This window comes from Escherichia sp. WS3063, assembly GCF_046486595.1.
Taxonomy (GTDB): Bacteria; Pseudomonadota; Gammaproteobacteria; order Enterobacterales; family Enterobacteriaceae; genus Escherichia; species Escherichia coli.
On record NZ_JBJQKY010000010.1, the window covers coordinates 1 to 57,671 of the forward strand.

The 57,671-nt window shown below is 50.8% G+C and carries 48 protein-coding genes, 3 tRNA genes and 1 pseudogene (1 of these 52 running past the window's edge); 32 read left to right on the plus strand and 20 right to left on the minus strand.

The genetic code is table 11. The features are described from left to right. Positions 1–98, plus strand: a 98-nt coding sequence (locus tag ACJHYW_RS11900; RefSeq protein ID WP_223963258.1) for a hypothetical protein, incomplete at its 5' end; no start/stop codon positions are given. A 15-nt stretch (positions 99–113) separates the two neighbouring features. Further along, a pseudogene (locus ACJHYW_RS11905) lies at positions 114–239 on the plus strand (aspartate/glutamate racemase); the annotation flags it as partial. Here ACJHYW_RS11905 and lysR read toward each other — a convergent pair. Next, positions 226–1,161 carry a DNA-binding transcriptional regulator LysR gene (gene lysR, locus ACJHYW_RS11910; protein WP_023141690.1) on the minus strand — a complete coding sequence of 312 codons (936 nt, stop codon included), beginning with the start codon at positions 1,159–1,161 and terminating at the stop codon, positions 226–228. The pseudogene ACJHYW_RS11905 and the gene lysR overlap by 14 nt on opposite strands. Positions 1,162–1,282: 121 nt before the next feature. Between lysR and lysA the strand changes: the two genes are divergently transcribed. Next, on the plus strand, positions 1,283–2,545 hold the full coding sequence (lysA, locus tag ACJHYW_RS11915; RefSeq protein ID WP_023141691.1) for a diaminopimelate decarboxylase: 1,263 nt from the start codon (positions 1,283–1,285) through the stop codon (positions 2,543–2,545). A 6-nt stretch (positions 2,546–2,551) separates the two neighbouring features. Here lysA and galR read toward each other — a convergent pair whose 3' ends face one another. Next, the gene (gene galR / locus ACJHYW_RS11920) at positions 2,552–3,583 is read right to left on the minus strand and encodes an HTH-type transcriptional regulator GalR (protein WP_001571839.1); all 1,032 of its coding nucleotides are present in this window, start codon (positions 3,581–3,583) and stop codon (positions 2,552–2,554) included. A gap of 585 nt (positions 3,584–4,168) precedes the next feature. On the opposite strand from galR, the gene aas reads away from it, so the two are divergent. Next, the gene (aas, locus tag ACJHYW_RS11925) at positions 4,169–6,328 is read left to right on the plus strand and encodes a bifunctional acyl-ACP--phospholipid O-acyltransferase/long-chain-fatty-acid--ACP ligase (RefSeq protein ID WP_023141692.1); all 2,160 of its coding nucleotides are present in this window, start codon (positions 4,169–4,171) and stop codon (positions 6,326–6,328) included. Next, positions 6,321–7,514 carry a lysophospholipid transporter LplT gene (gene lplT / locus ACJHYW_RS11930; RefSeq protein WP_000004610.1) on the plus strand — a complete coding sequence of 398 codons (1,194 nt, stop codon included), beginning with the start codon at positions 6,321–6,323 and terminating at the stop codon, positions 7,512–7,514. The genes aas and lplT overlap by 8 nt, the downstream gene beginning before the upstream one ends. Before the next feature lie 38 nt (positions 7,515–7,552). On the opposite strand, the gene ACJHYW_RS11935 is transcribed toward lplT, so the two are convergent. The 5 genes from ACJHYW_RS11935 to mutH form a co-directional block, all read right to left on the minus strand. Then, complete coding sequence (locus ACJHYW_RS11935) at positions 7,553–9,208, minus strand: DUF4139 domain-containing protein (RefSeq protein WP_023141693.1); 1,656 nt, start codon at positions 9,206–9,208, stop codon at positions 7,553–7,555. A gap of 157 nt (positions 9,209–9,365) precedes the next feature. Beyond that, positions 9,366–10,406 (minus strand): NADP(H)-dependent aldo-keto reductase, encoded by a 1,041-nt coding sequence (locus tag ACJHYW_RS11940; RefSeq protein ID WP_001199299.1) that lies wholly within the window; start codon positions 10,404–10,406, stop codon positions 9,366–9,368. Positions 10,407–10,513: 107 nt separating this feature from the next. Further along, complete coding sequence (gene ygdR / locus ACJHYW_RS11945; protein ID WP_000758655.1) at positions 10,514–10,732, minus strand: lipoprotein YgdR; 219 nt, start codon at positions 10,730–10,732, stop codon at positions 10,514–10,516. A gap of 137 nt (positions 10,733–10,869) precedes the next feature. After that, the gene (locus tag ACJHYW_RS11950; RefSeq protein ID WP_000895624.1) at positions 10,870–11,583 is read right to left on the minus strand and encodes a TerC family protein; all 714 of its coding nucleotides are present in this window, start codon (positions 11,581–11,583) and stop codon (positions 10,870–10,872) included. 68 nt (positions 11,584–11,651) lie between these two features. Further along, positions 11,652–12,341, minus strand: coding sequence for a DNA mismatch repair endonuclease MutH (gene mutH / locus ACJHYW_RS11955; protein ID WP_000082184.1), 690 nt, complete (start codon positions 12,339–12,341; stop codon positions 11,652–11,654). A gap of 185 nt (positions 12,342–12,526) precedes the next feature. Here mutH and ygdT point away from each other — a divergent pair, with 185 nt between their 5' ends. The 13 genes from ygdT to recD all read left to right on the plus strand — a co-directional run bounded on the left by ygdT (position 12,527) and on the right by recD (position 31,369). Next, a complete protein-coding gene (gene ygdT / locus ACJHYW_RS11960) occupies positions 12,527–12,673 on the plus strand; it encodes a protein YgdT (protein WP_000953278.1) in 147 nt (48 codons plus the stop codon). 352 nt (positions 12,674–13,025) lie between these two features. Beyond that, complete coding sequence (rppH, locus tag ACJHYW_RS11965) at positions 13,026–13,556, plus strand: RNA pyrophosphohydrolase (RefSeq protein WP_000564489.1); 531 nt, start codon at positions 13,026–13,028, stop codon at positions 13,554–13,556. 12 nt (positions 13,557–13,568) lie between these two features. Continuing rightward, a complete protein-coding gene (gene ptsP, locus ACJHYW_RS11970; RefSeq protein WP_000957911.1) occupies positions 13,569–15,815 on the plus strand; it encodes a phosphoenolpyruvate--protein phosphotransferase in 2,247 nt (748 codons plus the stop codon). Positions 15,816–15,965: 150 nt separating this feature from the next. Continuing rightward, positions 15,966–16,841, plus strand: a complete 876-nt coding sequence (gene lgt, locus ACJHYW_RS11975; protein ID WP_000204658.1) for a prolipoprotein diacylglyceryl transferase — start codon at positions 15,966–15,968, stop codon at positions 16,839–16,841. Between the two features lie 6 nt (positions 16,842–16,847). Further along, positions 16,848–17,642, plus strand: a complete 795-nt coding sequence (thyA, locus tag ACJHYW_RS11980) for a thymidylate synthase (protein ID WP_000816232.1) — start codon at positions 16,848–16,850, stop codon at positions 17,640–17,642. A 184-nt stretch (positions 17,643–17,826) separates the two neighbouring features. Next, positions 17,827–18,297, plus strand: a complete 471-nt coding sequence (locus tag ACJHYW_RS11985; protein ID WP_000857051.1) for a prepilin peptidase-dependent protein — start codon at positions 17,827–17,829, stop codon at positions 18,295–18,297. Continuing rightward, entirely contained in the window at positions 18,288–18,851 is a 564-nt protein-coding gene (locus ACJHYW_RS11990; protein ID WP_001144296.1) for a prepilin peptidase-dependent protein, read from the plus strand. Before ACJHYW_RS11985 ends, ACJHYW_RS11990 begins: the two co-directional genes overlap by 10 nt. Continuing rightward, complete coding sequence (locus tag ACJHYW_RS11995; protein WP_001078399.1) at positions 18,848–19,255, plus strand: DUF2509 family protein; 408 nt, start codon at positions 18,848–18,850, stop codon at positions 19,253–19,255. Before ACJHYW_RS11990 ends, ACJHYW_RS11995 begins: the two co-directional genes overlap by 4 nt. After that, entirely contained in the window at positions 19,240–19,563 is a 324-nt protein-coding gene (locus ACJHYW_RS12000) for a prepilin-type N-terminal cleavage/methylation domain-containing protein (protein ID WP_001276460.1), read from the plus strand. The genes ACJHYW_RS11995 and ACJHYW_RS12000 overlap by 16 nt, the downstream gene beginning before the upstream one ends. A 12-nt stretch (positions 19,564–19,575) precedes the next feature. Then, entirely contained in the window at positions 19,576–22,944 is a 3,369-nt protein-coding gene (gene recC, locus ACJHYW_RS12005; protein ID WP_061092714.1) for an exodeoxyribonuclease V subunit gamma, read from the plus strand. Between the two features lie 175 nt (positions 22,945–23,119). After that, the gene (gene ptrA, locus ACJHYW_RS12010) at positions 23,120–26,008 is read left to right on the plus strand and encodes a pitrilysin (protein ID WP_001138161.1); all 2,889 of its coding nucleotides are present in this window, start codon (positions 23,120–23,122) and stop codon (positions 26,006–26,008) included. Beyond that, positions 26,001–29,543, plus strand: a complete 3,543-nt coding sequence (gene recB, locus ACJHYW_RS12015; protein ID WP_061092715.1) for an exodeoxyribonuclease V subunit beta — start codon at positions 26,001–26,003, stop codon at positions 29,541–29,543. The genes ptrA and recB overlap by 8 nt, the downstream gene beginning before the upstream one ends. After that, positions 29,543–31,369 (plus strand): exodeoxyribonuclease V subunit alpha, encoded by a 1,827-nt coding sequence (gene recD / locus ACJHYW_RS12020; RefSeq protein WP_000775928.1) that lies wholly within the window; start codon positions 29,543–29,545, stop codon positions 31,367–31,369. The genes recB and recD overlap by 1 nt, the downstream gene beginning before the upstream one ends. 61 nt (positions 31,370–31,430) lie before the next feature. Here the strand turns inward: recD and argA are convergent, their stop codons facing one another. Next, positions 31,431–32,762, minus strand: coding sequence for an amino-acid N-acetyltransferase (gene argA, locus ACJHYW_RS12025; RefSeq protein ID WP_000237947.1), 1,332 nt, complete (start codon positions 32,760–32,762; stop codon positions 31,431–31,433). Between the two features lie 231 nt (positions 32,763–32,993). Here argA and amiC point away from each other — a divergent pair, with 231 nt between their 5' ends. From amiC to ACJHYW_RS12055, 6 genes are all read left to right on the plus strand, one after another. Next, complete coding sequence (amiC, locus tag ACJHYW_RS12030) at positions 32,994–34,247, plus strand: N-acetylmuramoyl-L-alanine amidase AmiC (RefSeq protein ID WP_000016907.1); 1,254 nt, start codon at positions 32,994–32,996, stop codon at positions 34,245–34,247. Positions 34,248–34,504: 257 nt separating this feature from the next. Further along, entirely contained in the window at positions 34,505–35,329 is an 825-nt protein-coding gene (locus tag ACJHYW_RS12035) for a PRD domain-containing protein (protein ID WP_001361321.1), read from the plus strand. Positions 35,330–35,360: 31 nt separating this feature from the next. Next, the gene (locus tag ACJHYW_RS12040) at positions 35,361–36,941 is read left to right on the plus strand and encodes a PTS transporter subunit EIIC (protein ID WP_000810565.1); all 1,581 of its coding nucleotides are present in this window, start codon (positions 35,361–35,363) and stop codon (positions 36,939–36,941) included. Next, positions 36,941–38,116 carry a MalY/PatB family protein gene (locus tag ACJHYW_RS12045; RefSeq protein WP_000382419.1) on the plus strand — a complete coding sequence of 392 codons (1,176 nt, stop codon included), beginning with the start codon at positions 36,941–36,943 and terminating at the stop codon, positions 38,114–38,116. Before ACJHYW_RS12040 ends, ACJHYW_RS12045 begins: the two co-directional genes overlap by 1 nt. A gap of 2 nt (positions 38,117–38,118) precedes the next feature. Beyond that, positions 38,119–38,715 (plus strand): SIS domain-containing protein, encoded by a 597-nt coding sequence (locus ACJHYW_RS12050; RefSeq protein WP_001066236.1) that lies wholly within the window; start codon positions 38,119–38,121, stop codon positions 38,713–38,715. Between the two features lie 71 nt (positions 38,716–38,786). After that, positions 38,787–39,734: a phosphoglycerate dehydrogenase gene (locus ACJHYW_RS12055; protein ID WP_001361319.1), complete on the plus strand. Its 948-nt coding sequence runs from the start codon at positions 38,787–38,789 to the stop codon at positions 39,732–39,734. 78 nt (positions 39,735–39,812) lie between these two features. Here ACJHYW_RS12055 and ACJHYW_RS12060 read toward each other — a convergent pair. The 3 genes from ACJHYW_RS12060 to ACJHYW_RS12070 form a co-directional block, all read right to left on the minus strand. Further along, positions 39,813–39,889, minus strand: a tRNA-Met gene (locus ACJHYW_RS12060). 33 nt (positions 39,890–39,922) lie between these two features. Continuing rightward, positions 39,923–39,999: transfer RNA gene (locus ACJHYW_RS12065), tRNA-Met, on the minus strand. Positions 40,000–40,032: 33 nt separating this feature from the next. Continuing rightward, positions 40,033–40,109 (minus strand) — tRNA-Met (locus tag ACJHYW_RS12070). 208 nt (positions 40,110–40,317) lie between these two features. On the opposite strand from ACJHYW_RS12070, the gene mltA reads away from it, so the two are divergent. Further along, positions 40,318–41,415 (plus strand): murein transglycosylase A, encoded by a 1,098-nt coding sequence (gene mltA / locus ACJHYW_RS12075; RefSeq protein WP_000678646.1) that lies wholly within the window; start codon positions 40,318–40,320, stop codon positions 41,413–41,415. A gap of 76 nt (positions 41,416–41,491) precedes the next feature. Next, on the plus strand, positions 41,492–42,298 hold the full coding sequence (gene tcdA, locus ACJHYW_RS12080; RefSeq protein WP_000117714.1) for a tRNA cyclic N6-threonylcarbamoyladenosine(37) synthase TcdA: 807 nt from the start codon (positions 41,492–41,494) through the stop codon (positions 42,296–42,298). Between the two features lie 50 nt (positions 42,299–42,348). Here tcdA and csdE read toward each other — a convergent pair whose 3' ends face one another. Together csdE and csdA are read right to left on the minus strand one after the other, a co-directional pair. Beyond that, complete coding sequence (gene csdE, locus ACJHYW_RS12085; protein ID WP_000184255.1) at positions 42,349–42,792, minus strand: cysteine desulfurase sulfur acceptor subunit CsdE; 444 nt, start codon at positions 42,790–42,792, stop codon at positions 42,349–42,351. Further along, positions 42,792–43,997 carry a cysteine desulfurase CsdA gene (gene csdA, locus ACJHYW_RS12090; protein WP_001361317.1) on the minus strand — a complete coding sequence of 402 codons (1,206 nt, stop codon included), beginning with the start codon at positions 43,995–43,997 and terminating at the stop codon, positions 42,792–42,794. Before csdA ends, csdE begins: the two co-directional genes overlap by 1 nt. Before the next feature lie 191 nt (positions 43,998–44,188). On the opposite strand from csdA, the gene ACJHYW_RS12095 reads away from it, so the two are divergent. The 4 genes from ACJHYW_RS12095 to rlmM all read left to right on the plus strand — a co-directional run bounded on the left by ACJHYW_RS12095 (position 44,189) and on the right by rlmM (position 47,191). After that, positions 44,189–44,416, plus strand: coding sequence for a YgdI/YgdR family lipoprotein (locus ACJHYW_RS12095; RefSeq protein WP_000750398.1), 228 nt, complete (start codon positions 44,189–44,191; stop codon positions 44,414–44,416). Between the two features lie 350 nt (positions 44,417–44,766). Next, positions 44,767–45,684 carry a glycine cleavage system transcriptional regulator GcvA gene (gcvA, locus tag ACJHYW_RS12100; protein ID WP_000044401.1) on the plus strand — a complete coding sequence of 306 codons (918 nt, stop codon included), beginning with the start codon at positions 44,767–44,769 and terminating at the stop codon, positions 45,682–45,684. An 18-nt stretch (positions 45,685–45,702) separates the two neighbouring features. Further along, positions 45,703–46,098 (plus strand): DUF423 domain-containing protein, encoded by a 396-nt coding sequence (locus tag ACJHYW_RS12105; protein WP_000203905.1) that lies wholly within the window; start codon positions 45,703–45,705, stop codon positions 46,096–46,098. Then, positions 46,091–47,191: a 23S rRNA (cytidine(2498)-2'-O)-methyltransferase RlmM gene (gene rlmM / locus ACJHYW_RS12110; RefSeq protein ID WP_001045506.1), complete on the plus strand. Its 1,101-nt coding sequence runs from the start codon at positions 46,091–46,093 to the stop codon at positions 47,189–47,191. The genes ACJHYW_RS12105 and rlmM overlap by 8 nt, the downstream gene beginning before the upstream one ends. A 43-nt stretch (positions 47,192–47,234) precedes the next feature. On the opposite strand, the gene fucR is transcribed toward rlmM, so the two are convergent. The 5 genes from fucR to fucP form a co-directional block, all read right to left on the minus strand. Continuing rightward, positions 47,235–47,966 (minus strand): L-fucose operon activator, encoded by a 732-nt coding sequence (gene fucR, locus ACJHYW_RS12115; RefSeq protein WP_000642344.1) that lies wholly within the window; start codon positions 47,964–47,966, stop codon positions 47,235–47,237. Between the two features lie 57 nt (positions 47,967–48,023). After that, on the minus strand, positions 48,024–48,446 hold the full coding sequence (gene fucU, locus ACJHYW_RS12120; RefSeq protein WP_000920840.1) for an L-fucose mutarotase: 423 nt from the start codon (positions 48,444–48,446) through the stop codon (positions 48,024–48,026). A 1-nt stretch (position 48,447) separates the two neighbouring features. Continuing rightward, entirely contained in the window at positions 48,448–49,866 is a 1,419-nt protein-coding gene (gene fucK / locus ACJHYW_RS12125; RefSeq protein WP_001361316.1) for an L-fuculokinase, read from the minus strand. Between the two features lie 108 nt (positions 49,867–49,974). After that, the gene (gene fucI, locus ACJHYW_RS12130) at positions 49,975–51,750 is read right to left on the minus strand and encodes an L-fucose isomerase (RefSeq protein ID WP_000724153.1); all 1,776 of its coding nucleotides are present in this window, start codon (positions 51,748–51,750) and stop codon (positions 49,975–49,977) included. A gap of 32 nt (positions 51,751–51,782) precedes the next feature. Further along, positions 51,783–53,099 (minus strand): L-fucose:H+ symporter permease, encoded by a 1,317-nt coding sequence (gene fucP / locus ACJHYW_RS12135; protein ID WP_000528585.1) that lies wholly within the window; start codon positions 53,097–53,099, stop codon positions 51,783–51,785. Positions 53,100–53,645: 546 nt separating this feature from the next. On the opposite strand from fucP, the gene fucA reads away from it, so the two are divergent. Together fucA and fucO are read left to right on the plus strand one after the other, a co-directional pair. Further along, complete coding sequence (gene fucA, locus ACJHYW_RS12140) at positions 53,646–54,293, plus strand: L-fuculose-phosphate aldolase (RefSeq protein WP_000440772.1); 648 nt, start codon at positions 53,646–53,648, stop codon at positions 54,291–54,293. Positions 54,294–54,320: 27 nt separating this feature from the next. Beyond that, the gene (gene fucO, locus ACJHYW_RS12145; protein WP_000013594.1) at positions 54,321–55,469 is read left to right on the plus strand and encodes a lactaldehyde reductase; all 1,149 of its coding nucleotides are present in this window, start codon (positions 54,321–54,323) and stop codon (positions 55,467–55,469) included. A gap of 54 nt (positions 55,470–55,523) precedes the next feature. Here the strand turns inward: fucO and xni are convergent, their stop codons facing one another. Both xni and sdaB read right to left on the minus strand, forming a co-directional pair. Next, entirely contained in the window at positions 55,524–56,279 is a 756-nt protein-coding gene (gene xni, locus ACJHYW_RS12150; protein WP_024179465.1) for a flap endonuclease Xni, read from the minus strand. Between the two features lie 110 nt (positions 56,280–56,389). Beyond that, positions 56,390–57,671, minus strand: partial view of an L-serine ammonia-lyase II gene (sdaB, locus tag ACJHYW_RS12155; RefSeq protein ID WP_000626404.1) — the 3' portion only. 86 nt of this gene lie beyond the right edge of the window; 1,282 of the gene's 1,368 nt are visible here — the last part of the coding sequence; the start codon falls outside the window, past its right edge — the gene reads right to left on this strand; it ends in the stop codon at positions 56,390–56,392.

The following is a 57,671-nucleotide window of genomic DNA, read 5'->3' on the forward strand; positions in this document are numbered from 1 at the left end:
AATTACCGACAAGAAGGGAAAGGGCCTTCCCGAGAGTGGTAAAGGAGAGGCCCTGGAAATACCCCACAGCCCCGAAAAAGAGCCAGTCAGTTGCTTAACTGACTGGCATTAGCGCACAGGGCGTCATTTTTGGCTGCACAGAAATTGGTTTACTGGTGCCAGAAGAGCGCAGTGTTCTGCCTGTGTTTGATACCGCGGCGATCCATGCCGAGGATGCTGTCGCTTTTATGCTGTCGTAGCTGACGACAAAATAGCGTCAAGAGAAGTGACCAGTTTCGGTAATCCCGCTTGTAAATGCTCACTAAACGCCTGCACCAGCGCTGATGACGGGCGGTGCAGGGGGCGGATCAGGCTGACAGTGAACGGAACCGCAATGCTGAACCGCCGCACCACTAAACCGCTTGCCGCATAATCCAGTGCGGTGAGTGGGTTAACTACCGAAACGCCTACCCCCGCCCGTACCATTGCGCAGACTGACGCGGCGCTGTGGGTTTCTACGATCATGCGTCGTTTAACCTGATTCTCAGTAAACAATTGATCCAGGAACTGGCGATAGCTGTCAGTACGGGAAAGGCTGATGTAGTTTTCACCGTGAAAATCATCCGGCGTTAATACCTTTTTTACCGCCAGCGGATGGCCCGGAGGTAACACACACACTTCATCTAAAGAGAGTAATTCGGTACGTTCTGTTCCCGCAGGCGTATGGAGTGTCTCAGTGAGTCCTAAATCATGACGCTGGGCCGAGAGCCACTCTTCAAGTAGCGGTGATTCCTGGGGCACGATGTTTAAGCTGACATCGGGATAACGTGCCAGAAAGGGTTGCAGGAGCTGCGGTAAAAAAGATTGCGAAAAGACCGGCAGGCAGGCAATAGACAGTTCTCCCTGGCGAAACTCGCGCAGACTTTCTGCGGCACTGACAATGCGATCCAGTCCGTACCAGGATCGTTGCACTTCTTCAAACAGACGCAGTCCTTGCACGGTAGGATGTAATCGTCCACGTATGCGCTCAAACAATTTCAGCCCGATAACCTTCTCAAAGCGCGCCAGTTCGCGGCTGACGGTTGGCTGTGAGGTGTGTAGCAGGTGTGCCGCCTCAGTCAGGCTTCCGGCGGTCATTACCGCATGAAAAATTTCAATATGACGTAAGTTAACGGCGGCCATTAGCGCTCTCTCGCAATCCGGTAATCCATATCATTTTTGCATAGACTCGACATAAATCGATATTTTTTATTCTTTTTATGATGTGGCGTAATCATAAAAAAGCACTTATCTGGAGTTTGTTATGCCACATTCACTGTTCAGCACTGATACCGATCTCACCGCCGAAAATCTGCTGCGTTTGCCCGCAGAATTTGGCTGCCCGGTGTGGGTCTACGATGCGCAAATTATTCGTCGGCAGATTGCAGCGCTGAAACAGTTTGATGTGGTGCGCTTTGCACAGAAAGCCTGTTCCAATATTCATATTTTGCGCTTAATGCGTGAGCAGGGCGTGAAAGTGGATTCCGTCTCGTTAGGCGAAATAGAGCGTGCACTGGCGGCGGGTTACAATCCGCAAACGCACCCCGATGATATTGTTTTTACGGCAGATGTTATCGATCAGGCGACGCTTGAACGCGTCAGTGAATTGCAAATTCCGGTGAATGCGGGTTCTGTTGATATGCTCGACCAACTGGGTCAGGTTTCGCCAGGGCATCGGGTATGGCTGCGTGTTAATCCGGGGTTTGGTCACGGGCATAGCCAAAAAACCAATACCGGTGGCGAAAACAGCAAGCACGGTATCTGGTACACCGATCTGCCCGCCGCACTGGACGTGATACAACGTCATCATCTACAGCTGGTCGGCATTCACATGCACATTGGTTCTGGCGTTGATTATGCCCATCTGGAACAGGTATGTGGTGCTATGGTGCGTCAGGTCCTCGAATTCGGTCAGGATTTACAGGCTATTTCTGCGGGCGGTGGGCTTTCTATTCCTTATCAACAGGGTGAAGAGGCGGTTGATACCGAACATTATTATGGTCTGTGGAATGCCGCGCGTGAGCAAATCGCCCGCCATTTGGGCCATCCTGTGAAACTGGAAATTGAACCGGGTCGCTTTCTGGTAGCGCAGGCTGGCGTATTAATTACTCAAGTGCGGAGCGTCAAACAAATGGGTAGCCGCCACTTTGTGCTGGTTGATGCCGGGTTCAACGATCTGATGCGCCCGGCAATGTACGGTAGTTACCACCATATCAGTGCCCTGACAGCTGATGGTCGTTCTCTGGAATACGCGCCAACGGTGGAAACCGTCGTCGCCGGGCCGTTATGTGAATCGGGCGATGTCTTTACCCAGCAAGAAGGGGGAAATGTTGAAACCCGCGTCTTACCGGAAGTGAAGGCGGGTGATTATCTGGTACTGCATGATACGGGGGCATATGGCGCATCAATGTCATCCAACTACAACAGTCGTCCGCTGTTACCAGAAGTTCTGTTTGATAATGGTCAGGCGCGGTTGATTCGCCGTCGCCAGACCATTGAAGAATTACTGGCGCTGGAATTGCTTTAACTGCGGTTAGTCGCTGGTTGCATGATGACTTGCCTCCAGCGACGGAGTTGACACTGAATGGCGACGTACCAGCGTCGGACTAAAGACATTAGTGATTTCCGGGAGAGGGCGATTATCCGCCAGCGCCAAAGCCAGTTCGGCAGCCTGCGTCGCCATCGTCACGATTGGGTAACGCACGGTGGTCAGACGCGGACGCACATAGCGTGACACCAGCACATCATCAAAGCCAATTAACGAAATCTCACCCGGTACATCAATACCATTATCATTGAGAACGCCCATCGCGCCCGCCGCCATTGAATCGTTATAACAGGCTACCGCAGTGAAATTTCTTCCTCGTCCCAAAAGCTCGGTCATTGCCTGTTCACCGCCGCTTTCGTCTGGTTCGCCAAATGTCACCAGCCGATCATTGGTCGGAATACCACTTTCAGCAAGGGCATCGTAATACCCTTGCAGACGATCTTCGGCGTCAGAAATAGAGTGGTTAGAGCACAGATAACCAATGCGGGTATGACCTTGCTGAATTAAATGACGCGTTGCCAGCCAGGCACCGTAACGATCGTCCAGAGCAATACAACGGTTTTCAAAGCCAGGCAGGATACGGTTGATCAGCACCATACCGGGCATTTGTTTCATTAATGAGGCTAAATCGGCATCCGGGATCATTTTGGCATGGACAACCAGCGCAGCACAGCGATGGCGGATCAGTTGCTCAATGGCCTGACGCTCTTTTTGTTCGTTGTGGTAACCGTTGCCAATCAATAAAAAATTACCAGTGTGATAAGCCACCTGTTCGACCGCTTTCACCATTGCACCGAAAAACGGATCGGAAACATCACCAACGACCAGACCGACCGTTTCAGTGGTCTGCTGCGCCAGCGCACGGGCGTTGGCGTTCGGGTGATAGCTAAGAGACTCCATTGCACTATGCACAGCAAGCCGGGAAGCTTCGCTGGCTTTGGGTGAATTATTAATGACGCGGGAAACGGTGGCGACTGAAACGCCTGCCAGTCGGGCTACATCCTTTATGGTCGCCATGAAAATACCTTAGTGGGTAAACGCTTACATTCTTTCAGTGTTACGGAAAACGCCCGTTGGTTCAAGGGGGGGCGTGTTTTCATCGTGGGAATGTGAGCCAAACGCAAATAAGTAAGACAAAAAAAGAGATTGCAAACCTTTGGTTACACTTTGCGAAACGCTGTTGCGATTGACCGCTGGTGGCGTTTGGCTTCAGGTTGCTAAAGTGGTGATCCCAGAGGTATTGATAGGTGAAGTCAACTTCGGGTTGAGCACATGAATTACACCAGCCTGCGCAGATGCGCAGGTTTTTTTTTGCCGGTCATCAATCTGTAACAGTAACCGACAATTTACACACCTCGTTGCATTTCCCTTCATTCCTTTGCGTTTTCTCGCTGGCGAAGAGTCGTTGTGCAGACCACAATCAAGATCCCAGAGGTATTGATTGGTGAGATTATTCGGTACGCTCTTCGTACCCTGTCTCTTGCACCAACCTGCGCGGATGCGCAGGTTTTTTTTCGCACCTAATTTACTGTCGCTCGCGTTCTTTATCTCGTGTAATCTCCCTCCATTCGCTTTTACTGAATCAGAGCAAAGGGAGTTGGAATGCTTTTTAGCTTTTTTCGAAATGTGTGCCGTGTTTTGTATCGCGTTCGCGTTACGGGTGACAACCAGGCACTGAAGGGCGAGCGCGTTCTAATCACGCCTAATCACGTCTCTTTTATTGATGGCATACTGCTGGCATTGTTTTTACCCGTGCGTCCGGTATTTGCCGTTTACACCTCAATAAGCCAACAGTGGTATATGCGTTGGCTGAAATCATTTATCGACTTTGTTCCTCTCGACCCGACGCAGCCTATGGCGATTAAACATCTGGTACGTCTGGTGGAACAGGGCCGACCAGTGGTGATTTTCCCTGAAGGACGCATCACCACCACAGGCTCGCTGATGAAAATCTACGATGGCGCGGGTTTTGTCGCGGCGAAGTCTGGTGCAACGGTTATTCCTGTGCGTATTGAAGGGGCGGAACTTACGCACTTCAGCCGCCTGAAAGGTCTGGTTAAACGTCGCTTGTTCCCGCAAATTACGCTGCATATTTTGCCACCAACGCAGGTGGAGATGCCGGATGCGCCGCGTGCCCGTGACCGTCGCAAAATCGCTGGCGAAATGCTGCATCAAATAATGATGGAAGCGCGTATGGCGGTGCGCCCGCGTGAAACGCTGTACGAATCTTTACTGAGTGCAATGTACCGCTTCGGAGCCGGGAAGAAATGTGTCGAAGACGTCAACTTTACCCCAGACTCCTATCGCAAATTGCTTACGAAAACGCTGTTTGTTGGACGCATCCTTGAAAAATACAGTGTTGAAGGCGAACGCATCGGCTTAATGCTGCCCAATGCAGGCATCAGTGCGGCAGTGATTTTTGGGGCCATCGCCCGTCGCCGCATTCCCGCAATGATGAACTACACCGCCGGGGTAAAAGGGCTGACCAGTGCTATTACGGCGGCTGAAATCAAAACCATCTTCACTTCCCGCCAGTTTCTCGATAAAGGTAAACTCTGGCATCTGCCGGAGCAGCTTACTCAGGTACGCTGGGTTTATCTGGAAGATTTAAAAGCAGATGTCACCACTGCCGACAAAGTGTGGATCTTCGCTCATTTGCTGATGCCGCGTCTGGCACAGGTTAAACAGCAGCCGGAAGAAGAGGCGCTGATCCTTTTTACCTCCGGTTCTGAAGGCCATCCGAAAGGCGTCGTCCATAGCCATAAAAGCATTCTGGCGAACGTCGAGCAGATTAAAACGATTGCCGACTTCACCACCAACGATCGCTTTATGTCGGCGTTACCGCTGTTTCACTCCTTTGGGCTTACGGTAGGCCTGTTTACGCCACTGCTCACAGGTGCAGAAGTGTTCCTTTATCCAAGCCCGCTGCATTACCGTATTGTGCCGGAGTTGGTGTATGACCGCAGTTGCACCGTGTTGTTCGGTACCTCGACTTTCCTCGGTCACTACGCGCGTTTCGCCAACCCGTATGACTTCTATCGTCTACGCTATGTGGTGGCAGGCGCAGAAAAACTACAAGAAAGTACCAAACAGCTTTGGCAGGATAAATTTGGCCTGCGCATCCTTGAAGGCTACGGTGTGACCGAGTGCGCGCCTGTCGTTTCCATCAACGTACCGATGGCGGCGAAACCCGGTACGGTAGGGCGTATTCTACCAGGAATGGATGCGCGCCTGTTGTCGGTTCCTGGTATCGAAGAGGGCGGACGCCTGCAACTGAAAGGGCCGAACATAATGAACGGCTATCTGCGGGTGGAGAAGCCTGGTGTACTGGAAGTGCCCACCGCCGAGAATGTTCGCGGCGAAATGGAGCGCGGCTGGTATGACACTGGCGATATCGTGCGTTTTGACGAGCAGGGCTTTGTGCAGATTCAGGGCCGCGCAAAACGCTTTGCCAAAATTGCAGGCGAAATGGTATCGCTGGAAATGGTGGAACAACTGGCACTTGGTGTTTCGCCAGATAAAGTCCATGCCACTGCGATTAAGAGCGATGCCAGCAAAGGCGAGGCGCTGGTGCTTTTCACCACAGATAACGAACTGACGCGCGATAAGTTACAACAGTATGCCCGCGAGCACGGCGTGCCGGAGCTTGCTGTACCGCGCGATATTCGCTATCTGAAACAGATGCCATTACTTGGCAGCGGCAAACCTGACTTTGTCACGTTGAAAAGCTGGGTAGACGAAGCGGAACAACACGATGAGTGAGTCAGTGCACACTAACACTTCGTTGTGGTCGAAGGGGATGAAAGCGGTTATCGTGGCGCAGTTTCTCTCTGCGTTTGGCGATAATGCCCTACTGTTTGCCACTCTGGCGTTACTAAAAGCGCAGTTCTATCCGGAGTGGAGCCAGCCCATCCTGCAAATGGTGTTTGTAGGTGCTTACATTCTTTTTGCGCCGTTTGTCGGGCAGGTGGCGGATAGCTTCGCCAAAGGCCGGGTGATGATGTTTGCCAACGGCCTGAAGCTGCTGGGCGCAGCCAGTATCTGCTTTGGTATCAATCCGTTTCTCGGCTATACGCTGGTGGGTGTTGGTGCTGCAGCCTATTCACCGGCGAAATACGGTATTCTCGGCGAATTAACCACGGGTAGTAAGTTAGTAAAAGCTAACGGTTTAATGGAAGCGTCTACCATAGCGGCGATTTTGCTCGGTTCCGTAGCCGGTGGTGTGCTGGCTGACTGGCATGTCCTGGTCGCCCTGGCCGCATGCGCACTGGCCTACGGTGGTGCGGTCGTTGCCAATATCTACATTCCCAAACTGGCGGCGGCGCGTCCGGGGCAGTCCTGGAATCTCATCAACATGACCCGCAGTTTCCTGAATGCCTGCACCTCGCTATGGCGCAATGGTGAAACGCGTTTTTCGCTGGTGGGCACCAGTTTATTCTGGGGAGCAGGTGTCACGCTGCGTTTCCTGTTGGTGCTGTGGGTACCGGTGGCGCTGGGCATTACCGATAACGCTACGCCGACCTATCTCAACGCGATGGTAGCGATTGGTATCGTGGTTGGCGCAGGTGCGGCAGCGAAGCTGGTTACGCTGGAAACCGTGTCACGCTGTATGCCAGCCGGGATTTTGATTGGCGTGGTGGTACTGATTTTCTCCCTGCAACACGAGCTGTTGCCAGCCTATGCCTTGTTGATGCTGATTGGCGTGCTGGGGGGCTTTTTTGTAGTACCGCTCAATGCGTTGCTACAGGAGCGGGGTAAAAAAAGCGTCGGGGCGGGGAATGCGATTGCAGTACAAAACCTTGGCGAAAACAGCGCCATGTTGTTGATGCTGGGCATTTACTCGCTGGCGGTAATGGTAGGCATCCCGGTCGTGCCCATTGGCATTGGCTTCGGTGCGCTGTTTGCGCTGGCAATAACGGCGCTGTGGATCTGGCAGCGCCGTCATTAAGCTTTCACCAGATGGCATATTCCGCCATCTGGTGAACGTCACATTCCCGAAGGGTGCATACCTTTCGGATACTTCACGCTGTATGAGAATGGCAGACTCACGTTCTCTTTACCTGACAGTTTCAGCGTCCAGGACAGTTCACCCGTTTTCGCATCAAACTGCGCCTGACCATACTGCATTTTTTCCACCGTAATATCACTATTAGCACTGACTGGGATCTGGTCGAGCAGAGTGATATCCACCGCGTCGCCGTAGCTGTTCTTTACATTAAGGGTGTAACTGAAGTTGCGCACCGCGCTGTCATTAAAGATAGATAACGCATTCTCTTTTTTGAGTACGGCTTTACGTTGAATAATCAGCTTGGGATCGCGGTTAAGCTGAATATCCAGCGACTTGCCATCTTCCGGCGGCTGCAAATAGCCCACGCCGGTACGATTGTTACCAAAGAAGATCTGACTTTCGCCGGGGATTAAATTTAACTGTTCCCACTCTTTAATTTGCACCTGGAGATAAGCGTCATTACTGATCTTCGGAATAGCAAAGAAGCGATATTCACCGCTGACCGATTCCTCCTTAATGACCACCGTGCGCGCGGTGTTGTCGCTGTCGATTTGCCACGGCAGCGAAAGCGCATAGCGAACATTTTGCGCGGTGAAACTTTCTGGTCGCGCCGAAGCTGGTGCTGCCTGTGCGGCATACTTGCGCCCGGCTGGTCGCTCCCTTGATTTTTGCATCTCTGCCTCCAGGGATTTCTGCAATTCTGATGCATCCTGGTCAGACGAATATTCCGAACGCTGTTTCATCACGGGTGTTGCTGAAAGCGAGCCGCTTACACCACCATACTCAGTCACATCCACATACAGAGGTTCCAGGTGTGGCAGCGTGAGATGAGTATCAGGTTCACTGGTCGAGAGCACGAGATTAACGTTTTTCCATGGCAACCCCGTATACTGGCGAATATTAGCCTTGTAAACCAGACGCAGCGGTTGGTTTATGCCCGTGGCGTGAATATCATAGATCGGCGTCCATGTAGCATCAGGAGTTATATAATGCACCACCGCTTTCGCAGTGACGGCTTTTGGGACATATACCTTAGCGATGATAACCTGCGGATCATCGGATGCCTCTGAATCACCGTTATTCATACTCTCGCGTTGCTCCAACTTTTCAATTCCAAGCTGGTTATCAGCAAGTTTCTGCGTCAACTCATTGTCAGCCCGTAATAACTCACCATTTTTCTCTTTCACCATTTGCAGATACTTGCCAACTTCGGCGGCACTTTTATTGGTTAATGTGCTATTTGCCTCTAATACCTTAATTTGAGCCGCGATATTGTTTTTCTCGGCGGTCAGTTTTGCCTGTTCCACCTTTACTGCTTTTAACTGTTGCTGAGTATCTGACGGCAGCGCATTCGGCTGTGTTTCCATTAGCGCGATACGTGAGGAAAGCACCGTCACTCCGTTATCGATAGAAATGGCGATGCTGTCGTCGGTTACCGAATTGGCGATATTAGTGAAAATAATTTCGCTTTCACCTGCCGGTAAGTTGAGTGTCTCTTCACCTTGTAGGCTGGCACCATGCAGATAAACAGTGACGTCTTTGAGTGTTAGCGCTTGAGTTAACTGCGCCCCCCAGGCGGAGGACAGGCACCCGGTAAGCAACATGGCGAGGGGAATAGGTTTGAAAATCAACATGGTTATCCTTAACAATGGGCACAGACATTGAAACGCGCGCTGGCGTTGACCAAAAGAGTCTATTGCGCTTTGTCAGGAAAGATGCGGCGAAAAGTAGTGAATACATTCTGAAAAGTGGAGAAAAGAGACGCCTGGCGCAAAACACCAGGCGAAAGGATCACGGTGCCGGATACGTATAAACCTGATGCACCGCTTCAATTTCAGCTAATACGTCTTCGCTTAACTCCAGATGCAAACTTTCGACGTTAGTTTTCAGCTGCTCCATCGTGGTTGCGCCCAGCAGAGTGCTGGCAACAAACGGTTGACGGCGTACAAAAGCGAGCGCCATCTGAGCAGGATCCAGGCCATGACGTCTGGCGATATCAACATACGCCGCGACGGCTTTTTGCGTTTGCTCACCGCTATAGCGGGTGAACCGACTAAAGAGCGTATTACGTGCGCCAGCGGGTTTTGCACCATTGAGATATTTCCCGGTCAGCGTGCCGAAACCCAGGCACGAATAGGCCAGCAGTTCGACCCCTTCATACTGACTGACTTCTGCCAGACCTACTTCAAAACTGCGGTTTAACAGACTGTAGGGATTTTGAATGGTGACAATACGCGGCAGATCGTGTTTGTCCGCCAGATGCAGGTAGCGCATTACGCCAAATGCAGTTTCGTTCGACACGCCGATATAACGAATTTTTCCCGCGCGTTGGTACTCTGCCAGTGCGTCCAGTGTATCCAGCAGCGAAACCGCAGGCGCAGAATCTGTCCAGCTATAACCGAGTTTGCCGAAGCAGTTGGTTGGGCGCTGCGGCCAGTGCACCTGATAGAGATCGAGGTAATCAGTCTGCAGACGCTTGAGGCTGTCATGCAGCGCTTCGCGGATATTCTTCCGATCCAGCGCCTGATCCGGGCGGATGCCTTTGTCATTATTGCGCGACGGTCCGCTCACTTTGGAGGCGATAATTAACTTTTCGCGGCTGCCATGTTTCGCCAGCCAGTTGCCGACGTAGGTTTCGGTTAGCCCTTGAGTTTCGGGGCGCGGAGGTACTGGGTACATTTCGGCAACGTCGATAAGGTTAATGCCCTGAGCGACGGCATAGTCGAGTTGTGCGTGGGCGTCGGCTTCGCTGTTCTGTTCACCAAACGTCATCGTGCCAAGCCCCAGCGTGCTGACTTCCAGCGAACTGTGGGGTATACGGTGATATTGCATAGCCGTTTCCTTTTTATAATCACAACATAAGGAATATAAAAATGGCAGAGGGAAGGGAAAAGTGAAAGAGAAAAATCTTAAGGCCAGCCGGATGCTGACCTTATTTGTTAACGTTCAATAATTTGCGAAACATCATCACGGTTAATTTGCATCGCGTTACCTTGCTGATCGTGATAACTCACCAGCCCGGTATCATCATCAATTTCAGGTTTTCCATCGGTCAAAATCATACGGCCATCTTTGGTCGCCATGACGTAATCACTGGAACACCCGGAAACAGCAAACGCCAGTCCGACTGCAGAAATTATTACTGCCCATTTTTTCATCCGGTTATCCTCATTTGGCCCACCTATGATAATAGTCTGTTTATAAACCGACGTTATATATCTTGAAAGCAGGAAAATCTTAAACTGTGAGGGTAACAGGAGTGAGTACGCCCTCCCGCAGGAGAGCGTACGGAGTATCAGAGCGGATTCTTTTTGTTGCGAATCAGGTTGAGGCTTTCAACCGCAATAGAGAAGAACATCGCAAAGTAGATGTAACCTTTCGGTACGTGGATGTCGAAACTTTCCAGAATCAAGGTAAAGCCCACCAGAATCAGGAAAGAGAGCGCCAGCATTTTTACCGAAGGATGGCGTTCGACAAAATCACCAATCGAGCGTGCGGCGAACATCATCACGCCTACGGCAATCACCACGGCGGCCATCATAATAAACAGGTGATCTGACAGACCCACAGCGGTAATCACCGAGTCGAGGCTGAAGATAATATCCAGCAGCATAATCTGCACGATAGCGCCGAGGAATGATGAAACGCGTGTTTTCAGCCCTTCTTCTTCACCTTCAATGGATTCGTGGATTTCCTTGCTGGCTTTCCAGATAAGGAACAAGCCACCCAGAAGCAGAATCAAATCACGGGCGGAAATTTCCTGGCTGAATATTGTAAAAAGCGGATTTGTCAGGCGCGTAACCCAGGCGATGGATGCCAGCAGCGCCAGACGCATAACCATGGCTCCCGCCAACCCCAGACGGCGCGCATGAGCACGTTGTGCTGTGGGGAGCTTTGCCACCACCAGAGAAAGGAAAATAATATTGTCGATCCCAAGAACGATCTCCAGCAGCGTCAGCGTACCGAGCGCAAGCCAGGCGTTAGGATCGGTTATCCATGCAAATAACATCTAAAAAGCCCTGCCAAAAAAATGAAGCGGTAATTATATGCCCGGAAAGCGGCAGGTCAAAGCGATGGCTACTGGATCAGAAAATGACGGGCCAGTAGCGCACTGGTGAAATTCTTCTTCAAATAAAAGCCGCGCGGCAGCGTCAGAATCCGTTCGCCCCGGGCACCAATGGCTTCGGTAAGCGCTTTCGCATTCGCTGCTTTCGGTCGTATCTGTAAATATTCCCCGTGACGAGCGGTAATCCGCTCAACCTGACCGAGAACAATCATATCCATTAATTCTTCCCAGTCTTCGCGTAGCTGCCGGTCTTCCTCTTCATTCGGGCTCCACAGCAACGGTGATCCAACGCGACGCTTTGCCAGCGGGATGCTGCGCTCGCCTTCAACCGGTATCCACAGTACGCGTTTGAGCTTGTGGCGCACGTGGCTGGTTTCCCAGGTCACCCCGCTATTACCCGTTAACGGGGCAACACAAACGAATGTTGTTTCCAGCGGACGACCAAGACTATCCACAGGGATAGTTTTAAGTTCCACGCCCAGAGCAGCAAAATCTTGCTCAGGTTTACTCCCTGCGCTGGCACCTAGCCAGATCTCCAGTAACACGCCAATCCAGCCCTTATCGCGTTTTAAATTCTCTGGTGTAACCAGCCCGGCAAGTGCCGCCAGTTCTCCCAATGTATAACCAGAAAGTTGCTGTGCTTGCGCTAACAACTGTTCTTCAGTTTCGGGAGGAGAGAGCAGTGGGCGAGGTTGGGACATGTCACGATACCTTGGTTAAAAAATAAACAGCAATTATGTGCCGAATATTCGCAGTGTAACTTTTTCCACAGGCGTTGTTCAATTCTCTGATTTATATTACTTTTTAGGTTGCCGGTAATCGAGTTGCGCAACACTGCAATGGGTTTTCCAAATCTGGTCACTGAAAATAAACAGGATCTTACACCATGTTATCCACAGAAAGCTGGGATAACTGTGAAAAACCTCCACTACTGTTTCCATTTACAGCCTTGACGTGCGACGAAACTCCAGTTTTTAGTGGTTCAGTGCTTAACTTAGTGGCACATTCTGTGGATAAATACGGCATTGGTTGATCTTTCGCCAATCCGTAAATGAGAGGTGTGACCTGGGTCACGAATTACTCTTTTTTATTACTAAAATTACATGTAATGCATTGACTGATAATGAATATTTTAAAATGTCTATATCGGGCTTATTCAGAATGCTCCGGGTTTTCCCGTAGTAATTCCGTAGTTCTTCACAACTCTATCCACAGAAAAGGTGAATAAAAACGGCTATCCACCCCTTCCTCTGTTTATAACTCTGCACATAACTGTGAGTTATTCAATTGTTATTAGTGTGTAATGCCCTGCAGAGAGTGGTTTACCGTCTTCCTGGAGTATGAAACAATCATTCGTATATAAAGCTTTATTTTGAGGTAGTCCGGTGATTGATGACGATGGCTACCGCCCAAACGTAGGTATCGTGATTTGTAATCGCCAGGGGCAGGTAATGTGGGCCCGGCGATTTGGTCAGCACTCCTGGCAATTTCCGCAAGGCGGAATCAACCCCGGAGAATCCGCAGAGCAGGCGATGTACCGTGAATTGTTTGAAGAAGTAGGATTAAGCCGTAAAGACGTTCGAATCCTTGCTTCAACGCGTAACTGGTTGCGCTACAAATTACCGAAACGTTTGGTGCGTTGGGACACGAAGCCGGTTTGTATCGGCCAAAAACAAAAATGGTTTCTCTTGCAGCTGGTGAGCGGCGATGCAGAAATCAATATGCAAACCAGCAGTACACCAGAGTTTGACGGCTGGCGATGGGTAAGTTACTGGTATCCGGTCAGACAGGTGGTGTCATTTAAACGTGATGTCTACCGTAGGGTAATGAAAGAGTTCGCGAGTGTGGTGATGTCACTGCAGGAAAATACGCCAAAACCACAAAACGCATCTGCTTATCGACGTAAAAGAGGTTAAGTCACGCCAATTATGCTCACTCGCCTGCGCGAAATAGTCGAAAAGGTAGCCAGCGCACCACGCCTGAATGAGGCGTTAAATATTCTGGTTACCGACATCTGTCTTGCGATGGATACCGAGGTCTGTTCGGTTTACCTTGCCGATCATGATCGACGTTGTTACTACCTGATGGCGACCCGGGGGCTGAAAAAACCACGCGGTCGCACTGTAACGCTCGCGTTTGATGAAGGGATCGTCGGCCTGGTTGGCAGGCTGGCGGAACCGATAAACCTTGCAGATGCGCAAAAGCACCCCAGCTTCAAATACATCCCCTCCGTAAAAGAAGAACGTTTCCGCGCGTTTTTAGGCGTACCAATTATTCAACGTCGCCAGTTGCTTGGTGTACTGGTGGTACAGCAACGAGAGTTGCGCCAGTATGACGAAAGTGAAGAATCCTTCCTGGTGACGCTTGCCACCCAGATGGCAGCGATTCTTTCTCAGTCGCAGTTGACTGCCTTATTTGGGCAATATCGCCAGACGCGAATCCGTGCATTACCGGCAGCGCCTGGTGTGGCGATTGCCGAAGGCTGGCAGGATGCCACGTTACCTTTAATGGAACAGGTGTATCAGGCATCAACGCTGGATCCGGCTCTGGAACGCGAACGACTGACCGGGGCGCTGGAAGAAGCGGCAAACGAGTTTCGCCGCTACAGCAAACGCTTTGCCGCCGGTGCACAAAAAGAAACGGCGGCTATTTTCGATCTTTACTCGCACCTGCTTTCGGACACCCGGCTGCGTCGCGAATTGTTTGCCGAGGTTGATAAAGGCTCGGTGGCAGAGTGGGCGGTAAAAACCGTCATTGAAAAATTTGCCGAACAGTTTGCCGCGCTAAGCGATAACTATCTCAAAGAGCGGGCTGGCGATTTACGTGCGCTGGGTCAGCGATTGCTGTTTCATCTTGATGACGCTAATCAAGGGCCGAACGCCTGGCCGGAACGTTTCATTCTGGTGGCAGATGAACTGTCAGCGACAACGCTTGCTGAGCTGCCCCAGGATCGCTTAGTGGGTGTTGTCGTGCGCGATGGCGCAGCCAACTCCCATGCTGCGATCATGGTACGTGCGCTGGGGATCCCTACCGTAATGGGCGCGGATATTCAGCCTTCGGTGCTGCATCGTCGGACGTTGATCGTCGATGGTTATCGCGGTGAATTGCTGGTCGATCCGGAGCCGGTACTGCTGCAAGAATATCAGCGGCTAATTAGTGAAGAGATTGAGCTTAGCCGTCTGGCGGAAGATGACGTCAATTTACCCGCCCAGTTAAAAAGCGGCGAGCGCATTAAAGTCATGCTCAATGCCGGTTTAAGCCCGGAACATGAAGAAAAACTGGGCAGCCGTATTGATGGCATAGGACTTTATCGCACTGAAATCCCATTCATGCTGCAAAGTGGTTTTCCGTCGGAAGAAGAACAGGTGGCGCAGTATCAGGGGATGCTGCAAATGTTCAATGATAAACCCGTCACCTTGCGTACGCTGGATGTCGGAGCAGATAAGCAGCTGCCTTACATGCCGATCAGCGAAGAGAATCCATGCCTGGGTTGGCGTGGGATTCGCATTACGCTCGATCAGCCGGAGATCTTCTTGATCCAGGTGCGGGCGATGCTGCGTGCTAATGCCGCTACGGGCAACCTGAATATTCTGTTGCCGATGGTCACAAGCCTCGATGAAGTTGACGAAGCACGCCGCCTGATTGAACGTGCCGGACGTGAAGTCGAGGAGATGATCGGTTACGAAATTCCCAAACCACGTATCGGCATCATGCTGGAAGTGCCGTCAATGGTATTTATGCTGCCGCATCTGGCAAAGCGGGTCGATTTCATCTCTGTTGGCACCAACGATCTGACGCAATACATCCTGGCCGTTGATCGCAACAATACCCGGGTGGCGAACATTTATGACAGTCTTCATCCTGCAATGTTACGAGCTCTGGCGATGATCGCCCGGGAAGCGGAAATACATGGAATCGATCTCCGTTTGTGCGGTGAAATGGCGGGCGATCCCATGTGCGTGGCAATCCTCATTGGGCTTGGGTATCGCCATCTGTCTATGAACGGACGTTCTGTAGCGCGCGTAAAATACCTGCTGCGGCGCATTGATTTTGCTGAAGCAGAAAATCTTGCGCAGCGTAGTCTGGAAGCGCAACTGGCGACCGAAGTTCGCCATCAGGTTGCAGCCTTTATGGAGCGTCGCGGCATGGGCGGGCTGATTCGCGGAGGGTTATAGCGCGGATCATATACATATCTTTTAACGGTATCCGGCAACCAGCCTGGTCCCCTTGTGCTATTATTCGCACCTTTGGAGCGCCTGAAACCTGCGGCGCGCATTTCAATCGCTGTTCTCTTTCAGCGAAATAACAAGAACTTGTGGTGACAGATGACCAGTAGCTATCTGCATTTTCCGGAGTTTGATCCGGTCATTTTCTCAATAGGACCCGTGGCGCTTCACTGGTACGGCCTGATGTATCTGGTGGGTTTCATTTTTGCAATGTGGCTGGCAACACGTCGGGCGAATCGTCCGGGCAGCGGCTGGACCAAAAATGAAGTTGAAAACTTACTCTATGCGGGCTTCCTCGGCGTCTTCCTCGGTGGACGTATTGGTTATGTTCTGTTCTACAATTTTCCGCAGTTTATGGCCGATCCGCTGTATCTGTTCCGTGTCTGGGACGGCGGCATGTCTTTCCACGGCGGCCTGATTGGCGTTATCGTGGTGATGATTATCTTCGCCCGCCGTACTAAACGTTCCTTCTTCCAGGTTTCTGATTTTATCGCCCCACTCATTCCGTTTGGTCTTGGTGCCGGGCGTCTGGGCAACTTTATTAACGGTGAATTGTGGGGCCGCGTTGACCCAAACTTCCCGTTTGCCATGCTGTTCCCTGGCTCCCGTACAGAAGATATTTTGCTGCTGCAAACCAACCCGCAGTGGCAATCCATTTTCGACACTTACGGTGTGCTGCCGCGCCACCCATCACAGCTTTACGAGCTGCTGCTGGAAGGTGTGGTGCTGTTTATTATCCTCAACCTGTATATTCGTAAACCGCGCCCAATGGGAGCTGTCTCAGGTTTGTTCCTGATTGGTTACGGCGCGTTTCGCATCATTGTTGAGTTTTTCCGCCAGCCCGACGCGCAGTTTACTGGTGCCTGGGTGCAGTACATTAGCATGGGGCAAATTCTTTCCATCCCGATGATTGTCGCGGGTGTGATCATGATGGTCTGGGCATATCGTCGCAGCCCACAGCAACACGTTTCCTGAGGAACCATGAAACAGTATTTAGAACTGATGCAAAAAGTGCTCGACGAAGGCACACAGAAAAACGACCGTACCGGAACCGGAACGCTTTCCATTTTTGGTCATCAGATGCGTTTTAACCTGCAGGATGGATTCCCGCTGGTGACAACTAAACGTTGCCACCTGCGTTCCATCATCCATGAACTGCTGTGGTTTCTGCAGGGCGACACTAACATTGCTTATCTACACGAAAACAATGTCACCATCTGGGACGAATGGGCCGATGAAAACGGCGACCTCGGGCCAGTGTATGGTAAACAGTGGCGCGCCTGGCCAACGCCAGATGGTCGTCATATTGACCAGATCACTACGGTACTGAACCAGCTGAAAAACGACCCGGATTCGCGCCGCATTATTGTTTCAGCGTGGAACGTAGGCGAACTGGATAAAATGGCGCTGGCACCGTGCCATGCATTCTTCCAGTTCTATGTGGCAGACGGCAAACTCTCTTGCCAGCTTTATCAGCGCTCCTGTGACGTCTTCCTCGGCCTGCCGTTCAACATTGCCAGCTACGCGTTACTGGTGCATATGATGGCGCAGCAGTGCGATCTGGAAGTGGGTGATTTTGTCTGGACCGGTGGCGACACGCACCTGTACAGCAACCATATGGATCAAACTCATCTGCAATTAAGCCGCGAACCGCGTCCGCTGCCGAAGTTGATTATCAAACGTAAACCCGAATCCATCTTCGACTACCGTTTCGAAGACTTTGAGATTGAAGGCTACGATCCACATCCGGGCATTAAAGCGCCGGTGGCTATCTAATTACGAAACATCCTGCCAGAGCCGACGCCAGTGTGCGTCGGTTTTTTTTACCCTCCGTTAAATTCTTCGAGACGCCTTCCCGAAATTTTGCAACGTCCTGCAACGGCGTAAATAGTCCGGAAGATGCGCCGAAGAAATAGAAACTGGCCCTCGTCTTTTTTTCTCCTCGCTCCATACTGCCGGCATGAAAACACAACGTGGTTATACGCTGATTGAAACGCTGGTCGCGATGCTGATTCTGGTCATGCTAAGCGCAAGTGGGCTCTATGGCTGGCAATATTGGCAGCAGTCGCAACGGCTTTGGCAAACCGCCAGCCAGGCGCGGGACTATTTGCTCTATTTACGTGAAGATGCCAACTGGCATAACCGCGACCACAGTATCAGTGTTATCAGGGAGGGGACGTTATGGTGCCTTGTGAGTTCCGCTGCTGGGGCCAATACCTGTCATGGCAGTTCACCATTGGTCTTTGTGCCACGCTGGCCCGAAGTCGAAATGAGCGATCTGACACCTTCGCTTGCTTTCTTTGGCCTGCGCAATACCGCATGGGCCGGGCATATTCGCTTCAAAAACTCAACGGGCGAGTGGTGGCTGGTGGTTTCGCCGTGGGGAAGACTCCGGCTTTGTCAGCAAGGAGAAACAGAAGGATGCCTGTAAAAGAGCAAGGTTTTTCTCTGCTGGAAGTGTTGATTGCTATGGCGATCAGTAGCGTATTGTTGCTGGGGGCTGCACGCTTTCTGCCTGCGTTACAGCGTGACAGTTTAACGAGCACCCGTAAGCTGGCGCTGGAAGATGAAATCTGGCTGCGGGTATTTACCGTTGCGAAGCATCTCCAGAGGGCGGGTTATTGTCATGGCAGCTGTACCGGCGAAGGGCTGGAAATTGTCGGACAGGGTGACTGTGTCATTGTGCAGTGGGATGCGAACAGTAACGGTATCTGGGATCGCGAACCGGTAAAAGAGTCCGACCAGATTGGATTTCGTCTGAAGGAGCATGTGCTGGAAACGCTACGCGGTGCGACATCCTGTGAAGGTAAGGGCTGGGATAAAGTGACTAATCCGGATGCCATCATTATCGACACTTTTCAGGTTACCCGTCAGGATGTCAGCGGCTTCTCGCCGGTGTTGACGGTTAATATGCACGCTGCCAGCAAGGCTGATCCGCAAACCGTGGTGGATGCCAGCTATAGCGTGACAGGATCCAACCTGTGAACCGAGAAAAGGGTGTTTCGTCACTGGCTCTGGTCCTTATGCTGCTGGTTTTGGGTAGCTTGCTATTACAAGGAATGAGCCAACAGGATCGCAGTTTTGCCTCTCGCGTGAGCATGGAAAGTCAGTCATTGCGCCGCCAGGCCATCGTTCAGTCGGCGCTGGAGTGGGGAAAAATGCACTCCTGGCAGACGCAGCCCGCAGTTCAGTGCTTACTGTACGCTGCCACCGGTGCCCGGGTTTGTCTGCGTTTATTGGCAGATAATGAGGCCTTATTGATTGCCGGTTATGAAGGCGTTTCGTTGTGGCGAACAGGCGAAGTCATCGATGGAAACATTGTTTTTTCGCCACGCGGCTGGAGCGATTTTTGTCCGCTGAAAGAGAGGGCGTTATGTCAGCTTCCCTGAAGAATCAACAAGGCTTTAGTCTGCCGGAGGTAATGTTGGCGATGGTGTTGATGGTGATGATTGTCACTGCGTTATCGGGTTTCCAGCGAACATTAATGAACAGTCTTGCCAGCAGAAACCAGTACCAACAGCTCTGGCGGCATGGCTGGCAGCAAACGCAACTGCGTGCGATTTCGCCACCTGCCAACTGGCAGGTCAACCGAATGCAGACATCGCAGGCGGGATGTGTCAGCATCAGCGTTACGCTAGTTTCACCCGGGGGCAGAGAAGGCGAGATGACCCGCCTGCATTGCCCGAATCGTCAGTAGTCAGGAGCCGCTATGTTAAGGGTCTACCATTCCAATCGTCTGGACGTGCTGGAAGCGTTGATGGAGTTTATTGTCGAACGCGAACGGCTGGACGATCCTTTCGAACCAGAGATGATTCTGGTGCAAAGTACCGGTATGGCACAGTGGCTGCAAATGACCCTGTCGCAAAAGTTTGGTATTGCGGCAAACATTGATTTTCCGCTGCCAGCGAGCTTTATCTGGGATATGTTCGTCCGGGTGTTACCGGAGATCCCCAAAGAGAGCGCCTTTAACAAACAGAGCATGAGCTGGAAACTGATGACTCTGCTGCCGCAACTGTTGGAGCGCGAAGACTTTACCCTGTTGCGGCATTATCTGACTGACGATAGTGACAAGCGAAAACTGTTCCAGCTTTCTTCAAAAGCGGCGGACCTGTTTGACCAGTATCTGGTCTATCGTCCGGACTGGCTGGCACAGTGGGAAACAGGACATCTGGTAGAAGGGTTGGGAGAAGCACAGGCCTGGCAAGCGCCGTTGTGGAAAGCGTTGGTGGAATATACCGACGAACTTGGGCAACCGCGCTGGCACCGCGCCAATCTCTATCAGCGCTTTATCGAAACGCTGGAGTCCGCGACGACCTGCCCGCCGGGGTTACCTTCGCGCGTCTTTATATGCGGTATTTCCGCGTTACCGCCTGTTTATCTCCAGGCGCTACAGGCGCTGGGTAAACATATTGAAATCTACCTTCTGTTTACCAACCCTTGTCGTTATTACTGGGGCGATATTAAAGATCCTGCTTATCTGGCGAAATTACTGACCCGCCAGCGCCGACACAGTTTTGAAGATCGCGAATTACCGCTATTTCGCGACAGCGAAAATGCCGGGCAGCTCTTTAACAGCGATGGTGAACAGGATGTCGGCAACCCGCTGCTGGCTTCATGGGGCAAGCTTGGGCGCGACTACATTTATCTTCTTTCTGACCTGGATAGCAGCCAGGAGCTGGACGCTTTTGTCGATGTGACGCCAGATAACCTGCTGCATAATATTCAGTCTGACATTCTGGAACTGGAAAACCGCGCCGTTGCGGGTGTGAACATCGAAGAGTTTTCCCGTAGCGATAACAAACGCCCGCTTGATCCACTGGATAGCAGTATCACCTTCCACGTTTGCCATAGCCCGCAGCGTGAAGTTGAAGTTTTACACGATCGCCTGCTGGCGATGCTGGAGGAAGACCCGACACTTACTCCGCGCGACATCATCGTGATGGTGGCTGATATCGACAGCTACAGTCCGTTTATTCAGGCTGTGTTTGGTAGCGCACCTGCGGATCGTTACCTGCCTTACGCCATTTCCGACCGTCGGGCGCGGCAGTCGCATCCTGTACTTGAAGCGTTTATCAGCCTGTTATCGTTGCCAGACAGCCGCTTTGTGTCGGAAGACGTGCTGGCATTACTGGATGTGCCGGTGCTGGCAGCGCGGTTTGACATCACCGAAGAAGGGCTGCGTTATTTACGTCAGTGGGTCAATGAATCCGGCATTCGTTGGGGGATAGATGACGACAACGTTCGCGAGCTGGAACTTCCCGCTACCGGTCAACACACCTGGCGATTTGGCCTGACGCGTATGTTGCTGGGCTACGCGATGGAGAGCGCGCAGGGCGAGTGGCAATCGGTTCTACCTTATGATGAATCGAGCGGCTTAATTGCAGAACTGGTGGGGCATCTGGCTTCACTGCTAATGCAGCTAAACATCTGGCGTCGCGGGCTGGCGCAGGAGCGTCCGCTGGAAGAGTGGTTGCCGGTTTGTCGCGATATGCTCAACGCCTTCTTCCTGCCGGATGCGGAAACCGAAGCGGCGATGACGCTGATCGAACAACAATGGCAGGCGATTATCGCCGAAGGTTTAGGTGCGCAGTATGGCGACGCGGTGCCGCTGTCACTATTGCGTGATGAACTGGCACAGCGCCTGGATCAGGAACGTATCAGCCAGCGTTTTCTCGCCGGACCGGTTAACATTTGTACTCTGATGCCAATGCGTTCCATCCCGTTCAAAGTGGTTTGCCTGCTGGGAATGAACGACGGCGTTTATCCACGTCAGCTTGCGCCATTGGGCTTTGACCTGATGAGCCAGAAACCGAAGCGTGGCGACCGTAGCCGTCGCGATGACGACCGCTATCTGTTCCTGGAAGCGTTAATTTCCGCGCAGCAAAAACTCTATATCAGCTATATCGGGCGTTCTATTCAGGATAACAGTGAACGTTTCCCGTCGGTACTGGTGCAGGAACTGATCGACTACATCGGGCAAAGCCATTATCTACCGGGCGATGAAGCGCTCAACTGTGATGAAAGCGAGGCAAGGGTAAAAGCGCATCTTACTTGCCTCCATACCCGGATGCCGTTTGATCCGCAAAACTACCAGCCAGGCGAACGACAAAGCTATGCTCGTGAATGGCTACCTGCGGCCAGCCAGGCTGGTAAAGCACATTCTGAATTTGTTCAGCCGCTGCCGTTTACCTTACCGGAAACCGTGCCGCTGGAAACGCTACAACGATTCTGGGCACATCCGGTGCGGGCATTTTTCCAGATGCGTTTGCAGGTGAACTTCCGTACCGAAGACAGCGAAATCCCCGACACCGAGCCATTTATTCTGGAAGGGCTTAGCCGTTATCAAATCAATCAGCAGTTATTGAATGCACTGGTCGAGCAAGATGATGCCGAACGCTTGTTCCGTCGCTTCCGGGCGGCAGGGGATTTACCGTATGGCGCTTTTGGTGAAATTTTCTGGGAAACTCAGTGCCAGGAGATGCAGCAGCTTGCCGACAGAGTCATTGCCTGTCGCCAGCCGGGGCAGAGTATGGAAATTGACCTCGCCTGCAACGGTGTGCAGATAACTGGCTGGTTGCCGCAGGTGCAGTCGGATGGCCTGTTGCGCTGGCGTCCCTCTTTATTAAGTGTGGCGCAGGGAATGCAACTTTGGCTGGAACACCTTGTCTACTGTGCCAGCGGTGGTAATGGTGAAAGTCGCCTTTTTCTACGCAAAGACGGCGAGTGGCGTTTTCCGCCGCTTGCAGCCGAACAGGCTTTACATTACCTCTCACAACTGATTGAGGGGTATCGTGAAGGGATGTCCGCGCCATTGCTGGTGTTACCTGAAAGTGGCGGCGCGTGGCTAAAAACCTGTTATGACGCGCAAAACGATGCCATGCTGGATGACGATTCCACGTTGCAAAAAGCCCGTACGAAATTCCTTCAGGCTTACGAAGGCAACATGATGGTGCGTGGCGAAGGTGATGATATCTGGTATCAACGGCTCTGGCGGCAATTAACACCAGAGACAATGGAGGCCATCGTTGAACAGTCGCAACGTTTCCTGTTACCGCTGTTTCGCTTTAATCAGTCATGAGTGCTGTATAAAAATTGCGCAATATATCTGCTTGCTTTATGATGCGCACCAGTCACGGACTGATGGATATATAGACATAGGCTGACTCGTGCAGCACAAGATTAAATTCTGGCAGATGATTTGCGTTAACCTGTTGAATCTGGCCAGAAAATAAAGTTGATTATGAGGTCCGTGAATGCCCCGCAGCACCTGGTTCAAAGCATTATTGTTGTTTGTTGCCCTTTGGGCACCCTTAAGTCAGGCAGAAACGGGATGGCAGCCGATTCAGGAAACCATCCGTAAAAGTGATAAAGATAACCGCCAGTATCAGGCTATACGTCTGGATAACGGTATGGTGGTCTTGCTGGTTTCTGATCCGCAGGCGGTTAAATCGCTCTCGGCGCTGGTAGTGCCCGTTGGGTCGCTGGAAGATCCCGAGGCGTACCAGGGGCTGGCACATTACCTTGAACATATGAGTCTGATGGGGTCGAAAAAGTACCCGCAGGCTGACAGTCTGGCCGAATATCTCAAAATGCACGGCGGCAGTCACAATGCCAGCACGGCACCGTATCGCACGGCTTTCTATCTGGAAGTTGAGAACGATGCCTTACCCGGTGCGGTAGACCGCCTGGCCGATGCTATTGCAGAACCCTTGCTCGACAAGAAATACGCCGAACGTGAACGTAATGCAGTGAATGCCGAATTAACCATGGCGCGTACGCGTGACGGGATGCGCATGGCACAGGTCAGCGCAGAAACCATTAACCCGGCACACCCCGGTTCAAAGTTTTCTGGTGGTAACCTGGAAACCTTAAGCGACAAACCAGGTAATCCGGTACAGCAGGCGCTGAAAGATTTCCACGAGAAGTACTATTCCGCCAATCTGATGAAGGCGGTTATTTACAGTAATAAACCGTTGCCGGAGTTGGCAAAAATGGCGGCGGACACCTTTGGTCGCGTGCCGAACAAAGAGAGCAAAAAACCGGAAATCACCGTGCCGGTAGTCACCGACGCGCAAAAGGGCATTATCATTCATTACGTCCCGGCGTTGCCGCGTAAAGTTCTGCGCGTTGAGTTTCGCATCGATAACAATTCAGCGAAGTTCCGTAGTAAAACGGATGAATTGATTACCTATCTGATTGGTAATCGCAGCCCAGGTACACTTTCTGACTGGCTGCAAAAGCAGGGATTAGTTGAGGGTATTAGCGCCAATTCCGATCCTATCGTCAACGGCAACAGCGGCGTATTAGCGATCTCTGCGTCTTTAACCGATAAAGGTCTGGCGAATCGCGATCAGGTTGTGGCGGCCATTTTTAGCTACCTCAATCTGTTACGTGAAAAAGGGATCGATAAACAATACTTCGATGAACTGGCGAATGTGCTGGATATCGACTTCCGTTATCCGTCAATCACCCGTGATATGGATTACGTCGAATGGCTGGCTGATACCATGATTCGCGTTCCTGTTGAGCATACACTGGATGCAGTCAATATTGCCGATCGGTACGACGCTAAAGCAGTAAAAGAACGTCTGGCGATGATGACGCCGCAGAATGCGCGTATCTGGTATATCAGCCCGAAAGAGCCGCACAATAAAACGGCTTATTTTGTCGATGCGCCGTATCAAGTCGATAAAATCAGCGAACAAACTTTCGCGGACTGGCAGAAAAAAGCCGCCAATATTGCGCTCTCCTTACCGGAGCTTAACCCCTATATTCCTGACGATTTCTCGCTGATTAAGTCAGAGAAGAAATACGACCATCCAGAGTTGATTGTTGATGAGTCGAATCTGCGCGTGGTGTATGCGCCAAGCCGTTATTTTGCCAGTGAGCCCAAAGCTGATGTCAGCCTGATTTTGCGTAATCCGAAAGCCATGAACAGCGCCCGCAATCAGGTGATGTTTGCGCTCAATGATTATCTCGCAGGGCTGGCGCTTGATCAGTTAAGCAACCAGGCGTCGGTTGGTGGCATAAGTTTTTCCACCAATGCTAACAACGGCCTTATGGTTAATGCCAATGGTTACACTCAGCGCCTGCCGCAGCTGTTCCAGGCTCTGCTGGAGGGCTACTTTAGCTATACCGCTACGGAAGATCAGCTTGAGCAGGCGAAGTCCTGGTATAACCAGATGATGGATTCCGCAGAAAAGGGCAAAGCGTTCGAGCAGGCGATTATGCCCGCGCAGATGCTCTCGCAAGTGCCGTACTTCTCGCGAGATGAACGGCGCAAAATTTTGCCCTCCATTACGTTGAAAGAGGTGCTGACCTATCGCGACGCCTTAAAATCAGGGGCTCGACCAGAGTTTATGGTTATCGGCAACATGACTGAAGCCCAGGCAACAACGCTGGCACGCGATGTGCAAAAACAGTTGGGCGCTGATGGTTCAGAGTGGTGTCGTAACAAAGATGTACTGATCGATAAAAAACAATCCGTCATCTTTGAAAAAGCCGGTAACAGCACTGACTCCGCACTGGCAGCGGTATTTGTACCGACTGGCTACGATGAATACACCAGTTCAGCGTATAGTTCTCTGCTGGGGCAGATTGTACAGCCGTGGTTCTACAATCAGTTGCGTACCGAAGAACAGTTGGGCTATGCCGTGTTCGCGTTCCCAATGAGCGTGGGGCGTCAGTGGGGCATGGGCTTCCTGCTGCAAAGCAACGAAAAACAGCCATCGTATCTGTGGGAGCGTTACAAGGCGTTTTTCCCGACCGCAGAAGCGAAACTGCGGGCGATGAAGCCAGAAGAGTTTGCGCAAATCCAGCAGGCGGTAATTACCCAGATGCTGCAGGCACCGCAAACGCTCGGCGAAGAAGCATCGAAGTTAAGTAAAGATTTCGATCGCGGCAATATGCGCTTCGATTCGCGTGATAAAATCGTGGCCCAGATAAAACTGCTGACGCCGCAAAAACTTGCTGATTTCTTCCATCAGGCGGTGGTCGAGCCGCAAGGTATGGCTATTCTGTCGCAGATTTCCGGCAGCCAGAACGGGAAAGCCGAATATGTGCATCCTGAAGGCTGGAAAGTGTGGGAGAACGTCAGCGCGTTGCAGCAAACAATGCCCCTGATGAGTGAAAAGAATGAGTGATGTCGCCGAGACACTAGATCCTTTGCGCTTGCCCTTACAGGGCGAGCGCCTGATTGAAGCCTCTGCCGGCACAGGCAAAACCTTTACGATTGCGGCGCTCTATTTGCGCCTGTTACTTGGACTAGGCGGTTCTGCCGCCTTTCCCCGCCCGCTGACCGTTGAAGAACTGCTGGTGGTCACCTTTACCGAGGCTGCCACGGCAGAATTGCGCGGTCGTATCCGTAGCAATATCCACGAGTTGCGCATCGCCTGTCTGCGTGAAACCACCGACAATCCACTGTACAAACGCCTGCTGGAAGAGATCGACGATAAAGCGCAAGCCGCGCAGTGGTTGTTGTTAGCCGAACGGCAGATGGATGAAGCGGCAGTCTTTACTATTCACGGTTTTTGCCAGCGCATGCTCAACCTGAATGCCTTTGAATCCGGCATGCTGTTTGAGCAGCAGTTGATTGAAGATGAGTCTCTGCTACGTTACCAGGCCTGCGCCGATTTCTGGCGTCGCCACTGCTACCCGCTGCCGCGTGAAATTGCCCAGGTCGTCTTTGAAACCTGGAAAGGGCCGCAGGCGTTACTGCGCGATATTAATCGTTATCTGCAAGGCGAAGCGCCGGTTATCAAAGCGCCGCCGCCCGATGATGAAACGCTGGCTTCCCGCCACGCGCAAATTGTGGCGCGTATTGATACGGTAAAACAGCAGTGGCGCGACGCGGTGGGTGAACTGGATGCGCTGATCGAATCTTCTGGTATTGATCGACGCAAGTTTAACCGTAGCAATCAGGCTAAATGGATCGACAAGATCAGCGCCTGGGCAGAAGAAGAGACCAACAGTTATCAGTTGCCAGAGTCGCTGGAAAAATTCTCTCAGCGTTTCTTAGAAGATCGCACGAAAGCCGGGGGGGAAACCCCGCGACATCCACTGTTTGAGGCGATCGATCAACTGCTTGCAGAACCATTGTCGATCCGCGATCTGGTGATCACTCGCGCATTAGCTGAGATCCGCGAAACAGTAGCGCGTGAAAAACGCCGCCGTGGCGAATTGGGTTTTGATGACATGTTAAGTCGGCTCGATTCCGCGCTGCGTAGCGAAAGCGGCGAGGTGTTGGCAGCGGCGATCCGTACGCGATTCCCGGTGGCAATGATCGATGAATTTCAGGATACCGACCCCCAGCAGTACCGAATTTTTCGCCGTATCTGGCACCATCAGCCGGAAACCGCATTGTTGCTGATTGGCGACCCGAAACAGGCCATATATGCATTTCGGGGTGCGGATATCTTCACTTATATGAAGGCGCGTAGCGAAGTTCACGCCCACTACACCTTAGACACCAACTGGCGCTCCGCACCAGGAATGGTGAACAGCGTGAATAAGCTTTTCAGTCAGACTGATGACGCGTTCATGTTTCGCGAAATTCCTTTTATTCCAGTGAAATCAGCCGGGAAAAATCAGGCGTTACGTTTTGTGTTTAAAGGTGAAACGCAGCCTGCGATGAAAATGTGGCTGATGGAAGGCGAAAGCTGCGGCGTTGGCGACTATCAAAGTACCATGGCGCAGGTATGTGCTGCGCAAATCCGCGACTGGCTACAAGCCGGACAGCGGGGCGAAGCGTTGCTGATGAACGGCGACGACGCGCGTCCGGTACGTGCTTCGGACATCAGTGTGCTGGTGCGCAGCCGCCTGGAGGCCGCTCAGGTGCGCGATGCCTTAACGCTGCTGGAAATCCCTTCCGTTTACCTTTCGAACCGCGACAGTGTTTTTGAAACTCTGGAAGCACAGGAGATGCTTTGGCTGTTGCAGGCGGTGATGACACCCGAACGTGAGAACACCCTGCGCAGTGCGCTGGCAACGTCAATGATGGGGCTGAATGCGCTGGATATTGAAACGCTGAATAATGACGAACATGCGTGGGATGCGGTAGTCGAAGAGTTCGATGGTTATCGGCAAATCTGGCGCAAACGTGGCGTTATGCCGATGCTGCGGGCGCTGATGTCGGCGCGTAACATTGCAGAAAACTTGCTGGCAACAGCAGGCGGTGAGCGGCGTCTTACCGATATCTTGCATATCAGCGAATTGCTACAAGAAGCCGGCACGCAGCTGGAAAGTGAACATGCGCTGGTACGCTGGTTATCGCAACATATCCTCGAGCCAGACAGTAATGCCTCCAGCCAACAAATGCGTCTCGAAAGTGATAAACATCTCGTGCAGATTGTCACGATCCACAAATCGAAAGGGCTGGAATATCCATTGGTCTGGCTGCCGTTTATCACCAATTTCCGCGTCCAGGATCAGGCGTTTTATCACGATCGCCACTCGTTTGAGGCTGTTCTGGATCTTAATGCTGCGCCAGAAAGCGTCGACCTCGCGGAGGCCGAACGTCTGGCGGAAGATCTGCGTTTGCTTTACGTGGCGCTGACGCGTTCGGTTTGGCATTGCAGTCTCGGCGTTGCACCGCTGGTGCGCCGTCGTGGCGATAAAAAAGGTGATACCGACGTCCACCAAAGTGCGCTCGGGCGTTTGCTGCAAAAAGGGGAACCGCAAGATGCGGCAGGGCTTCGCACCTGTATTGAAGCGTTATGCGATGATGATATTGCCTGGCAAACGGCACAAACTGGTGATAACCAGCCCTGGCAGGTTAATGATGCATTAACTGCAGAACTGAATGCGAGGACGCTACAACGATTGCCCGGCGATAACTGGCGTGTCACCAGCTACTCCGGTTTGCAGCAGCGTGGTCACGGTATCGCTCAGGATCTGATGCCACGGTTGGATGTTGATGCCGCAGGCGTGGTCAGCGTCGTTGAAGAACCGACGTTAACACCGCATCAGTTCCCGCGCGGTGCGTCACCGGGGACATTCTTGCACAGTTTGTTTGAAGACCTCGATTTTACCCAGCCGGTTGACCCGAACTGGGTACAGGAAAAACTGGAGCTCGGTGGCTTTGAACCGCAGTGGGAACCGGTGTTGACTGAGTGGATCACGGCTGTCCTCCAGGCACCTCTCAATGAAACGGGTGTTAGCCTGAATCAGCTTTCCGATCGCGATAAACAGGTGGAGATGGAGTTTTACCTGCCGATTAGTGAACCGCTTATCGCCAGCCAGCTTGATGCACTAATTCGCCAGTTTGACCCGCTATCCGCTGGCTGCCCGCCGCTGGAGTTCATGCAGGTACGCGGCATGTTAAAAGGCTTTATCGACCTGGTATTCCGCCACGAAGGGCGTTATTACCTGCTCGACTATAAATCCAACTGGTTGGGTGAAGACAGTTCGGCTTACACCCAACAGGCTATGGCAGCGGCAATGCAGGCGCACCGCTATGATCTGCAATATCAGCTTTATACCCTGGCGCTGCACCGTTATCTGCGCCATCGCATTGCTGATTACGACTATGAGCGCCACTTTGGCGGCGTTATTTATCTGTTCCTGCGTGGTGTTGATAAAGAACATCCGCAACAGGGGATTTACACAACCCGACCCAATGCCGGGTTGATTGCCCTGATGGATGAGATGTTTGCCGGTATGACCCTGGAGGAGGCGTAATGAAATTGCAAAAGCAATTACTGGAAGCTGTGGAGCACAAACAGCTACGCCCGCTGGACGTGCAGTTTGCCCTGACCGTGGCGGGAGATGAACATCCTGCCGTCACCCTCGCGGCGGCACTGTTAAGTCATGATGCCGGAGAGGGACACGTTTGTTTGCCGCTTTCACGACTGGAAAATAACGAGGCATCGCATCCGCTGTTGGCGACCTGTGTCAGTGAAATCGGTGAGCTACAAAATTGGGAAGAATGCTTGCTGGCTTCACAAGCGGTCAGCCGGGGAGATGAACCAACGCCGATGATCCTCTGTGGCGATCGTCTTTATTTGAATCGCATGTGGTGTAACGAGCGCACAGTGGCACGCTTTTTCAACGAAGTGAATCATGCCATTGAGGTTGATGAAGCTCTACTGGCGCAAACCCTGGACAAACTTTTTCCAGTAAGCGATGAAATTAACTGGCAAAAAATTGCGGCGGCAGTGGCGCTGACTCGGCGGATCTCGGTGATTTCCGGCGGCCCTGGCACCGGTAAAACGACCACCGTAGCGAAGTTGCTGGCAGCGTTAATTCAAATGGCCGACGGCGAACGCTGCCGTATCCGTCTGGCTGCACCAACGGGTAAAGCTGCCGCGCGCTTAACCGAATCTCTCGGCAAGGCTTTGCGACAATTACCGCTGACCGATGAACAAAAGAAACGCATTCCGGAAGATGCCAGCACTTTGCACCGATTGCTGGGTGCGCAGCCGGGTAGCCAGCGTTTACGTCATCATGCCGGTAACCCGCTGCATCTTGATGTGCTGGTGGTAGATGAAGCGTCAATGATCGATCTGCCGATGATGTCGAGACTGATAGACGCCTTGCCCGATCATGCGCGAGTGATCTTTCTCGGCGATCGCGATCAACTGGCCTCGGTTGAGGCTGGGGCTGTGCTGGGCGATATTTGTGCTTATGCCAATGCCGGCTTTACCGCCGAGCGTGCCGGGCAGTTAAGCCGCCTGACGGGAACTCACGTTCCGGCAGGAACTGGCACAGACGCGGCATCTTTACGCGACAGTCTCTGCCTGCTGCAAAAAAGCTATCGTTTCGGCAGCGATTCTGGCATTGGTCAGTTAGCTGCGGCGATCAACCGTGGTGATAAAACGGCAGTGAAAACCGTTTTTCAGCAGGATTTTACTGATATCGAAAAACGGCTTTTACAGAGCGGCGAAGATTATATTGCGATGCTTGAGGAAGCTCTTTCGGGTTACGGACGTTATCTGGATCTGCTGCAAGCGCGTGCCGAGCCGGATTTAATCATTCAGGCGTTCAATGAGTACCAGCTTTTGTGCGCCCTGCGGGAAGGGCCGTTTGGCGTGGCTGGACTGAATGAGCGAATTGAGCAGTTTATGCAACAGAAGCGCAAAATTCATCGTAATCCGCACTCTCGTTGGTACGAAGGCCGACCGGTGATGATTGCCCGTAATGACAGCGCGCTTGGGTTGTTTAATGGCGATATCGGTATTGCGCTGGATCGCGGGCAGGGGACGCGCGTCTGGTTTGCGATGCCGGACGGCAATATTAAGTCTGTGCAACCGAGTCGCTTGCCAGAGCACGAAACGACGTGGGCGATGACGGTACATAAATCGCAGGGATCGGAGTTCGACCATGCGGCGTTGATTTTACCGAGCCAACGCACGCCAGTAGTAACACGAGAGCTGGTTTACACTGCGGTGACCCGCGCGCGTCGCCGTCTGTCGCTGTATGCCGATGAGCGCATTTTAAGTGCGGCAATTGCCACGCGCACCGAGCGGCGCAGCGGTCTGGCGGCGTTGTTTAGTTCACGGGGATAAACGTAATTGCCGGATGCGACGCACGAGTGTTACGCATGTCGCATCCGGCGATTTTCATCGCTTACCCTAAATCCGCCATCAAAACTTTGGATTTACGCTGGTAGTTGTACAACTGCTTTTTGCTCTCGGGCAGTAAATCAATATCCACTGGGGTAAATCCACGTTCCTGGAACCAGTGAATACTGCGCGTGGTCAGCACAAACAATTTGCTTAAGCCGCTCTGCTTCGCCTGAGCGGCAATGCGTTCCAGCAGAACCTCGCCCCGTGATGAGCTGCGGTAATCCGGGTGAACTGCCACACAGGCCATTTCCCCAATCTTCTCTTCCGGGAACGGATAGAGCGCGGCGCAGGCAATAGTCGTGTTATCGCGCTGAATAATGGTGAATTTGTCGATTTCCATCTCCAGCTGCTCGCGAGAACGGCGTACCAGAATACCTTGCTGCTCCAGTGGGCGAATCAACTCCAGAATGCCGCCAATATCGTTGATTGTTGCGCGACGAATTTGCTCGGCGCTTTCCATCACAATCTGCGTACCGATACCGTCACGTGAGAACAACTCTTGCAACAGCGCGCCATCTTCCTGATAACTGATTAAATGACAGCGACGCACGCCGCTGCGGCAGGCTTTCACTGCGCCACGCAAAAAGCGCACCGTACCGGAGTTGTAATCGCCTTTCTCTTCCTGGGCTTCTACCCGCGCTTGCGCTTCGTTAGGGAAAAGTTCGGAGACAATATCACCGTCGTCATTAGTGACGCCCTGGGAAGAGCAAAAACCAATCATCTTTTCAGCTTTCAGTTTGATGGCCAGTTGAGTGGCAATCTCTTCCGAGGTCAGATTAAAGCTCTCGCCAGTGACTGAAACAGCGACTGGCCCCATTAGCACTATTGCACCGCTGTCCAGTTGACGATGGATCGCGTCTTCATCAATCCGCCGGATACGCCCGCTATGGCAGTAATCCACGCCGTCATCGACGCCCAGTGGCTGGGCAATAATAAAATTGCCACTGACGACGTTGATATGCGCGCCCTGCAGCGGCGTGTTATTGAGACTCATCGACAGGCGAGCAGTAATATCCAGTTGCAATGTTCCCGCAGCCTGCTTCACCAGTTCCAGTGTTTTGGCGTCGGTCACACGTATATTCTTGTGATACAGCGGTTCGTGGTGATGCGCAGCCAGATTTGCGTCGATCTGCGGACGTGCGCCATAGACTACCACCAGACGGATGCCGAGGCTGTGCAACAACCCGATATCATTAACGATACTGGAGAAATTCTCATGCTCAATGGCTTCACCGCCGAGCATGATGACAAACGTTTTTCCCCGGTGGGTATTGATATAGGGAACCGAATGGCGGAATCCCTCGACCAACTCGGTTTTACGTTCCTTTACCACGGCACACCTCTTTGCATGATTATTCGAAATTATTGTATTTTTATTCTGTTTTTTCGCAGGGTGCAAGTGTAAATTTTATGCGGGAGCGACTTTTTTATCAGTAATACCGTGAATATAAAAAGAATGTTTACCGTTTTATAGATGACAGATTATGCGTCTTTCGCTAAAGTTTCCGGTCAAATTGGTCGTTTACTTGTTACACAGCTTAGATTTCTTTTGCTCGGGAGAGGCATGTCAGGATCCAACACTGCAATCAGCCGTCGTCGTTTACTGCAAGGCGCGGGTGCCATGTGGCTATTGAGCGTAAGTCAGGTCAGCCTGGCTGCGGTCAGCCAGGTCGTGGCGGTGCGCGTCTGGCCTGCGTCCAGCTACACCCGCGTGACGGTAGAATCAAATCGTCAGCTGAAATATAAGCAGTTCGCGTTGAGTAATCCTGAACGCGTGGTGGTGGATATCGAAGATGTAAACCTGAACTCGGTGCTCAAGGGGATGGCGGCGCAAATCCGCGCTGACGACCCGTTCATCAAGTCGGCGCGCGTCGGGCAATTTGACCCGCAAACCGTACGTATGGTTTTTGAATTAAAGCAAAACGTAAAACCGCAGCTGTTTGCCCTTGCGCCGGTCGCCGGGTTTAAAGAGCGTCTGGTGATGGACCTCTATCCGGCCAATGCACAGGATATGCAGGACCCGCTGCTGGCGCTGCTGGAGGATTACAACAAAGGCGACCTCGAAAAGCAGGTGCCGCCAGCACAAAGTGGTCCACAACCGGGTAAAGCTGGGCGGGATCGTCCGATTGTCATTATGCTTGACCCTGGCCACGGTGGCGAAGACTCCGGTGCGGTGGGGAAATACAAAACGCGCGAAAAAGACGTGGTATTGCAAATAGCTCGCCGTCTGCGCTCTCTGATCGAGAAAGAGGGCAATATGAAGGTGTACATGACGCGCAATGAAGACATCTTCATTCCGTTGCAAGTACGCGTAGCAAAAGCCCAGAAACAGCGTGCTGACCTGTTTGTCTCTATCCATGCCGACGCCTTTACCAGTCGTCAGCCGAGCGGTTCCTCTGTGTTTGCGCTCTCAACCAAAGGTGCAACCAGTACTGCGGCAAAATATCTGGCACAAACCCAGAACGCCTCGGACTTGATTGGTGGCGTGAGCAAAAGCGGTGACCGCTATGTCGACCACACCATGTTCGATATGGTGCAGTCGCTGACCATTGCCGACAGCCTGAAGTTTGGTAAAGCGGTGCTGAATAAGCTCGGTAAAATCAACAAGCTGCATAAAAATCAAGTTGAACAGGCCGGGTTTGCCGTACTAAAGGCACCAGATATTCCCTCCATTCTGGTCGAAACGGCGTTTATCAGTAACGTTGAGGAAGAGCGTAAACTGAAAACGGCGACTTTCCAGCAGGAAGTTGCGGAGTCTATTCTTGCGGGAATTAAAGCGTATTTTGCCGATGGGGCGACGCTGGCGAGAAGGGGATAATGTTTTTATTTATTCAATGAATTTATATTTCGTTGAATAGATAACATTTACCTGAATATTAGACGCTGGTTTTGTGACTGATGTCGGATATTTGAATGTCGGCTTGAAAAATAAGCCGACCATCTCTTTAATTAAGCACAATTCCGTGTAATGTATATGCATTAGTTAATCATCTTGTAACTGTTAAATCAGGCAAGGCAATGTTTGAAGTAATTATTACTTCTGACGTGCCTTGCCTTTTTTTTTGGAGCTATGGAATGATCATCGAAAAAGTCATGAACAATAATTGTGTACAGGCATCGATGAATGGACAGGAGGTTATCATTTCTGGGCCTGGCGTCGGTTACAACAAAAAATATGGAATGTCGGTCCCTGAGCATCCGGCTAACAGAGTTTTTTATGTCAGAAATGAACAAAAAAACAAACTCTATAAATTGATCGAACATGTGGATATTGAGTATGTGTTTGTTGCCGAAAAGATAGTGTACTACGCGGAGTGTAATCTTGAAAGAAAGTTAAATCCATCGCTATTGCTTATTCTTGCCGATCACATTTCAAATGCAATATCCAGAGTCTCCTCCGGAATACAAATCAATAATTTTTTTCTTGAGGAAATCAAAGCGTTGTACAAAGCAGAATATGCAATAAGCCGGGATGCATTAACCATCATCAATGAGCAATTTAGCTTTCAACTTCCGGATGATGAGATTGGTTTTATTGCATTGCATATTTTAAATAACTATGAAAATTCATCTGATTATGAATCGGTACGGATTATTGAATTATCTCAAAAAATCACGGAGATTATCGAGGGTATTTATAACCGAAAGGTGGACAGAAGTTCATTTAACTATTCAAGATTTATGATGCACCTTAAGTATTTTTCTAATCGAGTTTTATGTAATGAAAAGATAAAACAGAAAGATATTGGTGACATCTATGAGCAGTTTCTTGAGAAAGACATTCTGTTACAGCGCGCAATTCATGAAATCGAAAGGTATTTGTACGCCACTTTTAAATATGAATTGATTTTGGAAGAAAAACTATATCTCTCTATTCGCACCAAAGTATTAATGGACTAATTATATATAACATTTATATGAGATAACCCGCATGAAACAAAAGAAAGCCTGGAGTTTTTTTCAGAGCCTGGGGAAGGCATTTATGTATCCCATTGCTCTGCTAAGTGTATGTGGCATGATGCTAGGGCTGGGAAGTGGTTTAGCCAGTGATGATATGGCAAAGTTAATTCCATTTCTGGCTATTCCAATAATTAAAACCATACTTGATTTCATTGTTAGCCTTGGTTTGTTTGCCTTTGTTAATTTACCTGTATTGTTTGCGATAGCAATTCCCTTAGGATTATTAAAAGAGAAAGAGGATAAAGCCTATGGCGCTTTTTCTGGCTTAATTGGTTTTATGGCGATGCATCTGGGAACGAACTTTTATCTTAAACAGCACGACTTATTGGTCGCTGCTGACCAAATGTCGACACATGGGCAAACCATCATTCTGGGGATCCAGTCCTACAATACCAGCGTGTTAGGGGGAATTGTTGCTGGGTTATTAGTCGCCAGCATGTATAAAAAGATCGTTAATTTACGCATTCCAGAATCATTAGGTTTTTATAGCGGCCCACGTCTGGTGCCTATCATTACACTGATTGTGATGAGTGGATTTGGTCTGATCATTCCTTTTATCTGGCCGCCGTTTTTCAATCTCTTCATGCTCATTGGCCACTGGATATCAACTTCCGGTCCTGTTGGTTATTTCTTCTATGCAGTTGCCGAACGCGTGACGATTCCTTTTGGCTTAAACCATCTGGTGACGTCAGTTTTCCGCTTTACGCCAATCGGCGGTTCGGCTGTGATTGGCGGCGAAGAGTATTATGGCACCCTGAACATGTTTATGGCGTACGTCAAAGAGAATGCGGTCATTCCGCTGGATTTGGCGGGGAAAATGGAACAGGGCAAACTGATGATTCAGTATGGTCTGGCTGGTGCCGCGCTGGCGATGTATCGCACTGCTCATGCTCAAAACAGAAAAGCTATCAAAGCATTGCTTATTTCCGGGGTGCTTACAGTCATTATTGGCGGCGTCAGCGAACCGATTGAGTTTCTGTTCTTATTTGTCAGTCCACTGCTGTTTGTCTTCCATGCATTTATGAATGGATTCGCCAACATGGTCTTGCCATATATGGGCGTGAAGATGGGATTTACTGGCGATCTGATTCAATTTATTAGCTTTGGCGTATTGCGTGGCACAAGAACAGGTTGGCCAATAGCGGTGTGTGTCGAAGTGGCCTATTTCTTTATTTATTACTTTGTGTTCCGTTGGACTATTCTTAAATTTAACCTGATGACCGTAGGCCGTGAAGAGTCCAGTCCTGTCACGCTGAACGCTCATGAGGATACGGCTATAGCGGATATCCCAACGCTTGATAAATCAGAGCTGCAAGCAGCGGAGCAGATGGTTAAGGCACTTGGTGGTAAAGAGAATATTAAATCCCTGGATAATTGCGTAACTCGTTTACGTTTAACAATCGCAGATATGGGATTGATTGACGAGGCAGCAATAAAAAGAGCTGGCGGAATTGCGGTTGTTAAACTTGATCAAAATACCCTACAAGTCATTATCGGTACTAAAGTCATCGCCTTGCGTCGGGATATGGATAACTACATGGGGATATGCTGATGGATGTTTTTAATACTCCTGTTTCCCGCAAAGGAACATATTGTACCCAATGGGACTTTTGCGAGGACAGATTTGGTGTAAAAGATGTATTACCATTCTCTATTTCAGATATGGATCTTCCGATACCGGAAGCTATCATCAGGGCATTAAGAAAACGTCTGGAACACCCGATTTTAGGGTACAGTCGTTGGCAACATGGTGAATATCTGAATGCGATAGTAAACTGGTATTATCAACAATATCAAACAGATATTAAACCTGAATGGATAACCTATAGCCCCAGTGTGATGTACTCTATTGCAAAAGCAATAGAGTTATTGACATCGCATGGTGATAATATTCTCGTTTTTACACCTGTCTATAATGCATTTTTTGATGTAATTAAACATAGCGAGCGAAATATTCTGACAGCCTCTTTGATTATAAAAAATGAGGGGGGCTACGCTATCAACTGGCAAGATTTTGATCTTAAGATTAAAAGCGCAAAGATGGTGTTATTATGTAATCCTCATAACCCGACAGGAACAGTCTGGTCGGAAGAAGAACTGCATAAAATCGCTGCAAGCTGTACAAGGCATAATGTCTGGTTATGTTCAGATGAAATCCATAGTGATTTTGTTTTTAATCGTAGCTTTACATCCGCGCTTAAAATAAAAAAAGAAAAAGTAGTAGTATTTAACTCGATATCGAAAACATTTAATGTTCCTGCACTAACAGGATCGTATATGATTTCAACTGACGATAATTTTAATCATAAGTTCAGAACGATATCGAGGTATCGCGATTTTGTAAACTCCCCATCAGTACTGAATATAATTGCAACTATTATTGCCTATAACGAATGTGAGGGATGGTTAAAGTCATTAAAGGCACATATTGCCTCTAACATTCAATTCACCCAGCAGTATCTGAATGAAAATATTCCAGAATTGATCGTAAGGCCAGCTGATGGTTGCTATTTTTCCTGGATAGATTGTTCTGCTATTGGTTATCCTTTTGATGAATTTTACAGTCGATTAATTCATGAAGGCAAAGTGGGCATTATGGCGGGGCATGTCTATGGAACGGAGGGGGAGGGCTACCTTCGTCTGAACCTGGCCTGCGGTCGAGAAAAATTATATATGGGGCTTACGCGTCTTGTGAGTGTAATTAAAAATATTAATCAGGGAGAATAAAAATGAATAACACGGATCTTATCTATCTCATTAAACATTTTATGCATAACGAACTTAAAGCAGTAGAAGAGGTTATTGATTCCCCACTTTCTGAATTCGCTAATTTAATTAAAGTATTACAATCTTGTCAGGGAAAAGTTGTTTTTATTGGTGTTGGTAAGTCCGGTATTATTGCCCGAAAACTCGCAGCAACTTTTGCCAGTACCGGAACTCCCTCGTTTTTTGTTCACGGTACGGAAGCGGTACACGGCGACCTTGGAATGGTGGCGAAAGACGATGTTGTTATTCTTATTTCAAACAGTGGTGAGACGGCGGAAATCCTGGCGACACTGCCTAGTCTGAAAAAAATGGGTAATTATTTGATCTCTTTTACCCGCAGTCATCACTCATCGCTTGCGATAAGTTGTGATTTATCTGTTGAAATCCCCGTCAAAAGTGAGGCGGATAATTTAGGTTTAGCACCGTCATGCTCGTCGACTGTTGTTCTGGTTGTTGGTGATGCGGTGGCGCTTGCACTCTCTGAATTGAAAAAATTTACTCGTGCTGATTTCGGCTTATATCATCCAGGAGGTGCACTCGGCATTAAAGCAAATTCATAATTTCAAAATATAAATACAGTAACCGGTCACGCCATCTTTTGGGGTGGCGTTCTTTGAAGTGAGTGTCCGCTATGAAAAATGTTCTGGTCACCGTCCCCAGCTTTTCAGCACGCTGTGTTTCCGCCAGCAAGTTGCTAAGAGAGAATAATTTTAATCTTATTATTAAGAATAATGTGGAGCATCTGCTTAAATCAGAATCCACTGCATTACGAGAATCTATTTGCGCGGTCATCGCCGGAAAAGATTGTTATCAGGCGGACACGCTATCATTGCTGTCTGGTGTGAAAATAATATCGAGATTCGGGACGGGGATAGACAATATTGATCTTCGTGCGGCACAGCAATCAGGTATTATTGTCAATAATGCGGTTGGGATTAATTCAAATGCGGTTGCGGAATTTATCATTGGACTTATCTTCGCGAGCATGAGAAATATCCCCGGTAGCTATCATGCGATGCAAAATGGCTACTGGGGTGAGTCGCATGGCTGCGAGTTACAAGGTAAACGTATTGGCCTGCTTGGCTACGGCAATATTGGCAAAACACTGGCGAAAAGGTTATCTGGTTTTGATGTTGAGCTTTTAGCTTTTGACAAACAACCCGACTATCAGGTTGCTGACAAAGCTGGAGTTCAGTTTGTATCAATTGAAGATATCTTTATGCAGTCGCATGTCATCATTGTTCTTTTGCCTTTTTCTTCTGAGCTGGAGAACTTTATTAGTCATAAATATTTGTCGATGATGCGCAATGGTGCTCTGATCATCAATGCCGCAAGGGGAAAGTTGCTGGATGAGGGCGCTTTACTTCAGGTGATTGAAGAACGAAATGTGTTTGCGGCGCTGGATGTGTTTAGCTCTGAACCGTTGGCGCAATTTAGCCCACTGCTACATGCCAAAAATATCATTACAACGCCGCATATCGCGGCAGCCACCGTTGAGTCATACCAGCAAACCGGGATACACGTTGCCCAGTCGATAATTGATTACTTCGCAGGAAGGGAGATAAAAAACGTGTTGTGAGTTCAGCGAACAAAGATTTTAAATACAAAAAAACCGCAATCTGTGAAACACATTGCGGCTTATCAGCATCATAAGTGTTGGTTGCGGGGGCCGGATTTGAACCGACGACCTTCGGGTTATGAGCCCGACGAGCTACCAGGCTGCTCCACCCCGCGTCACCGTACTACTTTACTTCATTAAATTTTGATTGGTTGCGGGGGCCGGATTTGAACCGACGACCTTCGGGTTATGAGCCCGACGAGCTACCAGGCTGCTCCACCCCGCGTCACCGTACTGCTTTACTTCATCAAATTTTAATTGGTTGCGGGGGCCGGATTTGAACCGACGACCTTCGGGTTATGAGCCCGACGAGCTACCAGGCTGCTCCACCCCGCGTCCGTGGATGCGCACTATACTCCGCTCGCGTTTTCATGCAACCTTTTTTTTACCCAGATCACGGATTTGGTATGATTTTGAGCAAAAACAAATCACTAAAGCCTATTTTTTGTGCAAAATTTGCGTCAGGGAGAGGCTGCTCATTTCATTAAACGCGGCGGTTTGTTATCTTCGTTGCGCCTTATTTTTTAACCTGAAGAAGAGAACAATGAAAGGACGTTGGGTAAAGTACCTTCTTATGGGCACGGTTGTGGCAATGCTTGCCGCCTGCTCTTCCAAACCAACCGATCGCGGACAGCAATATAAAGACGGGAAATTTACCCAGCCTTTCTCTCTGGTGAACCAGCCAGATGCCGTTGGCGCGCCGATTAACGCCGGTGATTTTGCCGAGCAAATTAACCATATCCGTAATTCGTCACCGCGTCTGTATGGCAACCAGAGTAATGTTTATAACGCGGTGCAAGAGTGGCTGCGCGCAGGCGGTGATACCCGCAATATGCGCCAGTTCGGCATTGATGCCTGGCAGATGGAAGGTGCCGACAACTATGGTAACGTGCAGTTTACAGGCTATTACACGCCGGTAATTCAGGCGCGCCATACCCGCCAGGGCGAGTTCCAGTATCCTATTTACCGTATGCCGCCAAAACGTGGTCGTCTGCCGTCTCGTGCGGAGATCTACGCAGGAGCGCTGAGTGATAAATATATTCTCGCTTACAGTAACTCCCTGATGGATAACTTCATTATGGATGTGCAGGGTAGCGGGTATATCGACTTTGGTGATGGCAGTCCGCTTAACTTTTTCAGCTATGCAGGGAAAAACGGTCATGCCTATCGCAGCATTGGTAAGGTGTTGATCGACCGTGGCGAAGTGAAAAAAGAAGATATGTCGATGCAGGCGATTCGTCACTGGGGCGAAACACACAGTGAAGCTGAGGTTCGCGAGCTGCTGGAACAGAACCCGTCTTTCGTCTTCTTTAAACCGCAATCTTTTGCACCGGTGAAAGGGGCAAGTGCGGTGCCGCTGGTTGGTCGCGCTTCAGTTGCGTCCGATCGTTCCATTATCCCGCCTGGTACAACCTTACTGGCAGAAGTGCCGCTGCTGGATAATAACGGCAAATTTAACGGTCAGTACGAACTACGGCTGATGGTGGCGTTGGATGTCGGTGGTGCAATCAAAGGCCAACACTTCGATATTTATCAAGGTATCGGGCCGGAAGCCGGACACCGCGCAGGTTGGTACAACCACTATGGACGTGTTTGGGTGCTGAAAACCGCCCCGGGCGCAGGTAACGTCTTTAGCGGCTGATGTGTTATTCTGTATACCGTTTTGACGGATACGACAGGGTGAGGGATAACCTCGCCCTTTTTAATTCTGAGGTGCTATGTCTGTGGTAATTAGTGATGCATGGCGTCAGCGTTTTGGTGGCACAGCGCGTCTGTATGGTGAAAAAGCGTTGCAACTGTTTGCTGACGCGCATATTTGTGTGGTCGGTATTGGCGGTGTCGGTTCCTGGGCGGCGGAAGCGCTGGCGCGCACGGGGATTGGCGCAATCACGCTTATCGATATGGATGATGTGTGCGTCACCAATACCAATCGGCAAATTCACGCTCTGCGCGATAACGTCGGGCTGGCAAAAGCGGAAGTAATGGCGGAGCGTATTCGCCAGATTAACCCGGAGTGCCGTGTAACGGTGGTGGATGATTTCGTGACGCCGGATAACGTAGCGCAATATATGAATGCCGGTTATTCGTACGTGATTGATGCTATTGATAGTGTACGGCCCAAAGCGGCGCTGATTGCTTATTGTCGGCGCAATAAAATCCCGCTGGTCACGACCGGTGGCGCGGGTGGGCAGATTGACCCGACGCAGATTCAGGTTACCGATCTGGCGAAAACGATTCAGGACCCGTTGGCGGCGAAGTTGCGCGAGCGCCTGAAAAGCGATTTTGGCGTAGTGAAAAACAGTAAAGGTAAGCTCTGCGTAGATTGCGTGTTCTCTACCGAAGCGCTGGTGTACCCGCAGTCAGACGGCACCGTCTGTGCAATGAAAGCTACGGCGGAAGGGCCAAAGCGGATGGATTGTGCATCTGGATTTGGTGCCGCGACGATGGTGACCGCCACCTTTGGTTTTGTTGCGGTTTCTCATGCGCTGAAGAAGATGATGGCGAAAGCGGCGCGTCAGGGGTAAACAATCAGGTCGGATGCGACGCAAACGTCCTTTCCGACCCGGTTCTGTGCTTAAACCTGCTTCGCCGCAGCGATAATCGCCTCGCTTAACGCATTCAACCCCTGGCTGCGTGAGGCGCTAAGTTGCGCACGCAATCCCAGCTCATCAAACAATGCCAGCGGCGACTGTGCCTGCAATTCGGCGGCGGTTTTGCCCTCAACGGCAGTCAACAACACCGCAAGCAGGCCGCGCACAATGCGTCCTTCGCTGTCGCCAAAGAAATGCATCTTGCCGTTTTCAGCCATGGTATATCCCAGCCAGACGCGGTTTTCGCATCCGGCAATCTCTTTAGCCTGCGCTTTTAACTCGTCTGGCAAAGCCGGAAGCTGTTTCCCCAGCATGATCAACTGGCGATATTTATCTTCCCATTGCGTCAACGGTGCGAAGGTATTGCGTAACGTTTCTGCGGTTACGGTTGTGCCGAACGGATGTCCGGCGAATTGCGGGTTCGTCATTAATCCACCAATAATTCCAGCGCGCGGTCAACGGCATTCACCAGCGCATCCACATCACTCTTTGTATTATATGGCGCAAAAGAGGCGCGCAGTGTGCCGGTTACGCCTAATTCTGCCAGTAGCGGCTGAGCGCAATGCTGCCCGGCCCGCAGGGCAATACCGTACTCAGCCAGCAGTGTCACCATATCGCTGTGATGAACTCCAGCAAAATCAAAGGCCAGCAGGCTGGAATCCTGGCAGCGGAATGAACGAAAGCCTGGACGTTTCGCCAGCGCTTCTTCTGCAAGCGTTGCTAAGCTACGGCTCCAGCTTTCGGCCTGGTTGATATCGTAATCTGTCAGCCATTCCAGCGCCGCGCTTAATCCTATGACGCCAGCGACATTTGGCGTTCCTGCTTCCAGTTTCCACGGCGCAGATTGAGTCGTGAAGCCGTCAAAACTCACTTCGTGAACCATTTTGCCGCCACCTAGCCAGGGTGACATCGCTTCCAGCAGTTCTGATTTGCCATACAGCACGCCGATACCCGTCGGGCCATACAGTTTGTGACCTGAAAAAGCATAGAAATCAATATCCAGTTGCTGAACATCTGCGGGGAAATGCACCGCCCCCTGAGCACCATCAACCATCACCACCATCCCGGCTGAATGAGCAAAGGTAATCGCTCGCGCCAGATCCGGGCAACCGCCAGTGACGTTCGACATTTGTCCCAGAGCAAGAATTCGACTACGAGGTGTGATCAGTTCTGGCAACAAATCGACATCCGGCAATCGCTGCGCATTAAGCGGCAATTTCACCACTTTGGCTCCCGTTTGTTGGGCGACCATCAGCCAGGGGACGAGGTTAGCGTGGTGTTCTGCCACGCTGACAATAATCTCATCGCCCGGTTGCAGACGCGGACGCGCATAGCATTGTGCCACCATGTTGATGGATTCAGTGGTGCCGCGCGTCCAGACGATAGTTTTATCATCCGGTGCATTCAGTAATTGCGCCACTTTCTCTCGTGCAGCTTCATAACGCGCGGTCAGGCGTTGGGCTTCGGCAAACTGGCTGCGATGGACGTTTCCGGCGCTCAGGCTGTAAAACTGTCGAGTGGCTTCAACCACGGCTTCAGGTTTAAGCGCGGTCGCGGCGCTGTCGAGATAGACGCCCGCATCCTGTAGTGCGGGAAACTGGGCGCGAAACTGCGCGGGATTAAAAACGTTCATGGTACTCCTCGGCTTGATGCACCGATCGTGACGCAAAATTCACTTTGATACAAGGAGAGTGCTAACCATCAGAATTATCTGGATATCCTGGCGAAGCCGCGTCAGTAACATATGCTGAATAGTGTTAGGCGTTAATTTTAGCCTGTTAATCAATACTATTAAGATTTATTAATCGCTTTAAGGAGAAGATGATGAAAAAGACTGCCGCAATTATTTCTGCCTGTATGCTGACTTTTGCCCTGAGCGCCTGTTCCGGTTCGAACTATGTTATGCACACCAATGACGGACGTACCATCGTCTCTGACGGCAAACCACAGACTGATAACGATACCGGTATGATTTCGTATAAAGACGCTAATGGCAACAAACAGCAGATCAACCGTACCGACGTGAAAGAGATGGTCGAACTGGATCAGTAATTCGCGATCGCAAGGTAAAAAAAAGCACCGCAATTAGGCGGTGCTACATTAATCACTATGGACAGACAGGGTAAATGTACAGGAAGTGAAAAAAGGTAGCTTTGCTACCATGGTCTGAATCGCAGACCAATTGCAAACACAACAACACAACATCACAACCGTAAGCCAAAAGTTCACCAGAACACGCATTCCGATAAAACTTTTCGTTCCGGCTCAGGAAGTGCCGCCACTATAGGTATTTGCTGGTAGAAGCTCAACGGACAATTTATAATGGCTCAGATTAAAAAAACTAATAGGTTACACAGTGTGATCTAATTGTTAAATTCATTTAACATCAAAGTTTAAAAGCCATGTCTAAACGATTACCACCGCTAAATGCCTTACGAGTTTTTGATGCCGCAGCACGCCATTTAAGTTTCACTCGCGCAGCAGAAGAGCTTTTTGTGACCCAGGCCGCAGTAAGTCATCAAATCAAGTCTCTTGAGGATTTTTTGGGGCTAAAACTGTTCCGCCGCCGTAATCGTTCACTCCTGCTGACCGAGGAAGGGCAAAGCTATTTCCTCGATATCAAAGAGATATTTTCGCAATTAACCGAAGCGACGCGTAAACTCCAGGCCCGTAGCGCCAAGGGGGCGTTGACGGTCAGTTTACTCCCCAGTTTCGCCATTCATTGGTTGGTTCCGCGACTTTCCAGCTTTAATTCAGCTTATCCGGGAATTGACGTTCGAATCCAGGCGGTTGATCGTCAGGAAGATAAGCTGGCGGATGATGTTGATGTGGCGATATTTTATGGTCGGGGCAACTGGCCGGGGCTACGGGTGGAAAAACTGTACGCCGAATATTTATTGCCGGTGTGCTCGCCGCTACTGCTGACTGGCGAAAAACCCTTGAAGACCCCGGAAGATCTGGCTAAACATACGTTATTACATGATGCGTCACGCCGTGACTGGCAGACATATACCCGACAGTTGGGGTTAAATCATATCAACGTTCAGCAAGGGCCAATTTTTAGCCATAGCGCCATGGTGCTGCAAGCGGCTATCCACGGGCAGGGAGTGGCGCTGGCAAATAACGTGATGGCGCAATCTGAAATCGAGGCCGGACGTCTTGTTTGCCCGTTTAATGATGTTCTGGTCAGTAAAAACGCTTTTTATCTGGTTTGTCATGACAGCCAGGCAGAACTGGGTAAAATAGCCGCCTTTCGCCAATGGATCCTGGCGAAAGCCGCTGCTGAACAAGAAAAATTCCGCTTTCGTTATGAACAATAATTTACGTAGGGTACGACCATGACCAGCCGTTTTATGCTGATTTTCGCCGCCATTAGCGGCTTCATTTTTGTGGCTCTGGGCGCTTTTGGCGCGCATGTGTTAAGTAAAACCATGGGGGCCGTTGAGATGGGCTGGATCCAGACCGGTCTCGAATACCAGGCGTTCCACACGCTGGCGATCTTAGGTCTGGCGGTGGCAATGCAGCGTCGCATCAGTATCTGGTTTTACTGGAGTAGCGTTTTCCTCGCGTTAGGCACGGTGCTGTTCAGCGGCAGCCTTTATTGCCTGGCGCTGTCCCATCTGCGTTTGTGGGCATTTGTCACACCGGTTGGCGGCGTGAGCTTCCTCGCGGGCTGGGCGTTAATGTTAGTTGGTGCTATCCGTTTAAAGCGCAAGGGCGTAAGTCATGAATAAGGTTGTATTGCTGTGCCGTCCGGGCTTTGAAAAAGAGTGCGCCGCAGAAATTACCGATAAAGCCGGCCAGCGGGAAATTTTCGGTTTTGCCCGCGTGAAAGAGAATGCGGGTTATGTCATTTATGAATGTTATCAACCTGATGATGGCGATAAGTTAATCCGTGAGCTGCCGTTCAATTCATTAATTTTTGCCCGCCAGTGGTTTGTAGTGGGGGAACTCCTGCAGCATTTGCCGCCAGAAGATCGTATTACCCCCATTGTCGGCATGTTACAGGGCGTAGTAGAGAAGGGCGGTGAACTGCGTGTTGAAGTTGCCGATACCAACGAAAGCAAAGAGTTGCTGAAATTCTGCCGTAAATTCACCGTGCCGCTACGCGCTGCCTTGCGTGATGCGGGTGTGCTGGCGAACTATGAAACGCCGAAGCGTCCGGTTGTGCATGTATTCTTTATTGCACCAGGCTGTTGCTATACTGGTTACTCATACAGCAACAATAATTCGCCGTTCTATATGGGCATTCCGCGCCTGAAATTTCCGGCAGATGCGCCGAGTCGTTCCACGCTCAAACTGGAAGAGGCATTTCATGTGTTTATTCCTGCGGATGAGTGGGATGAACGCCTGGCGAACGGGATGTGGGCGGTGGATTTAGGCGCTTGCCCAGGCGGCTGGACCTACCAACTGGTGAAGCGCAACATGTGGGTTTATTCCGTCGACAACGGCCCGATGGCGCAAAGTCTGATGGATACCGGACAGGTGACGTGGCTGCGGGAAGACGGTTTCAAATTCCGTCCGACACGCAGCAATATCTCCTGGATGGTATGCGATATGGTTGAAAAACCGGCGAAAGTTGCGGCATTGATGGCGCAGTGGCTGGTTAATGGCTGGTGCCGTGAAAGCATTTTCAACCTCAAACTGCCGATGAAAAAACGCTACGAAGAAGTGTCACACAATCTGGCGTATATTCAGGCACAGCTTGATGAACATGGCATAAATGCTCAGATCCAGGCGCGGCAGTTGTATCACGATCGCGAAGAAGTGACGGTGCACGTCCGCCGTATCTGGGCTGCGGTGGGTGGTCGTCGCGACGAGCGATAACAGGCAAGGCCGGGGCGTCGTCTCCGGCCTGCTACCCTTTCCGTCAGGCTGTTACCAAAGAAGTTGCAACCTGGCGCTCATCAGAAATAATGTGCGTGACCTCATCCAGATGCCCGATGCGGGCTTCCCCTGAACGATTAAATTTACTTTTATCAATCAATAACAACGATTGTGCGGCGCGTTTTAATAGCATTGATTTGTAATCAGCGTTGATGGCATTGGAGTCCCACAGTGCGCCGCTGCTATCGATCCCTTCACAAGAAAAAATAAACAGATCGATTTCCAGCGATTTAAGCTGGGAAATCAGCGAGGGATTGACGTAACAACCATATTTGCGCTCAAGTGTGCCGCCGGAACTGATCAGTTGAATGCGTTCACGTTTACCGAGTTCATGGCAAATCGGATGGCTATTGGTGAAGACCTGGATGTTGATGTCAGGCAACTGGCGTGCCAGATACCAGCAGGTTGAACTGGCGTCTAATGCTATTACCATCCCTTCTTCAATCCACGCGAGCGCCTCGCGCGCGATATCTGCTTTATGCGCATAATGGCTTTTCAACCGGATGTGAAAGGGATCGCCACTGTCTTGATTTTGACGGTGGATATATTTAGCGCGTCCATGATTGCGCAGAATTTTACCCTGCGTCTGTAATTCATTGAGATCGCGACGAATGGTTTCTTTACTGACCTTTAGCTGTTCAGAGAGAGCTTCCGTGGTCAGGCTGGTATGGTTCAGCAGCAGGTCGACTATCGCTTGCTGGCGTGCCGCTTTCATATTTTTCACCCCATCATTCGATAACCGCCCGCGTCATGCGGGCGTACCGGTATGAGATTACGGTGTTACCCCTTTTTTTAAAAGAATATTCCCGTACTTCGCTCGTTCGCCTGTGATAACGATCGCAAAGGCTTTTTGCGCCCGTTCATAAAACGCAAAACGATTGATGCGGATGATGTCAGGACAGGGGGCTTGTAGTGAAAGCGCATTACGATAACGTCGTTCTACTTCAGGATCGAGAGTGTCACCTTCTACCGCCGCCATCATCACCAGCGGTGGTGCATAGCTGTCCAGCTCAAATAACGGGATAATCGCCTGGAGCAAGTCGCTCACCAACAGGCCATCAGCGCGGATCACCTGCGGTCCCATCGAATGGGCGGGAAAGTGAGCATCGGAAAAAATAATTTCATCTCCATGCCCCATCTCTGCCAGCACTTTCAATAGTTCGGGAGAAATTAACGGCGAAATTGTTTTCAGCATTTCACACCTCCTCTATAAATTCAGGTTCAGTTTGCGGGTAGAAATAACGGTACTGATAATGAATCTGCGCGCGGGCTTCTTCCGGGCTGTTAAATTCCCCTACGCCATACCAACCGAACAGCGCAGCTCCTGCGACGGTCGTTTCGGCGTCGTCGAGAACTTTTACCGGAATATCAAGCATATTGGCTTTAATCTGATTCCACAATGTGTTGCGACTTCCTCCGCCGACTAACAATAATTCAGAGGCTTTAAAGTGCCCGATTTTTTCCAGCATCTGTAGATTGCGCTGTAATTGCGCAGTTAACCCTTCCAGCGCCGCGCGATAGAAATGCCCCCGCGTGGTATTAAGCGTCACTCCTTGCCAGCCAGCGTTCTGACACGACAATAAATCACACTGCATTTTTACGCCATCCGCGCCAGGCGCGATCAGACGAGCTTCTTCAATCAACATTTGCCAGGGTGTTTCAGCCGTCCAGAACAGTTTTCTCACCCATTCCAGCACGCCGGATGCCAGCCATTGCATACCTGGGTTATACAACCCTGCCTGGCTATCCAGTTCGCAGGTGGAACCGGCGTACTGACTTAACAGCGAAGTATCAACCTGGGCGCTACGGACCATTAAAATTTCCCATGTACCGGAAGAGAGCACGGGTTCATTTTGGTCGGCACCAGCGCCAAAAAGGGCGAACTGGGTATCGTGACCTGCGGAAATCACCGGTATGCCAACGGGTAAGCCGAGCATTGCTGCGGCGCTGTTCTGTAGCGTACCAATCTGTTCACCCGCTTCCACCAGACGAGGGAAGAGTCGGCGTGGAATACCGGTGGCTTGTAAAATTTGCGGACTGAAATCGCGTTGCTGGATATCCAGCATCTGGCTGGTTCCGGCCATCGTGATATCAGTAGTGAATTCGCCGGTTAAACGGTGGTTAATCAGCGACGAAATAAAGAGCCAGGCGTGCGCGCGTTCCAGCAGTTGTGGATGATTTTCTTTCAACCACACCAACTTATATAACGTATTGAAACTAAAGGCTCCGACGCCAGAAATAGCCTGCAACCGCTGTGCGGAGATCAACTGTTCAATATTGTCCATAACCGCTGCTGTTCGCGGACATTTCCAGCTAATGATCGGATAGAGCAGATTGCCTTGCTTATCTACCAGAGCGCCATCCACACCAAAGGTGGTGACGGCGATACCGCGGATGTGGCAATCAGTCAGTTCACTATTGATTTGCCGACAGCAATCAGCAAAGCGTTGCAAAATGGCGTCTAAAGACCACTGGTGCCAGGTGTTGTTTTCCATCGCGATATCGCTGGCATTAGGCGTTGAGGCGCGGGCAACAATTTTTCCCTGCCGATTAACCGCGATGGCCCTGACATTGGTCGCGCCACAGTCGAGTACCAGGATAACTTCTTGTTTCATAATCGCTCCTGCAATATAGCCGGATAACATTGCTTATCCGGCTAACCACTCTTGCTTGTTCAGGCCCGGTAGCCGGAGCGACCGGGCATCACATCAGGGAGTCATGTATTAACGCTTGTACAACGGGCCGTAGTTCTGGCAAGCGCGGTAATCCTGGCCTTCAATATCCATGCCGTGCGCGGCCCAGGCAGAAGGACGATACACTTTGGTCTCTTCAACGTTGTGCATACATACCGGGATACGCAGCATGGAGGCAAGAGTGATAAAGTCTGCGCCAACGTGGCCGATGGTCAGAACTCCGTGGTTAGCGCCCCAGTTCGCCATTACCGAGTACACATCCGTAAACGGCCCTTTACCGGTGAGGCGCGGTGCAAACCAGGTGGTTGGCCAGGTTGAGTTGGTGCGTTTGTTGAGGATGTCATGCACATCCTTCGGCAATTCCACGCTCCAGCCTTCCGCGATTTGCAGTACCGGTCCCAGGCCTTTGATGATGTTGACACGAGTCATGGTGAACGGGACGCCGCCTTCGGTAAGGAAGCGGGAAGAGTAACCGCCGCCACGGAAGTATTCGTGGATCGCCGGGCACCATTCGGTAGCGGCGAGGCAAGCGTCAGCCTCTTGCTGAGAGATTTCCCAGTGTGGCTTCATCGTCGGGTTACCTTCGCTGTCGCGTTGTTTACAGGAACCGTCCAGCGCAGCAGAACCGGAGTTGATCAAATGGATGATGCCGTGTTCTGCCAGTCCGTCCAGTTTATGCCCCGTTACACGCTCAATTGCTTCTGGTGACCAGTAGGTACGGACATCGGCAAATACCTGAGCGGTGCCGGTGAGCTGGTGACCCATTAGCATTGCCACGCCGTTAAGACTGTCGTTTTCGGTCGCCACGACAAAGGGTTCGCGCACGCCATTCCAGTCAAATGAACTGTTGAGGATCGCTTCGGCGGTGTCACCATTGGGATATTGATCGGTCCAGTGACGTTGCCCCTGGAAGCCCGCAGCGATGGCGTTGTAGCCAAGTGATTCTTCCACGCGACCGATATCGGCCAGTTTGCTGTTGCCTTGCATCATGTCGCGGATACACATCGCCATCAGTAAACTTTCGCGCAGAACTGCGCGGCTTTGCTCGGCATTTCGTTGATACTGTTTGTTATTTTCATCTTCGCCATAGCGGAAGTTTTTATCAGCCCAGGCCAGCGCCATTTCCAGTTCGGCTTCGTCGTAAATCTTCTGATCGATACGGCGACGCAGTTCGGTCATATCCACCGCCTGGACTTTCATTCCCAGCCAGGATTCAAAGAAGTTGTGATCAACAATAGAACCGGCGATACCCATCGAAACGCCGCCCAGCGACAGATAGCTTTTACCTTTCATGCTGGCGACGGCCAAACCGGCGCGGGCAAAGCGCAGCAGTTTTTCTTCAACATCAGCAGGAATCGATGTGTCATCGGCATCCTGAACGTCATGACCGTAAATGGAGAATGCCGGGATGCCTTTCTGGCTGTGAGCTGCCAGAGCCGCTGCCAGGTAAACAGCGCCGGGACGTTCGGTGCCGTTAAAGCCCCAAATGGCTTTCGGGCGGGTTGGATCCATGTCGATGGTTTCACTGCCATAGCACCAGCAAGGGGTTACCGTAATGGTGAGGCCTACATTCTGACTGCTGAATTTTTCTTCGCAAGCAGCGGCTTCAGCCATACCCGCGATACAGGTATCGGAAATGACACACTCGACGGCAGCTCCACAGGCATGGCGCAGTTTCTCGGTCAGCAGTGCGGCCGTGGCTTTCGCCATATTCATTGTTTGTTCTTCAAGCGACTCACGAACACCCATGCGACGACCGTCAATAACCGGGCGGATACCAATTTTCGGTAAGCTGATTTTTTTCATTACAGATTCCTCACTTTATTCGGAAAATATGTTCAGTTAGTTGCCGTTTGAGAACGGAAACGGGCAAAGATAAAGATGACCGCGAAGCAGAGTGCGGGGATCAGTTCAGCAGTGGGGATGTTGCCCGCCGCGTCACTGACAAAACCCATGACCGGAGTGACAATACCGCCGCCAATAATGGTCATAACGATGAAGGACGAACCGTATTTGGTGTCCTGGCCGAGATTTTTAATGCCCAGCGAGAAGATTGTTGGGTACTGAATCGACATAAAGGCGCTGCATAAAGTCAGGGCTATTAAGCCCACATGACCGCCAGCGAAGGCTGAGATCAGGCACAGTGCCATAGCAATTAATGCGTAGGCTGCCAGGACTTTGTGTGGTGCGAAGCGACTGATGAGCCAGGTACCGGTGAAACGACCAATAAAGAAGCACACCATGGTTCCGGTTAAATAGTTAGCGGCAAAGCCTGCTGTCATACCTGGAATTTCTTCTACAGCGTAGCGAATTAAATAGCTCCAGCAGGCCGTTTGTGCGCCAACGTAGCAGAATTGCGCTAATACTGCCCAGCGCCAGTGGCGAATACGCGCCAGGCGACAAAGCGATGCGGAGAACGATCCTTGTTTGGCGTCACTGTGATTATCACTCTGCAATGCCGGGAATTTCGTCAGCATGATCAGCAGGGCGACCAGTAACACGATAGCCACGATGATCATATAAGGTGTCTGTACCGATAATACCAGGCTGTGTTTATACGCACTCAATTGCTCTGGAGACATTTTATCGAGAACGTCTTGCGATTGATGTGGCACGTTAGACAAAATAAGACTTTGCCCAAAGACAACCGCGATAATTGCGCCAAATGAGTTAAATGTTTGCGCAAGATTTAAGCGGAAGTGACCACTGCTTTCCGGCCCTAATACCGTAACAAAAGGGTTTGCGGCAGTTTCCAGACAACCTAATCCGGCTGCAATAATAAATAGGCCAACTAAAAACAAGGTGTAGTTCATTATTTCTGCGGCGGGCCAGAATAATGCAGCGCCGAAGGCATATAAAAACAATCCGGTAATAATCCCTGCTTTATAACTGAGTTTTTTCATCAATATCCCGGCAGGGATTGGGATAATGAAATAACCAAAGTAAAAGGCCGATTGGATCAGGCCAGCCTGGAAATTTGTCAGCGTAAAAGCCTGCTGGAATTGAGGCAATAAAATGTCGTTAAGGTTATTGGCTACCGCCCAAAGAAAAAACAGTGAGCACAGCAGTGCGAATGGAATAATGTAACTTCTGCTTTGCCCTGCATCTTTATCTACCGCACGGTAACTCTGCGTTTGTATTGATGTGTTTCCCATAGCATCCTCTTAGGTTCAGAAGCTTAAGCACGTAATCGGTTATGTTTTCAAAAGTGCAAAACCAGCGAGTTCGGGCTTCATATCAGTGAATATTTGCCTGTCTGAAATGAACTCATGGATTCATTTTCAAATAAAAAACGCTCTGTAATATGACGGCGGTCACACTTATTAGCCGGAAGGTGACTTTATGTGACTACCATCACTTTAATAATCGAAATTTCATGCCCGTTTCAGAAAATAAATCATAAAAAACACAAACCAGATGACCGTATTAATTGTTTGTGCCGAAAACGGGCATTCCTGGCAGGGAGGAGTAGAAAAATGACCGTTTTGATAAATATTTTTAAGAGCGGTCATTTTTAATGGGGTTATAAAAAGAGAAATTGCAGTTATTTACTGTGATTAGTTGAACCAGGTCACAAAATATAAGCTTGTGAATTTCTTTCTGGTTAATCAGGAAGAAGATGGTGGGTAATTAAACGGCTAATTCAATAGTGTGAAAGGAACAACATTATTGCCCTGTTTTGAATCAGAGAGAGGTAGCTAATGGAACGAAATAAACTTGCTCGTCAGATTATTGACACTTGCCTGGAAATGACTCGCCTGGGGCTGAACCAGGGGACAGCGGGTAACGTCAGTGTACGTTATCAGGATGGGATGCTGATTACGCCTACAGGTATTCCATATGAAAAACTGACGGAGTCGCATATTGTCTTTATTGATGGCAACGGCAAACATGAGGAAGGAAAGCTCCCCTCAAGCGAGTGGCGTTTCCATATGGCGGCCTATCAAAGCAGACCGGATGCCAACGCGGTTGTTCACAATCATGCCGTTCATTGTACGGCAGTTTCCATTCTTAACCGCCCGATCCCCGCGATTCACTACATGATTGCGGCGGCTGGCGGTAATTCTATTCCTTGCGCGCCTTATGCGACCTTTGGAACACGCGAACTTTCTGAACATGTTGCGCTGGCTCTCAAAAATCGTAAGGCAACTTTGTTACAACATCATGGGCTTATCGCTTGTGAGGCGAATCTGGAGAAAGCGTTATGGCTGGCGCATGAAGTTGAAGTGCTGGCACAACTTTACCTGACGACCCTGGCGATTACGGACCCGGTGCCAGTGCTGAGCGATGAAGAGATTGCCGTAGTGCTGGAGAAATTCAAAACCTACGGGTTACGGATTGAAGAGTAATTTCGTAAAGCAACAAGGAGAAGGATGATGGCTAACAGAATGATTCTGAACGAAACGGCATGGTTTGGTCGGGGTGCTGTTGGGGCTTTAACCGATGAGGTGAAACGCCGTGGTTATCAGAAGGCGCTGATCGTCACCGATAAAACGCTGGTGCAATGCGGCGTGGTGGCGAAAGTGACCGATAAGATGGATGCGGCAGGACTGGCATGGGCGATTTACGACGGCGTAGTGCCCAACCCAACAATTACTGTCGTCAAAGAAGGGCTCGGTGTATTCCAGAATAGCGGCGCGGATTACCTGATCGCTATTGGTGGTGGTTCTCCACAGGATACTTGTAAAGCGATTGGCATTATCAGCAACAACCCGGAGTTTGCCGATGTGCGTAGCCTGGAAGGGCTTTCCCCGACCAATAAACCTAGTGTACCGATTCTGGCAATCCCCACCACAGCAGGCACTGCGGCAGAAGTGACCATTAACTACGTGATCACTGACGAAGAAAAACGGCGCAAGTTTGTTTGCGTTGATCCGCATGATATCCCGCAGGTGGCGTTTATTGACGCTGACATGATGGATGGTATGCCTCCAGCGCTGAAAGCTGCGACGGGTGTCGATGCGCTCACTCATGCTATTGAGGGGTATATTACCCGTGGCGCGTGGGCGCTAACCGATGCACTGCACATTAAAGCGATTGAAATCATTGCTGGGGCGCTGCGAGGATCGGTTGCTGGTGATAAGGATGCCGGAGAAGAAATGGCGCTCGGGCAGTATGTTGCGGGTATGGGCTTCTCGAATGTTGGGTTAGGGTTGGTGCATGGTATGGCGCATCCACTGGGCGCGTTTTACAACACGCCACACGGTGTTGCGAACGCCATCCTGTTACCGCATGTCATGCGCTATAACGCTGTCTTTACCGGTGAGAAGTACCGCGATATCGCGCGCGTTATGGGCGTGAAAGTGGAAGGTATGAGCCTGGAAGAGGCGCGTAATGCCGCTGTTGAAGCGGTGTTTGCTCTCAACCGTGATGTCGGTATTCCGCCACATTTACGTGATGTTGGTGTACGCAAGGAAGACATTCCGGCACTGGCGCAGGCGGCACTGGATGATGTTTGTACCGGTGGCAACCCGCGTGAAGCAACGCTTGAGGATATTGTAGAGCTTTACCATACCGCCTGGTAAATGCGCTGATGTGATAATGCCGGATGCGACGTTTGCGCCGTATCCGGCACGCCGTTACCGTACCAACCGCAATTGCTGTAAATTGCCGTCGATATGCAAATCGGTTTGTAAGCGGGCAATATCGCGGCACAGAAACGCCATCTCTTTATGGGTTTCTAATTTTTTGCGCCACTTTTCGGCAACCGCATCCAGATTCTCATATATCCCTTCCAGACTCTTAAACTCGACCAGCAGCTGCGTGGCGCTTTTTGGTCCGATCCCCGCAACACCCGGTACCTTTGAACTGCTGATCCCCGCAAGTCCCCAGTAATCGGGTAACTGCTGCGGTTGAACGCCAAATTCTTTATCAATAAATGGTGCATCCAGCCAACGTTTCTGGAAGTAATCACGAATACGTAATGTCGGTGAAAGTAACTGGCAGTAGCCTTTATCTGTCGAAACAATCGTTGCCTGATGCCCGGCCTGTGTCACTTTGACCGCCAGCGTGGCGGCTAAGTCATCGGCTTCGTTGCCGCTGGCGGACCAGCACGGGACGCCGCGTTGCTCAAAGGCGGCGCGTAATGCAGGCATCTCGTTGTGCAACTCTTCCGGCATTGGCGGTCGACCCGCTTTGTAATCTGGTAAACGCTGATGACGCCAGCCGCTACTGCGGTTTTCATCATCAAAAACGGCGACCGCGTGGGTTGGCTGGCTGTGCATAATGAGCTGATCGAGCGCGTGCTGGCAGGTTTCGACACAGGGCGAACCCTGAACGGCATGAATGCGACGAATAAGATTCAGTGCATCGACAATAAGCAAATGAACAGCCACGATAACCCCCTTAAAGATCAGGCGATAAGGGTAACATTCGATGCCGGAACAGGCTATGGCTGGTTGAGAAAACGGGAAGAGGCCTCGCAAAACGAGGCCTCCGGGAGAGATTAATCGCAGGCAACGATCTTCATTGCCAGGCCGCCGCGAGAGGTTTCGCGGTACTTGGCGTTCATATCTTTACCTGTTTCGTACATGGTCTCGATAACTTTATCGAGGCAGACGCGCGGCTCGCTGGTACGGCGCAGCGCCATACGCGCGGCGTTCACCGCTTTTACTGCCGCAATGGCGTTACGCTCGATGCACGGTACCTGGACCTGTCCGGCAACCGGGTCACACGTCAGACCGAGGTTGTGCTCCATGGCGATTTCCGCCGCGATGCATACCTGCGCCGGGCTTGCGCCTAACAGTTCTGCCAGACCAGCTGCCGCCATTGAGCACGCCACGCCGACTTCACCCTGGCAGCCGACTTCGGCACCAGAAATCGACGCGTTCATCTTATAAAGAGAACCAATGGCGCTGGCTACCAGCAGGTAACGAGCCAGTGAGTTAGCGTTCACTTCGCGGATAAACTTGTCGTAGTACGCCAGCACGGCCGGAATAATCCCGCACGCACCGTTAGTCGGCGCAGTCACCACACGACCGCCAGCAGCATTCTCTTCGTTCACTGCCAGTGCAAACATGTTGATCCAGTCAACAACCGCCATCGGGTCAGTGGTGGTTTTATCCTGGCTGACCAGCATCCGGCGTAGTGCCGCAGCACGGCGTGGAACGCGCAGTTTGCCAGGTAACACGCCTTCGGTAGAAATACCGCGCTCAATACCGCCACGCATGACTTCCCAGACGTTCGCCAGGTGCTGTTCCAGCTCTTCTTTGCTGTGCAGCGCCAGCTCGTTTTTCATCATCAGGCCAGAGAGTGACAGCCCGGTTTCCTGACAATGTTTTTGCAGATCGGCTGCTGAACTGTACGGATAAGGAACTTCAACCGGTGCGCTATCCTGCTGACCAAAATGCTCTTCATCAACGATAAAGCCACCACCAATAGAGTAGTAAGTCTGGCTGTAAACGACTTTATCGCCCGCCAGTGCGGTAATGCGCATACCGTTTTCATGCAGAGAAAGGTTGTCGGCATGGAAGTTCATGCACTGATCAACCGGGAACTCCACTTCATGCTGACCATTTGCCAGCATCAGGCGACCATGAGTATTCACATCCTGAATAAAACCAGGGATGGAATCGATATCCACGGTATCCGGCAGGTTACCCGCCAGGCCCATAATAATGGCGATATCAGTGTGGTGGCCTTTACCAGTCAGAGAGAGCGAGCCGTACACGTCAACCACCACGCGGGTCACGTCTTTAAGCAGGTTACGGGCAATCAGATCGTCGGTA

Excerpts from the sequence above, each read along its gene's own strand:
- lysR (WP_023141690.1), bottom strand. The coding sequence starts at position 1,161 with ATGGCCGCCGTTAACTTACGTCATATTGAAATTTTTCATGCGGTAATG.
- lysA (WP_023141691.1), top strand. The coding sequence starts at position 1,283 with ATGCCACATTCACTGTTCAGCACTGATACCGATCTCACCGCCGAAAAT.
- galR (WP_001571839.1), bottom strand. The coding sequence starts at position 3,583 with ATGGCGACCATAAAGGATGTAGCCCGACTGGCAGGCGTTTCAGTCGCC.
- aas (WP_023141692.1), top strand. The coding sequence starts at position 4,169 with ATGCTTTTTAGCTTTTTTCGAAATGTGTGCCGTGTTTTGTATCGCGTT.
- lplT (WP_000004610.1), top strand. The coding sequence starts at position 6,321 with ATGAGTGAGTCAGTGCACACTAACACTTCGTTGTGGTCGAAGGGGATG.
- ACJHYW_RS11935 (WP_023141693.1), bottom strand. The coding sequence starts at position 9,208 with ATGTTGATTTTCAAACCTATTCCCCTCGCCATGTTGCTTACCGGGTGC.
- ACJHYW_RS11940 (WP_001199299.1), bottom strand. The coding sequence starts at position 10,406 with ATGCAATATCACCGTATACCCCACAGTTCGCTGGAAGTCAGCACGCTG.
- ygdR (WP_000758655.1), bottom strand. The coding sequence starts at position 10,732 with ATGAAAAAATGGGCAGTAATAATTTCTGCAGTCGGACTGGCGTTTGCT.
- ACJHYW_RS11950 (WP_000895624.1), bottom strand. The coding sequence starts at position 11,583 with ATGTTATTTGCATGGATAACCGATCCTAACGCCTGGCTTGCGCTCGGT.
- mutH (WP_000082184.1), bottom strand. The coding sequence starts at position 12,341 with ATGTCCCAACCTCGCCCACTGCTCTCTCCTCCCGAAACTGAAGAACAG.
- ygdT (WP_000953278.1), top strand. The coding sequence starts at position 12,527 with ATGTTATCCACAGAAAGCTGGGATAACTGTGAAAAACCTCCACTACTG.
- ptsP (WP_000957911.1), top strand. The coding sequence starts at position 13,569 with ATGCTCACTCGCCTGCGCGAAATAGTCGAAAAGGTAGCCAGCGCACCA.
- lgt (WP_000204658.1), top strand. The coding sequence starts at position 15,966 with ATGACCAGTAGCTATCTGCATTTTCCGGAGTTTGATCCGGTCATTTTC.
- thyA (WP_000816232.1), top strand. The coding sequence starts at position 16,848 with ATGAAACAGTATTTAGAACTGATGCAAAAAGTGCTCGACGAAGGCACA.
- ACJHYW_RS11985 (WP_000857051.1), top strand. The coding sequence starts at position 17,827 with ATGAAAACACAACGTGGTTATACGCTGATTGAAACGCTGGTCGCGATG.
- ACJHYW_RS11990 (WP_001144296.1), top strand. The coding sequence starts at position 18,288 with ATGCCTGTAAAAGAGCAAGGTTTTTCTCTGCTGGAAGTGTTGATTGCT.
- ACJHYW_RS12000 (WP_001276460.1), top strand. The coding sequence starts at position 19,240 with ATGTCAGCTTCCCTGAAGAATCAACAAGGCTTTAGTCTGCCGGAGGTA.
- recC (WP_061092714.1), top strand. The coding sequence starts at position 19,576 with ATGTTAAGGGTCTACCATTCCAATCGTCTGGACGTGCTGGAAGCGTTG.
- ptrA (WP_001138161.1), top strand. The coding sequence starts at position 23,120 with ATGCCCCGCAGCACCTGGTTCAAAGCATTATTGTTGTTTGTTGCCCTT.
- recB (WP_061092715.1), top strand. The coding sequence starts at position 26,001 with ATGAGTGATGTCGCCGAGACACTAGATCCTTTGCGCTTGCCCTTACAG.
- recD (WP_000775928.1), top strand. The coding sequence starts at position 29,543 with ATGAAATTGCAAAAGCAATTACTGGAAGCTGTGGAGCACAAACAGCTA.
- amiC (WP_000016907.1), top strand. The coding sequence starts at position 32,994 with ATGTCAGGATCCAACACTGCAATCAGCCGTCGTCGTTTACTGCAAGGC.
- ACJHYW_RS12035 (WP_001361321.1), top strand. The coding sequence starts at position 34,505 with ATGATCATCGAAAAAGTCATGAACAATAATTGTGTACAGGCATCGATG.
- ACJHYW_RS12040 (WP_000810565.1), top strand. The coding sequence starts at position 35,361 with ATGAAACAAAAGAAAGCCTGGAGTTTTTTTCAGAGCCTGGGGAAGGCA.
- ACJHYW_RS12045 (WP_000382419.1), top strand. The coding sequence starts at position 36,941 with ATGGATGTTTTTAATACTCCTGTTTCCCGCAAAGGAACATATTGTACC.
- ACJHYW_RS12050 (WP_001066236.1), top strand. The coding sequence starts at position 38,119 with ATGAATAACACGGATCTTATCTATCTCATTAAACATTTTATGCATAAC.
- ACJHYW_RS12055 (WP_001361319.1), top strand. The coding sequence starts at position 38,787 with ATGAAAAATGTTCTGGTCACCGTCCCCAGCTTTTCAGCACGCTGTGTT.
- mltA (WP_000678646.1), top strand. The coding sequence starts at position 40,318 with ATGAAAGGACGTTGGGTAAAGTACCTTCTTATGGGCACGGTTGTGGCA.
- tcdA (WP_000117714.1), top strand. The coding sequence starts at position 41,492 with ATGTCTGTGGTAATTAGTGATGCATGGCGTCAGCGTTTTGGTGGCACA.
- csdE (WP_000184255.1), bottom strand. The coding sequence starts at position 42,792 with ATGACGAACCCGCAATTCGCCGGACATCCGTTCGGCACAACCGTAACC.
- csdA (WP_001361317.1), bottom strand. The coding sequence starts at position 43,997 with ATGAACGTTTTTAATCCCGCGCAGTTTCGCGCCCAGTTTCCCGCACTA.
- ACJHYW_RS12095 (WP_000750398.1), top strand. The coding sequence starts at position 44,189 with ATGAAAAAGACTGCCGCAATTATTTCTGCCTGTATGCTGACTTTTGCC.
- gcvA (WP_000044401.1), top strand. The coding sequence starts at position 44,767 with ATGTCTAAACGATTACCACCGCTAAATGCCTTACGAGTTTTTGATGCC.
- ACJHYW_RS12105 (WP_000203905.1), top strand. The coding sequence starts at position 45,703 with ATGACCAGCCGTTTTATGCTGATTTTCGCCGCCATTAGCGGCTTCATT.
- rlmM (WP_001045506.1), top strand. The coding sequence starts at position 46,091 with ATGAATAAGGTTGTATTGCTGTGCCGTCCGGGCTTTGAAAAAGAGTGC.
- fucR (WP_000642344.1), bottom strand. The coding sequence starts at position 47,966 with ATGAAAGCGGCACGCCAGCAAGCGATAGTCGACCTGCTGCTGAACCAT.
- fucU (WP_000920840.1), bottom strand. The coding sequence starts at position 48,446 with ATGCTGAAAACAATTTCGCCGTTAATTTCTCCCGAACTATTGAAAGTG.
- fucK (WP_001361316.1), bottom strand. The coding sequence starts at position 49,866 with ATGAAACAAGAAGTTATCCTGGTACTCGACTGTGGCGCGACCAATGTC.
- fucI (WP_000724153.1), bottom strand. The coding sequence starts at position 51,750 with ATGAAAAAAATCAGCTTACCGAAAATTGGTATCCGCCCGGTTATTGAC.
- fucP (WP_000528585.1), bottom strand. The coding sequence starts at position 53,099 with ATGGGAAACACATCAATACAAACGCAGAGTTACCGTGCGGTAGATAAA.
- fucA (WP_000440772.1), top strand. The coding sequence starts at position 53,646 with ATGGAACGAAATAAACTTGCTCGTCAGATTATTGACACTTGCCTGGAA.
- fucO (WP_000013594.1), top strand. The coding sequence starts at position 54,321 with ATGGCTAACAGAATGATTCTGAACGAAACGGCATGGTTTGGTCGGGGT.